Annotated in this window: 35 protein-coding genes and 1 pseudogene; 20 read left to right on the top strand and 16 right to left on the bottom strand. The window is 63.5% G+C overall.

Going from position 1 to position 40447, the window contains the following annotated elements:
* The first annotated feature begins 206 nt into the window (after window positions 1–206).
* The 5 genes from MESS4_RS00010 to MESS4_RS00030 all read left to right on the top strand — a co-directional run bounded on the left by MESS4_RS00010 (window position 207) and on the right by MESS4_RS00030 (window position 5365).
* Entirely contained in the window at window positions 207–935 is a 729-nt protein-coding gene (locus MESS4_RS00010; RefSeq protein ID WP_006325007.1) for a GntR family transcriptional regulator, read from the top strand.
* Window positions 936–1225: 290 nt separating this feature from the next.
* The gene (locus tag MESS4_RS00015) at window positions 1226–2365 is read left to right on the top strand and encodes an aminotransferase class V-fold PLP-dependent enzyme (protein WP_006325009.1); all 1140 of its coding nucleotides are present in this window, start codon (window positions 1226–1228) and stop codon (window positions 2363–2365) included.
* 93 nt (window positions 2366–2458) lie between these two features.
* Window positions 2459–3250 (top strand): ABC transporter substrate-binding protein, encoded by a 792-nt coding sequence (locus tag MESS4_RS00020; protein WP_006325010.1) that lies wholly within the window; start codon window positions 2459–2461, stop codon window positions 3248–3250.
* A 111-nt stretch (window positions 3251–3361) separates the two neighbouring features.
* Window positions 3362–4039 carry an amino acid ABC transporter permease gene (locus MESS4_RS00025; protein ID WP_006325011.1) on the top strand — a complete coding sequence of 226 codons (678 nt, stop codon included), beginning with the start codon at window positions 3362–3364 and terminating at the stop codon, window positions 4037–4039.
* A gap of 48 nt (window positions 4040–4087) precedes the next feature.
* Complete coding sequence (locus MESS4_RS00030) at window positions 4088–5365, top strand: cysteine desulfurase-like protein (protein WP_006325012.1); 1278 nt, start codon at window positions 4088–4090, stop codon at window positions 5363–5365.
* 31 nt (window positions 5366–5396) lie between these two features.
* Here the strand turns inward: MESS4_RS00030 and MESS4_RS00035 are convergent, their stop codons facing one another.
* Genes MESS4_RS00035 through MESS4_RS00055 form a run of 5 tightly spaced genes read right to left on the bottom strand, consistent with a single transcriptional unit; the run spans window position 5397 to window position 10665 of the window.
* Window positions 5397–6227, bottom strand: a complete 831-nt coding sequence (locus MESS4_RS00035; RefSeq protein WP_006325016.1) for a dipeptide ABC transporter ATP-binding protein — start codon at window positions 6225–6227, stop codon at window positions 5397–5399.
* On the bottom strand, window positions 6224–7081 hold the full coding sequence (locus MESS4_RS00040) for an ABC transporter ATP-binding protein (RefSeq protein ID WP_081609595.1): 858 nt from the start codon (window positions 7079–7081) through the stop codon (window positions 6224–6226). The genes MESS4_RS00035 and MESS4_RS00040 overlap by 4 nt, the downstream gene beginning before the upstream one ends.
* A 5-nt stretch (window positions 7082–7086) precedes the next feature.
* Window positions 7087–8004: an ABC transporter permease subunit gene (locus MESS4_RS00045; protein WP_006325019.1), complete on the bottom strand. Its 918-nt coding sequence runs from the start codon at window positions 8002–8004 to the stop codon at window positions 7087–7089.
* A gap of 1 nt (window position 8005) precedes the next feature.
* Window positions 8006–9013, bottom strand: a complete 1008-nt coding sequence (locus MESS4_RS00050; RefSeq protein ID WP_006325020.1) for an ABC transporter permease subunit — start codon at window positions 9011–9013, stop codon at window positions 8006–8008.
* Between the two features lie 59 nt (window positions 9014–9072).
* On the bottom strand, window positions 9073–10665 hold the full coding sequence (locus MESS4_RS00055; protein ID WP_006325022.1) for an ABC transporter substrate-binding protein: 1593 nt from the start codon (window positions 10663–10665) through the stop codon (window positions 9073–9075).
* Window positions 10666–11142: 477 nt separating this feature from the next.
* Here MESS4_RS00055 and MESS4_RS00060 point away from each other — a divergent pair.
* Window positions 11143–13084 (top strand): annotated as a pseudogene (locus MESS4_RS00060) (long-chain fatty acid--CoA ligase).
* Window positions 13085–13092: 8 nt separating this feature from the next.
* Entirely contained in the window at window positions 13093–13857 is a 765-nt protein-coding gene (locus tag MESS4_RS00065; RefSeq protein WP_006325028.1) for a methyltransferase, read from the top strand.
* Window positions 13858–13880: 23 nt separating this feature from the next.
* On the opposite strand, the gene MESS4_RS00070 is transcribed toward MESS4_RS00065, so the two are convergent.
* The gene (locus MESS4_RS00070; RefSeq protein ID WP_006325030.1) at window positions 13881–14603 is read right to left on the bottom strand and encodes an HAD family hydrolase; all 723 of its coding nucleotides are present in this window, start codon (window positions 14601–14603) and stop codon (window positions 13881–13883) included.
* A 4-nt stretch (window positions 14604–14607) separates the two neighbouring features.
* The gene (pgi, locus tag MESS4_RS00075; RefSeq protein ID WP_006325031.1) at window positions 14608–16251 is read right to left on the bottom strand and encodes a glucose-6-phosphate isomerase; all 1644 of its coding nucleotides are present in this window, start codon (window positions 16249–16251) and stop codon (window positions 14608–14610) included.
* Window positions 16252–16547: 296 nt separating this feature from the next.
* Between pgi and MESS4_RS00080 the strand changes: the two genes are divergently transcribed.
* A complete protein-coding gene (locus tag MESS4_RS00080) occupies window positions 16548–18041 on the top strand; it encodes a PLP-dependent aminotransferase family protein (protein WP_006325032.1) in 1494 nt (497 codons plus the stop codon).
* A gap of 197 nt (window positions 18042–18238) precedes the next feature.
* Window positions 18239–19828: a trimethylamine methyltransferase family protein gene (locus MESS4_RS00085; RefSeq protein WP_006325033.1), complete on the top strand. Its 1590-nt coding sequence runs from the start codon at window positions 18239–18241 to the stop codon at window positions 19826–19828.
* A gap of 19 nt (window positions 19829–19847) precedes the next feature.
* Here MESS4_RS00085 and MESS4_RS00090 read toward each other — a convergent pair whose 3' ends face one another.
* The 4 genes from MESS4_RS00090 to MESS4_RS00105 all read right to left on the bottom strand — a co-directional run bounded on the left by MESS4_RS00090 (window position 19848) and on the right by MESS4_RS00105 (window position 24665).
* Entirely contained in the window at window positions 19848–20246 is a 399-nt protein-coding gene (locus MESS4_RS00090; protein ID WP_006325034.1) for a hypothetical protein, read from the bottom strand.
* A gap of 92 nt (window positions 20247–20338) precedes the next feature.
* Window positions 20339–21679, bottom strand: a complete 1341-nt coding sequence (chrA, locus tag MESS4_RS00095) for a chromate efflux transporter (protein WP_244441032.1) — start codon at window positions 21677–21679, stop codon at window positions 20339–20341.
* Between the two features lie 101 nt (window positions 21680–21780).
* Window positions 21781–22599 (bottom strand): chromate resistance protein ChrB domain-containing protein, encoded by an 819-nt coding sequence (locus tag MESS4_RS00100; protein ID WP_006325038.1) that lies wholly within the window; start codon window positions 22597–22599, stop codon window positions 21781–21783.
* Window positions 22600–22859: 260 nt separating this feature from the next.
* On the bottom strand, window positions 22860–24665 hold the full coding sequence (locus MESS4_RS00105) for an IlvD/Edd family dehydratase (protein ID WP_006325039.1): 1806 nt from the start codon (window positions 24663–24665) through the stop codon (window positions 22860–22862).
* 151 nt (window positions 24666–24816) lie between these two features.
* Between MESS4_RS00105 and MESS4_RS00110 the strand changes: the two genes are divergently transcribed.
* Entirely contained in the window at window positions 24817–25269 is a 453-nt protein-coding gene (locus MESS4_RS00110; RefSeq protein WP_006325040.1) for a carbon monoxide dehydrogenase subunit G, read from the top strand.
* Between the two features lie 236 nt (window positions 25270–25505).
* Here MESS4_RS00110 and MESS4_RS00115 read toward each other — a convergent pair whose 3' ends face one another.
* Window positions 25506–26690, bottom strand: a complete 1185-nt coding sequence (locus MESS4_RS00115) for an Mrp/NBP35 family ATP-binding protein (protein WP_006325041.1) — start codon at window positions 26688–26690, stop codon at window positions 25506–25508.
* A gap of 239 nt (window positions 26691–26929) precedes the next feature.
* Here MESS4_RS00115 and MESS4_RS00120 point away from each other — a divergent pair, with 239 nt between their 5' ends.
* The 10 genes from MESS4_RS00120 (at window position 26930) to MESS4_RS00160 (ending at window position 35777) form a co-directional block, all read left to right on the top strand.
* On the top strand, window positions 26930–27307 hold the full coding sequence (locus tag MESS4_RS00120) for a VOC family protein (protein WP_006325042.1): 378 nt from the start codon (window positions 26930–26932) through the stop codon (window positions 27305–27307).
* Window positions 27308–27483: 176 nt separating this feature from the next.
* Window positions 27484–28383, top strand: a complete 900-nt coding sequence (locus tag MESS4_RS00125) for a LysR family transcriptional regulator (protein ID WP_006325043.1) — start codon at window positions 27484–27486, stop codon at window positions 28381–28383.
* Window positions 28384–28518: 135 nt separating this feature from the next.
* Complete coding sequence (locus tag MESS4_RS00130) at window positions 28519–28998, top strand: formate dehydrogenase subunit gamma (RefSeq protein ID WP_006325044.1); 480 nt, start codon at window positions 28519–28521, stop codon at window positions 28996–28998.
* On the top strand, window positions 28995–30551 hold the full coding sequence (locus MESS4_RS00135) for an NADH-quinone oxidoreductase subunit NuoF (protein ID WP_006325045.1): 1557 nt from the start codon (window positions 28995–28997) through the stop codon (window positions 30549–30551). The genes MESS4_RS00130 and MESS4_RS00135 overlap by 4 nt, the downstream gene beginning before the upstream one ends.
* 10 nt (window positions 30552–30561) lie before the next feature.
* Window positions 30562–33474, top strand: coding sequence for a formate dehydrogenase subunit alpha (gene fdhF / locus MESS4_RS00140; RefSeq protein WP_006325050.1), 2913 nt, complete (start codon window positions 30562–30564; stop codon window positions 33472–33474).
* A gap of 2 nt (window positions 33475–33476) precedes the next feature.
* Window positions 33477–34307 (top strand): formate dehydrogenase accessory sulfurtransferase FdhD, encoded by an 831-nt coding sequence (fdhD, locus tag MESS4_RS00145; protein ID WP_006325052.1) that lies wholly within the window; start codon window positions 33477–33479, stop codon window positions 34305–34307.
* Window positions 34297–34611, top strand: coding sequence for a formate dehydrogenase subunit delta (locus MESS4_RS00150; RefSeq protein ID WP_006325053.1), 315 nt, complete (start codon window positions 34297–34299; stop codon window positions 34609–34611). Before fdhD ends, MESS4_RS00150 begins: the two co-directional genes overlap by 11 nt.
* A 125-nt stretch (window positions 34612–34736) precedes the next feature.
* A complete protein-coding gene (locus tag MESS4_RS33130) occupies window positions 34737–34904 on the top strand; it encodes a hypothetical protein (RefSeq protein WP_006325055.1) in 168 nt (55 codons plus the stop codon).
* Between the two features lie 43 nt (window positions 34905–34947).
* On the top strand, window positions 34948–35310 hold the full coding sequence (locus MESS4_RS00155; protein WP_006325057.1) for a nuclear transport factor 2 family protein: 363 nt from the start codon (window positions 34948–34950) through the stop codon (window positions 35308–35310).
* A 152-nt stretch (window positions 35311–35462) separates the two neighbouring features.
* On the top strand, window positions 35463–35777 hold the full coding sequence (locus tag MESS4_RS00160) for a hypothetical protein (protein WP_006325060.1): 315 nt from the start codon (window positions 35463–35465) through the stop codon (window positions 35775–35777).
* Window positions 35778–35873: 96 nt separating this feature from the next.
* Here the strand turns inward: MESS4_RS00160 and MESS4_RS00165 are convergent, their stop codons facing one another.
* The 4 genes from MESS4_RS00165 to MESS4_RS00185 all read right to left on the bottom strand — a co-directional run bounded on the left by MESS4_RS00165 (window position 35874) and on the right by MESS4_RS00185 (window position 40348).
* Window positions 35874–37301 (bottom strand): gamma-aminobutyraldehyde dehydrogenase, encoded by a 1428-nt coding sequence (locus tag MESS4_RS00165; RefSeq protein ID WP_006325074.1) that lies wholly within the window; start codon window positions 37299–37301, stop codon window positions 35874–35876.
* Between the two features lie 42 nt (window positions 37302–37343).
* Window positions 37344–38159: an ABC transporter permease gene (locus MESS4_RS00170; RefSeq protein ID WP_006325075.1), complete on the bottom strand. Its 816-nt coding sequence runs from the start codon at window positions 38157–38159 to the stop codon at window positions 37344–37346.
* Window positions 38149–39114, bottom strand: a complete 966-nt coding sequence (locus MESS4_RS00175) for an ABC transporter permease (protein ID WP_006325077.1) — start codon at window positions 39112–39114, stop codon at window positions 38149–38151. The genes MESS4_RS00170 and MESS4_RS00175 overlap by 11 nt, the downstream gene beginning before the upstream one ends.
* 235 nt (window positions 39115–39349) lie before the next feature.
* Window positions 39350–40348: an ABC transporter ATP-binding protein gene (locus tag MESS4_RS00185; RefSeq protein WP_006325080.1), complete on the bottom strand. Its 999-nt coding sequence runs from the start codon at window positions 40346–40348 to the stop codon at window positions 39350–39352.
* Window positions 40349–40447 lie beyond the last annotated feature (99 nt).

The following is a 40447-nucleotide window of genomic DNA, read 5'->3' on the forward strand; positions in this document are numbered from 1 at the left end:
GTTCACGGGGAGAAATGCCCGGTAGGGCAATAAGGGGCAGCGCCAACGCCTGGCGCTTGAGGAGCGATGTCAACATCGCATATCTGCCTTTGCGGTCAGCCCGGACCTTGGCTCAACGCTCATTTTGTGATCAGATGATCACACTGCTTCGGCAGCGTGAGTCTGTTTGCACATAGCTTTTGTCGGCAACCAAGGAAAGCGAAACCGTGGCTCTGGGATTTGAACCTGTATCGGGACGCGTGACCGTTCAGGACGGCGTCTACCAGCAGCTTCGGCATGCCTTGATGGTCGGCAGCTTCGATCCGGGACAGGTGCTGACCATTGCCTCGCTGGCGGAAGCCTTCGGCACCTCGAACATGCCGGTGCGCGAAGCCTTGCGGCGACTGGCCGCGGAGAATGCACTGGAGATCTCGCAGAACGGCTCGGCCTGCGTGCCGGTCGTCACCCGGGCGCGGCTCGACGACCTCTGCCGGGCGCGCGTTGCCGTCGAAGGCCTGGCGGCCGAACTCGGGGCGCCACGCCTGACCGCTTCCGACATCGCCACCTTGCAGCGGATCACCGCCGACCAGCAGGCGATCGGGCGCAATGACAGCATCTATGAACTGATCGCCAAGAACCAGCAATTCCACTTCACCATCTACCGCGCCTCCGGCTCCGACGTGCTGTTCCAGTTGATCGAGACGCTGTGGCTGCGCTTCGGGCCCTATATGCGGCTGTTGTCCAACCATGTCGCGCCTTTGATGCGCGCCGGCACGATGGAGCCATCGGGACGGCATGTCGCTGTTATCGCGGCCCTCAGGGACAAGGACATCGTCCGCGCTCGCGACGAGGTGGTGGCCGACATCACGGCCACCCAGGAGATGCTGCGTGCCATTTGTCCGGATGTGCCCGAGCCCAGGCCGGTCGACTTCGCCGGCTTCGGCAGGGCTTCCTGACACCGGCGCTGGGCTGAGCGAAACTCCGGGAAAAGACACTAGAGCGGTTCATCGTTTCACGGAAACGCCGAACCGCTCTATCTCTTTGTTTTTTGCGCAATTCCCTAGGGAAAGCGCTACGCGCTTTTCCCGGGAAAACCGTTTCACACTTTTCCTGGATTGCTTTGGTCTCGGCGCTGGACCAAGAAACAATCGCCTGATTTCGACCCGCGATCCGCATTTCTTAAGCCGCAGCGATTGATCCCTATCCTGTTTTGTGATCACTTGATCACAAGGGAGCGAGACACGGAATGTCAGGCTATTTTCTCTACCATTCGATCGGCACCTTTCCCGGCAAGGCGGAGCGCATGGCTGCTGCCTTGGCGGAATTCTCCGGCGTCTGGTCGGCGGAGGACGATGGCCAATGGCCGGCGGCGCTTGGCGCGCGGCAGCGTTTCATCGATGCCTGGAGCCGGCTGATCGAGGCGCCACAGGGCACGCTGACCACCGCCGAGAACGTCACTTCGGCGCTTTACAGCCTGATCGGGGCCTTGCCATCGAAGCGGCTGGCGGGCAAGCGCCTGCTGATCGCCGCCGACTGCTTTCCGAGCCTGCATTTCCTGCTTGCGGGTCTCGCCGAGCGTTTCGGCTTCACGCTCGATACCGTGCCGCCGCGGCCCGGCGAAAGCTGGGTCCGCGACGAGGATTTCATCGTCCGCTGGCAGGATGATGTCGGCCTCGCCTTGCTGACCTTCGTCACCTCGACGGCCTCGCACCGCTGCGACGTGGCGCGGCTTGCCGCTCATGGAAGCGCTATGGGCAGCATCGTCGGCGTCGACATCACGCAAGGCGTCGGCGTCGCGCCGTTCTCGGTTGCGAGGACGCCGGTCGATTTCGTCGTGTCGACCTCGCTGAAATGGCTGGGCGGCACGTCAGGCGCCGGCATCCTGCAAGTGACGCCCGATCTTCTGGCAACATGCCGGCCGGAGCTGCGCGGCTGGTTCAGCCAGCCGAACCCGTTCTCATGGGATCTCGACAGTTTTTCCTATGCAAGCGATGCCCGCCGTTTCGACCATGGCACGCCGGCGATCCTTGCCAGCGTCGCATCGCTGCCCGGCCTGGAATGGGTGGCCGAGACAGGCGTCGACGCTATCCGCGCCCAAAACACGGCGCTCGCGGAGCGCATCATCGGTTGCGCGCTGGACAATGGCTGGGCGGTCCGTTCGCCGCTCGATCCAAACGAGCGCGGAGGCAGCGTCATGCTGACCTTGCCGCAAGGCGTCGACCCGGCGAAACTCGTCTCCACACTGCGTTCCGAGCGGCTTTACTGCGACGCGCGCGGCGCGACGCTCAGGCTGTCGCCCGGCATGGTCACCACGGACGACGCGGTCGATGCGCTGCTTGCGCGTCTGCAAAACCTTATCGGTTCGCGGCAGCGCCGCGCATCCTGATTTCAGGCGCCGCCTCGCCTGCAGCGTCACGGCGCTGAAAGGGGCGGAAGTGGAAAAGCGCCACAGGGAGTGGCCGAACCAGAGGGAAGCACCATGTTGCATCGTCTAGGATTGATTGGCGTGATCATCGCCGCGGGCGTCGCCTTCGCGGCACCTGCCTCTGCCGACAAGATCGTGGTGGGCGCCTATCCGGCGAACCCACCATGGGAATACAAGACCGAATCCGGCTCCTTCGAGGGCTTCGAGATCGACGTCGCCAACGATGTCGCCAAGCGCATCGGCGCCGAGGCCGAATTCCAGGATCTCGGTTTCCAGGCGCTGTTCGCGGCGACCGCGTCGGGCCGCATCGATTTCGCCGTCTCGTCGATCTCGATCACCAATGAGCGGCTGCAGAACCAGGGCTTCACACAGGCCTATTACGACAGTGACGGCACCATCGTCGGCAAGTCCGACTCGACCATCAAGGCGCTCGACGACCTCAAGGGCAAAACCATCGGCGTCATCGCCGGCTCGACCGGCGAAGCCTATATGAAGGAGAATGCCGAAAAGCTCGGTGTCGCCGAGACCAAGAGCTACAACGCCCAGCAGGATCTGCTGCTCGACGTGCAGAACGGCCGCATCGACGGCGGCGCCGGCGAGCTCGCCGGCTTCCTGTTCGCCATCAAGCAGATGCCCGCGCTCAAGATCCTGGTACGCATCCCGACCGGCGAGCGTTTCGCCATGATGACGAAGAAGAGCCATCCGCTGCTGGAGAAGGTCAACGACGCCATCACCGCAATGAAGAAGGACGGCACGATGGCTTCGATCCACAAGAAGTGGTTCGGCGTCGATCCGGAAGCCGGCACCAGCACGGTGACCCCGGGACCAATCCCGCAGGCTCAGTAAGCCAGGCCTCTCGACAGGGCGTGCCGGCCACAGACTAAGGCACGCCTCATCTTCCATTCCCTGACAAGCCCGCTGCCGGCGGCGGGCTTGTCCACGCTATCGGGCGTTGCCATGGAACTGATCGACACGTTCTTCAACTGGGGCATTCTGGTCAGGTCGTTTCCGATCCTCCTTCGCGGGCTCGGCAACACCATCCTTCTTGGCTTGGCCGCCATCGTGTTCGGCACCATCGCCGGGCTGGCGATCTGCCTGGTGCGCCTCTATGCGCCGAAGGTGCTGAGGCGGCTGGCCATCGGCTATATCGACATCTTCCGGGCGCTGCCGATCCTGGTGGTGCTGATCCTGATCTACTACGCGCTGCCCTTTGTCGGCATCCGCCTGTCGTCCTTCGTTTCGGCGGCGCTGGCGCTGTCGCTGGTGCTTGCCGCCTTCACGGCCGAGGTCTGCCGTGCCGGCATCCAGAACATCCCGAAAGGCCAGTTCGAGGCGGCGGCGACGCTTGGCCTGCCGTTCTGGACCGCCATGCGCAAGGTGATCCTGCCGCAGGCGTTCCGCATCGTCGTGCCGCCGCTGACCAGCAACTGCGTCTCGGTGTTCAAGGACACCGCGCTTGCCTCGGTCGTGGCCATGCCGGACCTGTTGAAGCAGGCGACCGATGCGCAGGCGCTGATGGCCAATCCGACGCCGCTGATCGGCGCCGCGATCATCTATCTCGCCTTCCTTTGGCCGCTGGTACGCCTGGTCGGCTATCTCGAAGAACGCAGCAAGAGACAGTCCGGCGCGCACTGAGCCCGGCACCACCATCTCTGCCATCCCATTGAATTGAAGGAGACGTCCGTGAACCAGCACCAGGCCCCGAAGGCGGACAGCGCCGCATCGTTCCCGGTCGATACGATCCGCTCCATGTTCCCCGCCTTGCAGCAGGCCGGCGACTTCATCTTCATGGACAATGCCGCCGGGGCGCAAATCCCACAAAGCGTTCTCGACGCGGTGACCAACCATCTTGTGGCGCACAATGTGCAGCGCGGCGGCCGCTACGGCCGCAGCGTCATGGTCGACCAGGCGATAGCCGACGCGCGCGAAAGCGTGGCTTTGCTGATCAATGCCTCCAGCCCCGCGGAAATCTGCTTCGGCATGAACGCCACCTCGTTCATCCGCCTGGTCAGCCTCGGCATCGGTCAGATGCTGCAGGAGCGAGACGAGATCGTCATCACCGACATGGACCATGACGCCAACATCGCCACCTGGCTGGCGCTGGAGCAGGCCGGCGCGAAGTTCAAATGGTGGCGCATGCGCGAGGACGGCAATCTCCATGTCGACGACCTCAGGCCGCTGGTCTCGGATCGCACAAGGCTCGTCGCCTGCACGGTGACGGCGCATTCGATCGGCTCGATCGTCGACGTCGCTTCCGTTGCCAAGATCGCGCATGCGGCCGGCGCCGAAGTGTTCCTCGATTGCGTGCATTACGGACCGCATGGCTTGATCGACGTGCAGGCCTGGGACTGCGACTACCTCGTCTGTTCCGGCTACAAGAATTTCTCGCCGCATATGGGCTTCCTGTGGGGGCGTTTCGAAACGCTGACGCGGCTGCCGACCTTCCGCGAGGATTTCATCCCCGACGAGCCGCCCTACAAGGTCGAGGCCGGCACCTTCATCTACGAGAATGTTTCAGGCATGGATGCCGCGGTGCGGTATCTGGAATTGATCGGCCGCAATCTCGCGCCTTCAAACAACCGCTCGCGGCGCGACAACATCGTCGCCGGCATGGGCGCCATCCGTGATTACGAACTGGTGCTGGCGCGCGAGATGCTGGCCGTGCTCAAGGATTGCGGGGCGACGATCTACGGCGTCGCCGACGAGGCCCGCATCAACGAACGCGTGCCGACCTTCTGCTTCAACATCGGCAAGCTGTCGCCACAACGGATCGTCGAGGAGATGGCCGAGATGCAGATCGGCATTCGCGATGGCCACATGTATGCGCCGCGGCTGATGAAGCGCCTCAACCTCTCGATGGACAGCGGCGCCATCCGCGCTTCGCTGGTGCACTACAACACGGTCGAGGAAGTGCACCGCTTCGGCGAGGCGCTGCGCGCCATTATCGCCCGGCTGTCCTGATCATTCCGGCGCCTGCCTGACGGTCGCAGCGTCAAGCTGCCTTCTTCCTCGCCAACCTGGCCTTGATGCTGGCGACATCGGCGCGCGGCGTCGCGGCGAACAGCGTCCTGGTATAGTTGTGCTTGGGATCGGCAAAGACCTCGGCGCGCGAGCCGTATTCGACCGCCTCGCCGAAATACATCACCATCACGTCGTCGGCGATGTAGCGCACCACCGACAGATCGTGGCTGATGAAGACATAGGTCAGCTGGAACTCGTCCTGCAGGTCGGCGAGCAGGTTGAGCACCTGTGCCTGCACCGACAGGTCGAGCGCGGAGACCGGTTCGTCCAGCACCAAAAGGCTCGGATTGAGCATCAGCGCGCGGGCAATGGCGATGCGCTGGCGCTGGCCGCCGGAGAACATGTGCGGGTAGCGGTTGTAGTGCTCGGGGCCGAGGCCGACCTTCTTCAGCATCTTCATGGCGAGGTCGCGCCGTTCCTCGGCAGGCTTGTCTGTGTTGATGAGCAGCGGCTCGCCCAGGACATCGCCGATCTTCTGGCGCGGGTTGAGCGAGCCATAGGGGTTCTGGAAGACGATCTGCACCTTGCGGCGCATCTCCTTCGACAGGCCGTCCTTGGCGATGTCGACCTTGTTGCCGTCGATGAAGAGCTCTCCGGAAGTCGCTGGATCGATCAGGGTGATGATGCGGGCGAGCGTGGACTTGCCGCAGCCGCTTTCGCCGACGATGGCCAGCGTCTTGCCCTTCCGCACAGTGAAGGAAACACCCTTGACCGCATGAACGGTGCGAGCCGGACGAAACAGGCCGCCGCCGACATGATAGTCGCGCACGATGTTCTTGCCTTCGAGAACCGTCACACTCATGAGACGGCTCCCGCGGCAGAAGGGGCCGGCTCGAACAGCATGTCGGAAATGGTCGGCAGCCGGTCGCCGACGGCGTTTTCCGGCAGCGCCGACAGCAGCGCGCGCGTGTAGTTGCTCTTTGGAGATTCGAAGAGCGAAAGCACGTCGGCCTCTTCCATCTTGCGGCCCTTGTACTGGACGATGACGCGGTCCGCGGTCTCGGCCACCACGCCCATATTGTGGGTGATCATGATCAGCCCCATGCCGTATTTGGCTTGCAGGGAGACCAGCAGATCGAGGATCTGCTTCTGGATGGTGACGTCGAGCGCGGTGGTCGGCTCGTCGGCGATCAACAGCTTCGGATTGCAAGCGATGGCAATGGCGATCATGACGCGCTGGCACTGGCCGCCCGACATCTGGTGCGGGAACGAGCTCAGCCGTTCCTCCGGATCGGCGATGCCGACCAGTTTCATCAGTTCGATGGCCCGCGCCCGGCGCTGGGCGCGGTCCATGCCCATGTGAAAGCGCAGCACCTCCTCGATCTGGAAGCCGACGGTGAAGCATGGATTGAGGCTGGCGATCGGTTCCTGGAAGATCATCGAGATGTCCTTGCCGACGATCTTGCGCCGCTCGGACGGGCTGAGCCCGAGCAGGTCGACGCCGCCGAAGGCCATGCGGTCGGCCTTCACCGTCGCCGTGTTCGGCAACAGCCCCATCACCGCCAGCATCGCCACCGACTTGCCGGAGCCGGATTCGCCGACGATCGCCAGCACCTCGCGCGGCTCGATCGACAGATCGATGCCCTGCACGGCCATGAACGGACCGGCGGCGGTATCGAAGGAGACGGTCAGGTTTTTGATCTCGAGAAGAGGCATGGTGCTCACGACCTCTTCAGCTTGGGGTCGAAGGCGTCGCGCAGGCCGTCGCCGATCAGGTTGATGGCCAGCACCGTGATGAGGATCGCAAGGCCGGGGAAGGTCACCACCCAGGGCGCGCGCAGGATGAACTCGCGCGCCGAGGCGAGCATGGTGCCCCATTCCGGCGTCGGCGGCTGCGCGCCAACGCCAAGGAAGCCGAGCGCCGCGGCCTCGAGAATGGCGTTGGAGAAGGACAGCGTCGCCTGGACGATCAGCGGCGCCATGCAGTTCGGCAGGATCGTCACCAGCATCAGCCTGATATGACCGGCGCCGGCGACCTTGGCGGAGACCACATATTCGCGGTTCTTTTCGGCCATCACCGCCGCACGGGTGAGCCGGGCGAAATGCGGCTGCAGCACCAGCGCGATCGCCAGCATGGCGTTGAACAGGCCGGGTCCGAGGATCGCCACAAGCACCAGGGCTAGCAGCAGCGACGGGAAGGCCAGGATGATGTCCATGACGCGCATGATCAGCGTATCGACCCAGCCGCGGAAATAGCCGGCGAGCACACCGAGGATGATGCCGCTGGTCAGCGAGAAGACGACGACCACCAGGCCGATGAACAGCGAGAAACGCGCGCCGAAAATCAGCCGCGAAAGCATGTCGCGGCCGACCGCATCGGTGCCGAGCAGGAACATCGATTTGCCGCCCTCCTGCCAGACCGGGGGCGCCAGCAGCGCATCGCGAAACTGTTCGTCGGGAGAATGCGGCGCGACCAGCGGCGCGAAGATCGCCACCAGCACCAGAGCCGAGAACACGACAAGGCCGATGACGGCGCCGGTGTTCATTGAGAAATAGTGCCAGAACTCGGCAAAGGCGCGTTGCCGGCCGCCGGGCGGAACGGATGCAGCAGTGGCTTCAGCCGCGGACTGGTCGGTCATCTCACTGCACCCGGATGCGTGGGTTGATGACGGCGTAGAGCACGTCGACGATCAGGTTCACCGCCATGACGATCAGCGCGATGATCAGCAAACCGCTCTGGACGACGACATAGTCCCGCTTGCCGATCGCGTCGATCATCCACTTGCCGATGCCGGGCCAGGAAAAGATCGTTTCGGTGAGGATGGCGCCCGCCATCAGCGTGCCGACCTGCAGGCCGATGGTGGTGACGACCGGGATCAGCGCATTGCGAAAAGCGTGGAGCCCAATGACGCGGCGCGGCGCCAGGCCCTTGGCACGCGCGGTGCGGACATAGTCCTCGCCCAGCACCTCCAGCATCGCCGACCGCGTCTGGCGCGCTATGACGGCGAGCGGAATCGTCGCCAGCACGATCGACGGCAGGATCAGGTGACTGGCGGCGGACCTGAAAGCGCCGCTCTTGCCGGAGATCAGGCTGTCTATCAGCATGAAACCCGTGGTCGGCTTGAAGAAATACTGCAGGCCGATGCGGCCGGAAACCGGCGTCCAGCCGAGATAGCCGGAAAAAAAGATGATCAGCAGCAGCCCCCACCAGAAGATCGGCATCGAGTAGCCGGTCAGCGCCACGCCCATCGTCGCCTGGTCGAACCATGATCCGCGCTTGATCGCGGCGAAGATACCGGCGGGAATGCCGAGGAGGACGGCGATGATCAATGCGATCGTCGCCAGTTCCAGCGTTGCCGGAAACAGCGCCTGGAACTCGCCGAGCACCGGCCGCTTGGTGGCGATCGATATGCCGAAGTCGCCGGTCAGGACCCTGCCGATATATTCGAAATACTGGATGACATAGGGCCGGTTGTAGCCAAATTGCTCGACAAGCTGTGCATAGCGCTCGGGGCTGACGCCGCGCTCGCCGGCCAAAGCAAGGATCGGGTCGCCCGGCAGAAGCCGAACGAAAGCAAACGCCGCCAGCGATATGCCGAACACGGTCGGAACGATCAAGGCGAGCTTATGGAGGAGATAGCGGAGCATCTTACTTCATAGAACGGCGGCGCTGGAAGTCCAGCGCCGTCGTCCAATTTCTCGTGGACCTATTCGGTGACGTCGACGCCGTCAAACCGATGAATGCCGAGCGGGTCCATGACGAAGCCCGAGACTTTCTTGTTCATCGGCATGAAGACCTTGGAGTGGGCGATGGTCAGCCACGGGGCCTCACGCTTGAACACGACCTGAGCTTCCTCGTAGATCTTGGTGCGCTCGGCGACGTCGGTGGTCGCCTTGCCCTTCTTCAGCAGACCTTCGAACTCCTGGTTGCACCAGATCGCGTAGTTGGACTGGCCAACCGCGTCGCAGCCGAGCAGGAACAGGAAGTTGTCCGGATCGCCATTGTCGCCGGTCCAGCCGAGCTGGAAGGCGCCGTCACGATCCTTCTGCTTGCCACGTTCGCGATACTCCGTCCATTCGTAGCTGACGATCTCGGCCTTGACGCCGACGGCGGCGTAGTCGGCCTGGATCATCTCAGCCACGCGCTGGGCGTTCGGGTTGTACGGACGGCTGACGGGCATTGCCCAGATCTTCATCGAGAGATCCTTGACGCCTGCGTCGGCCAGCATCTTCTTGGCCGCTTCGGGATCATAGGGATCGTCCTTGATGTCCTTGTTGTAGGACCACATGGTCGGCGGGATCGGGTTGACGGCCGGCTGGCCGGCACCCTGATAGACCGCGTCGATGATCGCCTTCTTGTTGACCGCCATGTTGAGGGCCTTGCGGACCTCGACCTTGTCGAAGGGCGGCAGCGTCGTGTTGTAGGCGAGGTAGCCGATGTTCAGGCCTTCCTGCTCGTCGACCTTGAGGTTCGTGTCAGCCTGCAGGCCGGCAATGTCGGCCGGTGCCGGGTATGACATGATATCGCACTCGCCTGCCTTCAGCTTCTGCGCCCGCACGGCCGGATCGGTCGTGATGGCGAAGATCAAATCGTCGATCTTCTGGCGTCCGCCATAGTAGCCGTCCCATGCCGCGTAGCGGATGACCGCATCGACCTGATAGTCGACGAACTGGAACGGACCGGTGCCGATCGGCTTCTGGGTGAACTGCTGCCTGGTGCCAGCCTTGTCAAGCTGGTCGGCATATTCCTTGGAGACGATCGAGGCGAAATCCATGCCGAGGTCCGGCAGGAAGGCGACTTCAGGCTTGTTCAGCACGAATTTCACCGTCAGGTCGTCGACCTTGACGATTTCCTTGAGGAGATCCGGGAAGCCCATGCCGGCAAAATATTCCCAGCCGGTGCCTTCCAGATAGCTGAACCACGGGTTTTCCTTCTTCCACTGGCGTTCGAAGGAGAAGATCACGTCGTCGGCGTTGAGATCGCGCGTCGGTGTAAAATAGTCGGTGGTCTGGAATTTCACGCCTGGCCGAAGCTTGAACGTGTATTCGAGACCGTCGTCTGAAACCGTCCAGCTCTCGGCAAGGCCGGGCGAGATGGTGGTCTTGCCATGCTCGAACTCGACCAGGCGCGAATAGATGGTGCGTGACGACGCGTCGAAGTCGTTGCCACCGCTCCACGGCGACGGGTCGAAACCGGCCGGCGACGCCTCCGAGCAGTAGACCAGCTGCTTGGCGTTGGCCATGCCGCCGATGACGCTTGCGGCCAGCAACGCGGCCGCAAAAGTCAGTTTCTTTTTCATTGAGCACTCCCTGATGTTCTTCCAAGCCCCTCTATCAGGCTCGCGAAGCGCGCATATAAGCACCGTTTTTCCAGCTTTGGAACTCCCTGTTTGCCTACCCCACCGTAAGCAGAAAATAATTCTTGGGTTTTGCCTAATTTCAGAAAAAAATAGCAAAACCTGCTAATCACGCTATTATTAACGACCGCATTTTTTTATTGATCGTCGATCTCGCGAATACAATAACCCGCAGGCCTCGCGTTCGCCGCCGGCATGACGGGAAGCGGGTTCCCAGGGCGCGGCGTCGAAAAGATTTCGACGGCAAATCTTTCCCGTCTTGCCCCAGGGCAAGACTTGCACGGCCGCCGATAGTCGCAATACATAGATGACACACTGGATTTCTTGGGGAATCCGCAACGCCGCTGTCTCTAGTCATCCGGGAGGTGACGCGGCATGAAGCAAGCAGAGACAATAAGAAGAACGACAAGGGAGGGACAGATGGCAAAATCCGCAAAGACGCCAACTCCGGCGAAGGCCAAAGCCGGAGCAAAACGGGCCGGCGCCGACACGCCAAAAGCGCCACCTGCCAAAGCCGCCGCCAAGGGGACTGCCAAAACAGTCGCAAAGCCCGCCGCGAAAACAGCGGTCAGGGCTGCGGCTGGCAAGACACCGCCGGCGGCAAAGCCCGCCGCCGCCAAACAAGCGGCGGCAACAAAACCAGCGTCGGTCAGGAGATTGCCGAAGGCGCTGACGGCGCTCGCCGCCGGGCTGCCGGAAAAACCATGGCTCAAAAAACTACCCGAAAGTCGTTCCGGCCGAGATCGGCCCGCTGCCCCATAGTTCGATCGGTGACTTTCTTGTCGCCGCCTGCAAACAATTTGCCGGCCAGCCGGCCTTCATCTGCATGGGCAAGGCCATCACCTACGCTGAGCTCGAACGGCAATCGGCGGCCTTCGGCGCCTACCTGCAGTCGACGGGATTGCAGAAGGGCGCACGCGTGGCGCTGATGATGCCGAACGTGCTGCAATATCCGGTGGCGATGATGGCCGTGCTGCGCGCCGGCTATACGGTGGTGAACGTCAACCCGCTCTACACACCACGCGAACTGGAACACCAGCTCAAGGATTCCGGCGCGCAAGCCATCGTCATTCTCGAGAACTTCGCCAACACCTTGCAAGCGGTGATCGCCAGGACGGCGGTCAAGCATGTCGTGGTCGCCGCGATGGGCGACATGCTTGGCGGCCTGAAAGGGACGATCGTCAATTTCGTCGTGCGCCGGGTGAAGAAGATGGTGCCGGCATGGTCGCTGCCCGGCCATGTCAAGTTCAACGCGGCACTGAAGGCAGGCGCCGGTACAAGCTTCAAGCCCGCCAAGGTCGCGGCCGACGATGTCGCCTTCCTGCAATATACTGGCGGCACCACCGGCATCTCGAAGGGCGCCACGCTGCTGCACAGCAATGTGCTTGCCAATGTGGCGCAGAATGCGCTCTGGATCGAGGACGCCTACTCGGTCAAGCCGAAACCGGCGCATCTCAACCTGGTCTGCGCACTGCCGCTCTATCACATCTTCGCGCTGACGGTGAACGCGCTGATGGGTATGCAAATGGGTGGCCAGAACATTCTCATCCCCAACCCGCGCGACATTCCCGGCTTCGTCAAGGAACTGCAGAAATACCCGGTCCACATCTTTCCGGGCCTCAACACGCTGTTCAACGCGCTGCTCAACAATGAGGATTTCCGCAAGCTCGACTTCAAGCCGCTGATCCTGACGCTGGGCGGCGGCATGGCGGTGCAGAACGGGGTTGCGGAGCGCTGGAAGGCGCTGACCGGCTGCCCTGTCACCGAGGGCTACGGACTTTCGGAAACCTCGCCGGTGGCCACGGCCAACAAATTCAGCGACGGCAATTTCACCGGCACGATCGGCCTGCCGCTGCCCTCGACCGAGATCGCCATCCGCGACGACGACGGCAACAATATGCCGCTCGGCGAAGTCGGCGAGATCTGCATTCGCGGACCGCAAGTGATGGCCGGTTACTGGAATCGGCCGGACGAGACCGCCAAGGTGATGACCAAGGACGGTTTCTTCAAATCGGGCGATATGGGCTTCATGAACGAGGGCGGCTACACCAAGATCGTCGACCGCAAGAAGGACATGATCCTGGTGTCCGGCTTCAACGTCTATCCGAACGAGCTCGAGGAGGTCGTGGCTATGCATCCGGGCGTGCTCGAAGTGGCGGCGATCGGCGTGCCGGACGAGCATTCAGGCGAAGCGCCGAAGCTGTTCGTGGTCAAGAAGGATCCGGCGCTGACCGCCGAAGCACTAAGCGCCTATTGCCGCGAGAACCTGACCGGCTACAAGCGGCCCAAATATATCGAGTTCCGCGCCGAATTGCCGAAGACGCCGGTGGGCAAGATCCTGCGGCGGGCGTTGCGGGGATAGGCGCGATTTTGAACGATTGCCTTGCCGATGGTGAAGCGGTCGACCCGCGTTGTGGTCCTGACCCGGTCGCGTTCATCAGGGCGAACATGCGCCTGATGCCGGTGCCGTCGCTTCCCGAAATCCGGCTTTACACGGCCCATCCGGGAAGCGGTCTCAGACGGCTCACCGATCCGGAAGGGCTTACTGATCCGGAAGGGCTCACCAGTCCGGAAGGAAAGGGGTTCGAGCCGGAAGAAGAAACCGAGGCCGATGGGAATGAGCCGCAGCCACCCTATTGGGCCTATGCCTGGGCCGGCGGCGCGGTGCTCGCCCGCTACATAATCGACCGGCCGCGGACGGTGGCGGGTCGCCGCGTGCTCGACCTCGGCGCCGGTTCCGGGCTCGTCGGCATCGCCGCGGCAAAGGCCGGCGCCAGCGAGGTGATCGCCGCCGAGATCGATCGCAACGGCGTTGCCGCGCTTGGTCTCAACGCAGCGGCGAACGGCGTCGCGATGACGGTGATGGCGCAGGATATCACCGCTGGATCACCGCCGGCAGTCGATGTCGTGACCGTCGGCGATGTATTTTATGGACAAGACGTCGCCGACCGCGTCATCCCTTTCCTCGATCGCTGCCTTGGCACCGGGATCGAGGTGATTGTCGGTGACCCGGGCCGCGCCTACCTGCCGCGATCACGGCTCCGCCTGCTTGCCGAATACAACGTGCCGGATTTCGGCCAGACGAAAGGCAGCGCCCTGACGCCAAGCGGTGTCTTTCGTTTCGAAGGCTCATAAGGCGCCCGCATCTGCCGGCCAGATCAAATCGTCTCCTTGACCCTCGCCGAAAGAAAATCGGGAAGATCGGCCACCGAATCCAGAATGACATCGGCGATCTGCGACAGCGATGCGCGCGTGCCGGTGCCGGAGAGTACGCCGACAGCCAACCCGCAGCCGCCGGCCCGTGCCATCTCCAGATCGTGACGGTTGTCGCCGATCATGGCGATCTCGGCCGGCCTCAGGCCGGTCAGGTCACAAAAGGCGAGGATCGCATCCGGCGCCGGTTTCGGATTGGCCACCGCGTCATAGCCATAGGCGGCGTCGAAAAGCTGTGCGACGCCCAGCGTAACCAGCGTCTTTTCCGCGCCGCTGGTCGAATCGTTGGTGGCGACGCCGAGCCGGTAGGCTTTCTTGTGAAGGACGCGAAGCGTCTCGACAATGCCTGGCAGCGCCACGGCCATTGCCGAACCCTTCATCGAGGTAATCTCGTTGAAATGCGCGACGGCGCTCATCTGGTCTTCGTCGGACAGCCGTGGAAACCACAATTCGACGACGTCGAGGTTTGAGCCGGACGCGAAGATCGAGTCGGGCTTGAAGCGCTTGGCGGCGAAATCGAAGCCCGCCGCGGCGAGCAGCCTGTCGGCCTTCCAGCGGTCGCCCTCGGCCGCTTCCATCGCCATGAAATCGGCGATGCCCAGCCAAGTCGCGTTGAAGTCGACAAGCGTTCCATCCTTGTCGAACAAAATTCCCTTGATGTCGCCCAAGCTTTTACTCCGATGCACGCAAATGGTGGATATGCCCCACTAGGCCAGCCGTCGAAGCGTCCCGCTTTGCGGCACTCTCCTTGCCTTCCACGACAGGCAGCAGTCCGGTCGCCAGTTCCTTGCCGAGCTCGACGCCCCACTGGTCGAAGGAATTGATGTTGAACAGCGTGCCTTCAACGAAGACGCGGTGCTCATAAAGCGCGATCAGCCGCCCGAACGTATGCGGATCAAGCTTCTTGTAGAGGATCGTCACCGAAGGACGGTTGCCGGAGAAGACACGGTGCGGAGCGATCCTGTCGACATCGGCAGGCTTCATGCCCTTGGCCAGCATCTGCGAGCGCGCTTCCTCAAGCGTGCGGCCCTTCATGAAGGCTTCCGACTGCGCCAGGCAGTTGGCGAGCAACAGATCGTGGTGATGCTTGAGATCGGGCTCGTGGCCGATCGCCGCGGCGAGGAATTCGACCGGAATGAAATCGGTGCCCTGGTGCAGCAACTGGAAGAAGGCATGCTGGCCGTTGGTGCCGGGCTCGCCCCAGACCAGCGGGCCGGTCGGCGTCGTCACCGCGCCACCGTCGAGGGTGACGCTCTTGCCGTTCGATTCCATGTCGAGCTGCTGCAAATAGGCCGGCAGCCTGGACAGCCGCTGGTCGTAGGGAATGACCGCGCGAGCGGGATATTTGCAGATCACCCGATGCCACCAGCCGATCAGCCCCAACAGCGCCGGCAGGTTCTTGCCCAGCGGCGCGGTGCGAAAATGTTCGTCCATTTCGTGGGCGCCATCGAGGAAGGCGCGAAAATTCCTCGGGCCGACGGCGATCATGACCGGCAGGCCGATCGCGCCCCAGACCGAATAGCGGCCGCCGACCCAATCCCAGAAGCCGAAGACGCGGTCGGCCTCGATACCGAACTTCGCCACCAGATCGAGAGCGGTCGAGACGGCGGCGAAGTGCTTGCCGACGGCTTTCTTGCCGAGCGCCTTCTCTATCCATCTGCGCGCCGTCTCGGCATTGGTCATCGTCTCGACCGTGGTGAAGGTCTTCGAAGCGATGATGAACAAGGTGGTTTCGGCGGAGAGGCCCTTCAGCGTGTCGTGGATGTGGGCACCGTCGATGTTGGACACGTAGTGCGCGCGCGGCCCGTCATGATAGGGTGCCAACGCCAGCGTCGCCATGGCCGGGCCAAGGTCGGAACCGCCGATGCCGATATTGACGATGTCGGTGATTGCCTTGCCGGTGGCGCCGGCCGCCTTGCCCGAACGCACGGCGTCGGCGAAGGCGCCCATGGCGTCGAGCACCGCGAGGACCTCTTTTTTCACATCCTGCCCGTCGAGTACCACGCCCTCGCCGCTGAGATTGCGCAGCGCCGTGTGCAGCACGGCGCGGCCCTCGGTGATGTTGATCTTCTTGCCCTCGAACATCGCGGCACGCCGGCCCTCGAGGTCGGCCGCTCCCGCCAGCTTCTCCAGCAGGTCCATCGTCCCGGCATCGACCGCGCATTTCGACCAGTCGAGCAGCAGGTCACCGTCGGTGACGGAGAACGTCTCGAAGCGCTTGGGATCGGCGGCGAAAACCTCGCGCATGCTGCCGGACAGGGTCGCGCGGTGATCGCGCAACGCGGCGAGCTGTTTTTGAAAGGACGATTGATCCACTGCCAAACTCCGAGCCTTAACATGTCATCACTAATGACCGGATGTTTCCGGCGCATGTCGTCGCGATACTGTATCGAGCCGAAATCCGTTCGTTTCAATGCGCGGGGATGCCGCACCGCATCACGGGGCGATGACGCATACGTCACGCCGGGATGACGCGTTGCGTCACGCTGGGATGGATCACTGGCATAAATCCCAGCGATCAGAAAAATTGATTGGCGCAACCCCTTGTGCCACCGTTACATTCGACTGGTCCAGCCAAGCAAAAAAAGCTGGCCATCGAGGAAACATCTTCCATGCCACAGCGAAACGATACGGCCATATGGTCTGGCCTGTTCCGGATTTCGGCGGAATCCGGCCAGACCTTGCAGGCACAGATCCGTCAGGCGATCGTCGCCGCCATCCTGGACCGGCAGATCGCCGCTTCGATGCCGCTGCCGTCCTGCCGGATCCTGGCTGAAAAGCTCGGCGTTGCCCGCGGCACCGTGGTGCTGGCTTTCCAGCAGCTGGTCGACCAGGGTTTCCTGGTGGCGCGCGAACGGCGCGGCCATTTCGTCAATCCCGACGTGCTGGCGACCCCAGCCAAGCCGCATCAGAAGGCGCCCGACCAGGCCAACGAGATCGACTGGAAGGCGCGCCGGCAGATAGCCGCCAGCGACATGCCACCGCCGGCCAAGCACGACAACTGGATCAAGTCGTCCTACCCCTTCGTCTACGGCCAGTTCGACCCGGCGCTGTTCCCGACCGCCGAATGGCGCGAATGCAACCGGATGGCGCTGGCCGTGCTCGAAATCCGCAACTGGGCCTCCGACATGGTCGACCGCGACGATCCGCTGCTGATCGAGCAGATCCAGGCGCGGCTGTTGCCACGGCGCGGCATCTTCGCCAATCCGGACGAGATCATCGTGACGCTCGGCGCCCAGAACGCGCTCTATATGCTGGCCACGCTGCTGATGACCAAGGGCTCGAAGGTGGCGATGGAGGATCCGGGCTATCCCGACGCGCGCTCGATCTTCCGGCTGGCGGGCGCCGATATCCAACCGGTTCCGGTCGACCAGTCGGGCATCGTAACCACTTCAATCCCCAATGATTCCGGTTTCGTCTTCGTAACGCCCAGCCATCATTGCCCGACCATGGTGCCGCTGTCGGGGGAACGCCGGCAGGACCTGCTTTCGCGGGCCAACCGCTACAACCAGATCATCATCGAGGACGGCTATGACAGCCAGCTCCTGGACGAGGCGCCGCAGCAGGCGCTGAAGAGCCTCGATCGTTCAGGCCGCGTCGTCTATGTCGGCTCGATGTCGAAGACGCTGGCTCCGGGCCTGCGGCTCGGTTACATCGTCGCCTCCGCCGGATTGATCTCAGAGCTCCGTGCGCTGCGTCGCTTCATACTGCGGCATCCGCCGGCCAACAACCAGCGCGCGGTGGCGCTGTTCCTGTCGCTTGGCCATCACGAGGCGCTGGTGCGGCGGCTGTCCTCCGCCTTCGACGAGCGCCGCAAGCGTCTGGTCCATGCGATTTCCGCTTTCCTGCCGGAGTGGCGTTCGACCGACTCGGCCGGCGGCACATCGCTCTGGCTCGAGGGGCCACGCGGCACCGATTCGCGCGGCCTGGCCGAGGCCGCCGCCTCGCGCAGCGTCATCATCGAGCCCGGCGACCGTTTCTTCGACCGCACCGAAAAGCCTTCGCGTTTCATGCGCTTGGGCATTTCCTCGATCGCGCTGCAGCACATCGAGCCCGGCATCCGCGAACTGGCGACGGCGGCGGGCCGCAGGCCAGCGGCGGCCTGACCCTTCTCCCGAACGGAGCCGTAACCGGCTCCGTTCCTTTGGAGAGGTCCTTTAGCACTCTGGCATATGCGACCAGGTCGGCTGGCCCATAGGCTGTGCCAATGCCGGCGGCATAGTCGAAGGATAAAGGGGACGAAGCAGGCCGATGGTGGACCAACCGCCGCCTCCCGCTTCGCAGCTAAAGGTGGAGTGCCTCGATGTCAGTGGCTCTTGAGAAGCCGGATTCGCCTGCAGATCAGCGTTCGCGGCGGTCCGGCGGGCGCGAAGCGCGCCGCGCCATGCGGGCGGCACCCCTTGCCGACGACATCAAGCCGGTGCGCGCCGGCCTCGAAGGCGGCAGCTATGGGCCACTCAGCGAAAACGACCGCGAGCGCATCCATGAGGCAGTGCTGACGCTGCTCGAGACGGTCGGCTTCGCCAACGCCATCCCCTCCTGCATCGAGGCGCTGACCACGGCCGGCGCCACCCATGGCGACGACGGCCGCATCCGCTTCCCCCGCGCGCTCGTCCTCGACACCATCAAGAAGGCGGCACGGCATTTCACCCTGCACGGCCAGGATCCGAAGCACGACATGCTGATCAAGGGCAAGCGCGTGCATTACGGCACGGCAGGGGCCGCCGTGCACCTGGTCGATGTCGAGAAGCGCGAATACCGCGAGTCGCTGCTGCAGGACATCTATGACGCCGCCCGTATCGTCGAAGGACTGGACAACATCCATTTCTTCCAGCGGCCGATGGTGCCGCGCGATATTCCCGATCCGCTCGATATGGATTTCAACACGCTCTACGCCTGCGTGATGGGAACGTCGAAACATGTCGGCACCTCGTTCACGGTGCGCGAGAACGTCAAGCCGGCGCTCGACATGCTTTACGCGATCGCCGGCGGCGAGGAGAATTTCCGGGCGCGGCCGTTCGTGTCGAATTCGAATTGCTTCGTGGTGCCGCCGATGAAATTCGCCGAGGACGCCTGCGGCGTGCTCGAAGCCTGTGTCGAAGGCGGTATTCCGATTCTTTTGCTCTCCGCCGGCCAGGCCGGTGCCACCGCTCCTGCGGCTATTGCCGGTGCGGTGGTGCAGGCGGTGGCCGAAGTGCTGGTCGGCCTCGTCTATGTCAACGCCATCAAGCCGGGGCATCCGGCGATCTTCGGCACCTGGCCGTTCGTGTCGGATCTCAGGACCGGCGCCATGTCGGGCGGATCGGCCGAGCAGGCGGTGCTGACCGCGGCCTGCGCGCAGATGGCGCAATTCTACGACCTGCCCGGCGGTTCGGCCGCAGGCATGACGGATTCGAAACTGCCCGATATCCAGTCCGGCTACGAGAAGGGCATCACCGACGTGATGGCCGGTCTTGCCGGCCTCAACCTTGTCTATGAATCGGCCGGCATGCATGCCTCGCTGCTCGGCTTCTGCCTGGAAAGCCTGATCATCGACAATGACATGCTCGGCCATTGCCTGCGCTGCGTGCGCGGCATCGAGGTGACCGACGAAGCGCTTTCGATCGACACGATCGCCGAGGTTTGCCTGAATGGACCGGGTCACTATCTCGGCAACGAGCAGACGCTGAAGCTGATGCAGACCGAATATTTCTATCCAGCCGTCGGTGATCGCTTTTCGCCGAAGGAATGGAACGAGAAAGGCAGGCCCGACATCCTGCAGCGGGCGATCATCGAGAAGAAGCGCATCCTCGCCGAGCGCTTCCCCCGCCATGTGCCGAAGATGATCGACGACAAGTTGCGCGCCCGCTTCGGCGACATGATCAAGCTGCCGCGCGGCAATATGGGCGGGTGAGCCCACCTCCCCGAGACAGTCAATCCGCGCTCAGCCCATAGCGTTCGACGACTTCGGCGCTGATCAGCTTGGCATGCAGCGTCATCAGCACGATTTGCGCATCGAAGCTGTCGCCGGCCTCCAGTGCCGCCTCGATCCGGCGCTCCGCGTCCAGCATGTTTTCACGACCATTGGACCGTTCGAACGCTTCCGGTCCGGCAATACAATAGCCAAACAGCCGCGCCACCGATGGATAGGCCTGCGGTGGCGGCTCGTCGGACCATTGATCCTTCATCAGATTGACGATGGTGAGTTTTACGCCCTCCGGCACAAGAGCGGGATGGAGGTCGACGCCGCGCAACGCGGCATCGAGTTGCCTGAGGTCGCTCGAGCGTCCGAACATTCCGAGGAAGCCTGGGGAAGAGCGCCGTCGGGCCATGATGTTTTATCCGTTTCCAGCCAATATGGTATCGCGCGCGCCCTTGTACACGCGCAGGCTGGGCGCGGCGAAGCGCCGGCTGCTCGCCGCCTCTATCCGCTCACGGCCAGCAACAAGACACCGGCGAGGACCGATCCCGCCAGCGTCGGCAGCATGCCGATCTTCAGCTTCAGGATGGCGATCATGGCGGCGCACGACAGCAGCGCCGCGCGCCAGTCGATTGATGCCAGCACCGGCACGTCCATTCCGAGACCCATGTTGCGCACGTCGCCGAAGATGACGTGCAAGGCGAACCATAGAGCGAGATTCATGATGACGCCGACGACGGCGGCGGTGATCGCACCGAGCGCCGCCGACAGCGCCTTGTTGCCGCGCAGCGCTTCGATGTAGGGCGCACCGAGGAATATCCAGAGGAAGCACGGGGTGAATGTGACCCACAGCGTGAGCAATGCCCCAAGCGACCCAGCAAGCAGCGGGCTCAGCGAACCCGAGTCGCGGAACGCCGCAAGAAAGCCGACAAACTGCAGAACCAGAATGAGCGGGCCGGGCGTGGTTTCTGCAAGCCCAAGACCATCGACCATCTCACCGGGCGCGAGCCAGCCAAAGGAGCCGACCGCTGCCTGCGCAACATAGGCAAGGACTGCGTAGGCGCCGCCGAAGGTGACGACCGCCATGATGCTGAAGAACCTGCCGATCTCACTCCACACGCTGGCGGATCCGGTGAGCGCCCAGATCAGAAGCACAGGCCCGAGCCAGATCGGCAGCCAGATCGCCAAAGTGCGCGGCGCATGCCATCTCGTCGGCCTGGTATGGGTCAGTTCACCGCGCACGAACATCAGGTCGACCGCGCCCTTGATATCGGGAGCATCGCCCTTGCCGTGTGCAGAACCGGAAAAAAGGTCCGGCGCAAAGCGGTTGCCGATCCAACCTGTCAGGCCCGCAAGCAGGATGATGAGCGGAAACGGCACATTCAATGCGTAGATAGCGATGAAGGCGGCGAGTGCGATCGACAGCATTGCCCGGTTCTTCAGGGCACGTCGTCCGATCCGGATCATCGCCTCGATGACGATCGCGAGCACGGCCGCCTTCACCCCGAAAAACAGCGCTTCCACAAGCGGCGCGTCGCCATACAGCGCATAAAGGGTGCTCAGGGCGAGCATCACAACCGCGCCCGGCACGACGAACAGGATGCCGGCGACCAGGCCGCCGAGCGTCCGGTGCAGCAGCCAGCCGATATAGACGGCAAGCTGCTGGGCTTCCGGACCGGGCAGCAGCATGCAGTAATTCAATGCATGCAGGAAACGCTGTTCGCCGATCCAGCGCCGCTCCTCCACCAGTTCCCTGTGCATGAGCGCGATCTGCCCGGCCGGCCCGCCGAAGGAGAGCAAGCCGATTCTCGCCCAGACCTTCACGGCCTCGCTGAACGTCGGCACCGCCGGCGCCAGGGCGGTCTCGCCCGTATTTTCGGAAGTCCCGATTTTGCCAGAAGCCCCCCTTTTGTCAGAAGTCCCCGTCTTGTCAGAAGTAAGGGCGCTCATGATGGTTTGCCCGCGCTTGGCCAGTTGTGCGTCTCCTCGGAGGCGTCGCGGCACCAGCGGAAAAACGCATCGTAAAGCAGCATGCCTGCCTGCAACTGTTCCAGATCGTCGCGAAACATCCGTGACAAGCCTAGCGAGGCAGCCAGGAAGCCGGCTGCCTGGGGAGCCAGATCGAGGTTCGCCGTATCGGCCGCGCGCACAATCATGGCGAGACGGTCGAGCGGCTCGGATTCGAGCCCGAACTCCTCGATCATCGTGTCGAAGGTGCAGCGTCCGCCCCGGTGCGACCAGAACACATCGTCGATGTCGAAAGGCACGGCCTGAAAGCGATCAGCGGCGGCCGCCACTTCGGCGGCCTCGACAAAGAGAAAGACCGCGCCCGGATCGATGAAACGCCGGATCAGCCAGGGACAGGCGATGCGATCGACCTTCGGGCGTGCCCGCGTCACCCATACGGTGCGGCCCTTTTCGTCGCGCGGCGGCATCTTGTCGGTGCGGACCAGGAGCCCCTTGGCATCGCGCCAGGCCTCGAACCCGCCTTCGAGGGATTCGGCGGCAATGCCCTCGTGCCGCAGCCACGCCGCCACGCCTTGCGAGAGCTTTTGGCCTTTTTGGCAGACGACCGCCACTCGGCTGCCGGCGAAGTCGGCCGCCCAGGCCGGGACGGTTTTGAAATCACGCCGGCTTGAGGCCGGCAACAGGCGCGGATCGGCGTTGTAATCATCGTCGACGCGAACATCGATGATTGCGGGCGCACCCGGCAGACCGATCAAACGGGACAATTGCGATACGGTGATAGCGGTTGTTGACGGCATGGCGTCCACCTCCTGAAAGAGAAGCTTGGACGCGAACGTTGGGCTGACGCCTCACGGGGTCGTCGCGATGCACCCCTTGCCATGATGGTGGATTTGTCGCGCGCGCTTGTCAAGCGTCATGCCTGGAGCAAACGATCGCCGCTTATCTCTGAGCAGCGACCTCGGCGGATCAGCCTGAATACCTGCCGTCAGGCATGAAGACGACGCTTGGTCCGGTCAAGCTGTCGTCGCTGTCTGCGGAAGGCGGGGCGAAGAAGCGCTCAATGATTGTCCCTCGGCACACCGCTGGTGTGCGCGACATCCTGGTATTTCACCGCCGGCTTCAGCACCATGCCGGCCGAAAACTGGTCGACCATGCCGCGCTGGATCTCCTGCCAGGGCGTCTGGTGCCTGGGATAGTGATAGCCGCCATTATTCTGCAGTTCGGCCCGGCGCCGCGTGATCTCGTCGTCGGTGACGAGGATATCGGCGGTGCCCTTGCGCAAATCGATGCGGACGCGGTCGCCGGTCTTGAGCAGCGCAAGCCCGCCGCCTATTGCCGCTTCGGGCGAAGCGTTGAGGATCGATGGCGAGCCTGACGTACCCGACTGGCGGCCGTCGCCAATGCAGGCCAGCGCGTGGATGCCCTTCTTGATGAGATAGGCCGGCGGCTGCATGTTGACGACCTCGGCGCCACCGGGATAGCCGATCGGGCCGGCGCCGCGCATGAACAGGATGGTGTGCTCGTCGATGCCTTGCGCCGGATCGTCGATGCGGGCGTGGTAATCCTCGGGCCCATCGAAGACCATGGCGTTGCCCTCGAAGGCCTCGGGGTCCTTCGGATTGGACAGATAGCGCTCGCGGAATTCCGGCGAGATGCCGCTGGTCTTCATGATCGCCGAATCGAACAGATTACCCCTGAGATTGATGAAGCCGGCATTGGCTTTCAATGGCTCCGCGACGGTGCGGATGACATCGGCATTCTCGTTGACCGCGCCCTTGCAATTGTCGCCCATGGTCTTGCCGTTGGCGGTCATGGCATCGGGATGAGGCAGCAATCCGGCCTTCATCAGTTCGGCGACTACCGCCGGCACGCCACCGGCATGGTGATAGTCCTCACCGAGATATTCGCCCGACGGCTGCAGGTTGACGATAAGCGGGATCTTGAGGCCGACCTTCTGCCAGTCGTCATTGTCGAGCGGCACGCCGAGATGGCGGGCAATGGCGTTGAGATGGATCGGCGCATTGGTCGAGCCGCCAATGGCCGAGTTGACGACGATGGCGTTCTCGAAGGCCTTCCGCGTCATGATATCGGACGGCTTCAGGTCCTCATGCACCATCTCGACGATGCGTTTTCCCGTCTCGTAGGAAATCTGGCCGCGCTCACGGTAGGGCGCCGGAATGGCCGCCGAGCCCGGCAGTTGCATGCCGAGCGCCTCGGCCAGCGAATTCATGGTGGTGGCGGTGCCCATGGTGTTGCAATAGCCGGTGGACGGCGCCGAGGAGGCGACGATGTCCATGAACTCGTCATAGCCGATCTCGCCGGCCGACAGGCGCTGGCGCGACTCCCAGACGATGGTGCCGGAGCCGGTACGCTTGCCCTTGTGCCAGCCATTGAGCATTGGACCGACCGAGAGCGCGATGGCCGGAATGTTGACCGTGGCGGCGGCCATGAGCAGCGCCGGCGTGGTCTTGTCGCAACCGATGGTGAGCACGACGCCGTCGAGCGGATAGCCATAGAGCACCTCGACCAGGCCGAGATAGGCAAGGTTGCGGTCGAGTGCCGCGGTCGGACGCTTGCCGGTTTCCTGGATCGGATGGCACGGGAATTCGAAGGGGATGCCGCCCATCGACACGATGCCCTCGCGCACGCGCTTGGCCAGTTCGATATGATGGCGATTGCAGGGCGACAGATCCGAGCCGGTCTGGGCGATGCCGATCAACGGCTTGCCCGACATCAGTTCGGCGCGCGTCAGCCCGTAGTTCAAATAGCGCTCGAGATAGAGCGCCGTCATGCCCGGATTGTCGGGGTTGTCGAACCACTCCTGCGAGCGAAATTTCTTCTTTCTGGTGAGGGCGCCGGCCATCATGGTCTCCGTATTTGTATGACAAATCGATATGGCAACACGCGGGAGCAAGCAAGAGGCACGTGCTGCCCGGACCCGGACTTTGGTGCGATGGACACGCAGCCAGCCCTGCGATACGGCTTCGGGCCTATCTTGTCCGGGAGATTTTTCAATGGCTTTGGTGATCGAAGGCGAGGAACGCATCGCCGCGCCCCTGCAGAAAGTGTGGGAAGCGCTGAACGATCCGGACATTCTGCGGCAAACCATTCCCGGCTGCCAGAGCCTCGAGATGAAGTCGAACACCGAGATGGCGGCGACGGTGGTGCTGAAGATCGGGCCGATCAAGGCGACATTCAACGGCGAAGTGACCTTGAAGAACCTCAAGCCGCCGCACTCCTACACGATCCAGGGCGAGGGCAAGGGCGGCATCGCCGGCTTCGCCAAGGGCGGCGCCGACGTGACGCTGACACCGGACGGACCGGAGACGACGGTGCTCAAATACGCGGCCAAGGCCGATGTCGGCGGCAAGATCGCGCAACTCGGCAGCCGGCTGATCGAATCGACCTCGAAGAAACTGGCGGGTCAGTTCTTTTCGGCGTTTGGCGAGAAGGTGGGCGCGGCTTAGGTTGCGCTTCGCTAGAACGACGCTTGGTTTATTCAGGGCGGCGCTGCCCCTCATCCGCCTGCCGGCACCTTCTCCCCGTATAGTGACGGGGAGAAGGGAACTGGCCGCAACCTTGGCGCTTCTCCTGCACCGCTGACAATTGGCGAAACCGTCAGTAACGGCTTCTTTCTCCCCGTCACTATACGGGGAGAAATGTCCGGCAGGACAATGAGGGGCGGCGCCGAACGAACGAAAAATTACTCAAATACGATGCTCGGCACCGCGGCTTCCGCAGCGCCGCGCTCTTCGTTGACCCGATCCCAGACTTTGCTGGCGATGTCGCGGTAGATTTTTGCTTCGGCGCCATCCGGTTTCGAGACGACCACTGGTGTGCCGGCATCCGAACTCTCGCGGATGCCCATTTCGAGCGGCACTTCGCCGAGGAAGGTGACGCCGAGACGCTCGGCCTCGCGGCGGGCGCCGCCATGGCCGAAAATGTCGTAGCGCTTGCCGGTGTCGGGGGCGATGAAATAGCTCATGTTCTCGACGATGCCCAGCAGCGGCACGTCGACCTTCTTGAACATGTTGAGACCTTTGCGCGCGTCGATCAGCGCCAGGTCTTGCGGCGTCGAAACGATGACGGCGCCGGCCAGCGGCACCTGCTGGGCCATGGTGAGCTGAGCGTCGCCGGTGCCGGGCGGCATGTCGACGACGAGCACGTCGAGCGGTCCCCACTCGACCTCGCGCAGCATCTGCGTCAGCGCCGACATCACCATCGGCCCACGCCAGATCATCGGCGTTTCCTCGTCGACGAGGAAGCCCATCGACATCACCTTCAGGCCGTAATTCTGCATGGGTTTCAGGATCTTGCCGTCGACGGTCTGCGGCCGGCCGTGGATGTTGAGCAGCCGCGGCATGGATGGGCCGTAGATGTCGGCATCGAGCACGCCGACCCTCAGGCCGTTGGCGGCGAGTCCGAGCGCGATATTGACGGCGGTGGTCGATTTGCCGACGCCGCCCTTGCCGGAGGCCACCGCAATGATCGCCTCGATGCCGGGCACGCCGCGCTTGCCGTGGCTGTGCGAGGCGGGCGCCTGAGGCGCCGGCCGCGTGGGTGCGGCCGGCGGCACGGGCCTCGGTGCGGGCCGCGATGGAACAGGGGCCTCCATGCCGCCACCCTTCTTTTCCGCCGTCAGCGCGACCACGGCGCCCGCGACACCGGGAATCGCTTTCACCACCCGTTCGGCGGCGGCGCGCAGCGGCTCCATTTCCTGGGCGCGGGCAGCAGGGACGGTAATGGAGAAAAAGACCTTGGCGTCGGCGATGAAAATCTCGGAAACCATGCCAAGGTCGACGATATTGCCGGTGAAGTCCGGCCCGTTGACCGTCTTCAGGCGCTCGGTGACGATTTCCTTGGTGACGTTTTCCTGGAGGGCAGGCATCAGCTTTTTCCTCTGCTTTTGCGCATGAGATAATGCAGTTCCCGAGCAGAACCAAGCGGCGGAACGACACGCCGGGTAGCGTGCGCCCAAAAACCTGCATTGGCTTGTAGGGTTTTGCGGAAACCGAACGTCCTTGGGAAAGACGCACGCCGATCATGCAGGCAGCGGTCGCCAGAAGACGATGCGGCCCTATTTCCTGCATGGCTTTCGGACGTGCCTCGGCAAGGAAGGAGACTGTCATGCTCGCAAACAGCAACGCAACGGCCAACCTCGCGGTGAAGGACCTGGCAAAGGCCAAGGCCTTCTACCAGGACATTCTGGGTTTGACGGAGGTTCACAATGAGGGTGGCGAACTGATCGTCTACAAAAGCGGCGATACCAGCATCAATGTGTACCATTCGGAATTCGCCGGCACGAACAAGGCGACGGCAGTGACCTGGATGGTCGGCGACGAGATTGGCGAGGTCGTCAAGGCCCTGAAATCAAAGGGTGTTGTTTTCGAGCACTATGAGATGCCGGGTCTGACGATGGAAGGCGATATCCACGTCGGCTACGGCATGAAGGTCGCATGGTTCAAGGACCCGGACGGCAACATCCTGAACCTCGTGGACAGGTAGATTGCATCGTGATCTTGCAGGCGGCGCCGGCATCGTCTGGCGCAGTCACGCCACGCCGGTTAGAGCGAGTCACCGGTTTTTCTCGAAACCGGTGACTCGCTCTAACCATTTGTTTTGGCGCATTTATGCGGACGCCAATGATTCCATTTGGCTGCAAAATGCTCTAGCTTGCGGTCATGATCGACAAGCTGGAATTCTTCATCGCGCTGGCCAGGGAGGAGCATTTCGGGCGAGCGGCGGAGCTGTGCGGCGTTACCCAGCCGACCCTTTCGGCCGGGATCAAACAGTTGGAAGGCCAGCTCGGCGTGATGCTGGTGCTGCGCGGCTCGCGCTTCCAGGGGCTGACGCCGGAAGGCAAACAGGTGCTGGTGTGGGCGCGCCGCATCGTCGGCGACAGCCGTACCATGAAGGAAGAAATGCGGGCGGCGCGCCACGGCCTTTCCGGCCGCATCCGCATCGCCGCTATCCCGACCGCACTTGCCATGGTGGCGCGGCTGACGACGCCGTTTCGCGAAAAGCATCCGGGCGTCACCTTCTCGGTGCTGTCGCGGACCTCGATCGAGGTGCTGTCGCTGCTCGGCAATTTCGACATCGACGCCGGCATCACCTATCTCGACAACGAGCCACTGGGCCGGGTGACCAGCGTGCCGCTCTATGACGAGCGCTATCAACTGATCACCGCCGTCGGAAACCCCTATTCCGACCGCGACAAAGTGACATGGGCCGAGATCAGCCAGTTGCCGCTCTGCCTTTTGACGCCGGACATGCAGAACCGCCGCATCATCGACCAGCATCTGGCCGAAGCCGGCGTTCAGGTGCGGCCGACGCTCGAATCCAATTCGATGATCGTTTTGTTTTCCCATATCCGGACCGGCAAATGGTCGTCGATCATGCCGCTCAACCTTGCCGAAACATTCGGTTTTTCCGAGCCGATCCGGGCCATTCCAATCGTCGAGCCGGATGCCAGCCACACAGTCGGGCTGGTGGCCACGCCGCGCGAACCGCACACGCCGCTGGTTTCGGCGCTGCTGGACGAGGCGATGGCGCTGGCGGACGATTTCCGCGCCCAGCGCTAGGCTACACAATGTGTGCTGAGACGGCTTGATAGAAGATTTCTATCGAGCGACGAAACAGCTTTATTGATTCCGCGGGTTTCCTCTGATTTTGTAACGACTTAGCGATAAATCGCTATCGACCAGGGAGGGCGCTGCATGACGATGCAGCTTGCAAGTACCGAGATCGCGTCGCGCACGGCGGCGATCATCCAGGAGCTGAAAGGTTTCGAAGGCCCGCTGCTGCCGATCCTCCACGGCATCCAGGAAGAGTTCGGCCATGTGCCGCAGGATGTGTTGCCTGTCATCGCCGAGGCGCTGAACATCTCCAGGGCCGAGGTGCACGGCGTCGTCAGCTTCTATCATGATTTCCGCGCTCGTCCGGCCGGCCGGCACGTGCTCAAGCTCTGCCAGGCGGAAGCCTGCCAGTCGATGGGTTCCGACGCCGTCGCCGCCAAGCTCAAGCAGTTGCTCGGCATCGGTTTCCACGAGACCACCCGCGACGGTTCGGTGACGCTGGAACCGGTCTATTGCCTCGGGCTTTGCGCCTGCGCGCCGTCGGCGATGCTGGACGGCGAGGTGATCGGGCGGCTCGATGACGAAAAGCTCGACGAGATCGTCGCGGAGGTACGCTCATGATCCCGCGCATCTATATTCCCGGCGATTCCGGCGCGCTGGCGCTCGGCGCGGAAAAGGTCGCCAAGGCGATCGCCAGGGAACTCGCCGAACGCGGTGTCGAGGCCAAGATCGTGCGCAACGGTTCGCGCGGCGCCTATTTCCTCGAGCCGATGGTGGAAGTGGCGACCGCCAATGGCCGCGTCGCTTATGGACCGGTGAAACCCACCGATGTGAAAAGCCTGTTCGACAGCGGCTTCCTCACCGGCGGCCATCACAAGCGCTGGCTGGGCGCCCCGGACAAAATCCCGTTCCTGGCCAAGCAAACGCGGCTGACCTTCGCGCGCTGCGGCATCAACGACCCGCTGTCGCTCGATGCCTACAAATCGCATGGCGGGTTGAAGGGGCTGCAGAACGCGGTGGCCATGGCGCCAGCCGACATCGTCAGCCAAGTCACCGCATCCGGCCTGCGCGGCCGTGGCGGCGCCGGCTTCCCGACCGGCATCAAATGGAAGACGGTGCTCGATACGGCGGGCGACCGCAAATACATCGTCTGCAACGCCGACGAAGGCGACAGCGCCACATTCGCCGACCGCATGATCATGGAGGGCGATCCCTTCGTGCTGATCGAGGGCATGGCAATCGCCGGTATCGCCACCGGCGCGACCAAGGGTTTCGTCTATATCCGCTCGGAATATCCGCATGCCGTGGCGACGATGAACAAGGCCGTCGCGATCGCCCGCAAGGCAGGCGTGCTCGGCGTCAATGTGCTGGGCTCGCCCAACGCCTTCGACATGGAAATCCGCGTCGGTGCCGGCGCCTATGTCTGCGGCGAGGAAACCTCGCTGCTCAACAGCCTGGAAGGCAAGCGCGGTGTGGTGCGCGCCAAACCGCCGCTGCCGGCCATTCAGGGGCTTTTCGGCAAGCCGACGGTGATCAACAACGTCATCTCGCTGGCCTCGGTGCCTGTTATCATGGACAAGGGTGCGGCCTTCTACAAGGATTACGGCATGGGCCGCTCGCGCGGCACGATCCCGATCCAGATCGCCGGCAACGTCAAGCATGGCGGCCTGTTCGAGGCGGCCTTCGGCATGACGCTGGGCGAGATCGTCGACGACATCGGCGGCGGCACGGCGACCGGTCGCCCGGTCAAGGCGGTGCAGGTCGGCGGACCGCTCGGCGCCTATTTCCCGCGCGCGCTGTTCGACACGCCGTTCGACTACGAGGCCTTCGCCGCCAAGGACGGGCTGATCGGCCATGCCGGCATCACCGTGTTCGACGACACCGCCGACATGTTGAAGCAGGCGCGCTTCGCCATGGAGTTCTGCGCCATCGAAAGCTGCGGCAAGTGCACGCCTTGCCGCATCGGTTCGACACGCGGCGTCGAGACCATCGACAGGCTTGCAGCCGGCATCGAGCCGGAGAAGAACCTCGCTCTGGTCACCGACCTCTGCAACACGATGAAGTTCGGATCGCTGTGCGCGCTGGGCGGCTTCACGCCCTACCCGGTGATGAGCTCGATCACCCATTTCCCCGAGGATTTCAAGCCGGCGCCGACGCGCGTGGCTGCTGAATAGGAACTGGCAGATGAACATCAAGGCCGACTTCCCATCACTCATCGAAGAGATCGACTTCGGGACCCCGCAATCCAATGCGGAAAGGCAGGTCACGCTGACCGTCGACGGCCGCAGCATCACCGTCCCGGAAGGCACGTCGATCATGCGTGCGGCGATGGAAGGCGGGGTCGAAATCCCGAAGCTCTGCGCCACCGACATGCTGGATTCGTTCGGTTCGTGCCGTGTCTGCCTCGTCGAGATCGACGGGCGCGGCGGTACGCCGGCGTCCTGCACGACGCCGGTTGGCGACGGCATGGTGGTGCGCACGCAGTCCGAACGGCTCGATGCCATTCGCCGCGGCGTCATGGAGCTTTACGTCTCCGACCATCCGACCGGCTGGAACGAGACGGCCGGAACCGGCGCCAGCGAGTTCGACGCGGTGGCCAAGTCGGTCGGCCTGACCGAGAACCGTTTCGGCGTCGAGGGCCGCAACCACGTCAAGCAGGAGAATGGGGTCGCGCCCGGCCATGGCTCGCTGGCGGTCGACTATATCGCCCGCGACGAATCCAATCCCTATTTCACCTATGATCCGGCGCAATGCATTGTCTGCTCGCGTTGCGTGCGGGCCTGCGAGGAGGTGCAGGGCACCTTCGCGCTGACCATCGAGGGCCGCGGTTTCGAATCGCGCATGGTCGCCGGCATGCACGAGGATTTCATCGCTTCCGAATGCGTGTCCTGCGGCGCCTGCGTGCAGGCCTGCCCGACCGATGCGCTGCGCGAGAAAACGGTCCTTGCCAAGGGCCTGCCGGAGCGCTCGGCCGTCACCACCTGCGCCTATTGCGGCGTCGGCTGCTCGTTCAAGGCCGAGGTGAAGGACGACGAGGTCATCCGCATGCTGCCCTACAAGGAGGGCAAGGCGAACCACGGTCATTCCTGTGTGAAGGGCCGTTTCGCTTACGGCTATGCCACCCACAAGGACCGCATCCTGTCGCCGATGATCCGGGAAAAGATCAGCGATCCCTGGCGGGAGGTAAGCTGGGAAGAGGCGATCGCTTATACGGCCAAGGAATTCCGCCGTATCCAGTATCAGTACGGACGCACCGCGATCGGCGGCATCACCTCCTCGCGCTGCACGAACGAGGAGACCTATCTCGTCCAGAAGCTGGTGCGGCAGGGCTTCCGCAACAACAATGTCGACACCTGCGCGCGCGTCTGCCATTCGCCGACCGGCTACGGGCTCGGCCAGACCTATGGCACTTCGGCCGGCACGCAGGATTTCGACTCCGTCGACTATACCGACGTCGCCGTGGTCATCGGCGCCAATCCGGTTTCGGCCCATCCGGTGTTCGCCTCGCGGCTGAAGAAGCGGCTGCGCCAGGGCGCCAAGCTGATCGTGCTCGATCCGCGCCGCACCGAGATGGTCAAGTCGGCGCATATCGAAGCCGCCTATCACCTGCCGCTGAAGCCCGGCACCAATGTGTCGGTGCTGACGGCGCTGGCGCATGTCATCGTCACCGAGGGTCTGTTCAACGAAGCCTTCATCCGCGAGCGCTGCGACTGGGCGGAGTTCCAGGACTGGGCCTCTTTCGTCGCCCTGCCGGAAAACAGCCCCGAGACCGTCGGCAAGCTGTCGGGCGTCGATCCCGAACTGATCCGGGGCGCGGCGCGTCTCTACGCCACCGGCGGCAACGGCGCGATCTATTACGGCCTCGGCGTGACGGAACACAGCCAGGGTTCGACCACGGTGATGGCGATCGCCAACCTGGCCATGGCCACCGGCAATATCGGCCGGCCGGGCGTCGGCGTGAACCCGCTGCGCGGCCAGAACAACGTGCAGGGCTCATGCGACATGGGCTCCTTCCCGCATGAATTGCCGGGCTATCGCCACATCTCCGGCGAAGCCGTGCGCGACATCTATGAGAGCCTGTGGGGGGTGAAACTCGACGACGAGCCGGGCCTGCGCATCCCCAACATGCTGGATGCCGCCGTCGACGGGACCTTCAAGGGCCTCTACATCCAGGGCGAGGACATTCTGCAGTCCGACCCCGATACCAAGCATGTCGCGGGCGGTCTTGCGGCGATGGAATGCGTCGTCGTGCATGATCTCTTCCTCAACGAGACCGCGAACTACGCGCATGTGTTCCTGCCGGGCTCGACCTTCCTCGAGAAGGACGGCACCTTCACCAATGCCGAGCGCCGCATCAACATGGTGCGCAAGGTTCTGGCGCCGAAGGCGCGCTACGCCGACTGGGAGGCGACGCAGGAGCTTGCCCGCGCGATCGGACTGGACTGGAACTACCAGCATCCTTCCGAGATCATGGACGAAATCGCCAAGACGACGCCGAGCTTCGCCAACGTCTCCTTCGATCTGCTCGACCGTGTCGGATCGGTGCAGTGGCCCTGCAACGAAAAGGCGCCGCTCGGCACCCCGATCATGCATGTCGATGGTTTCGTGCGCGGCAAGGGCAAGTTCATCCGCACCGAATATGTGGCGACGGACGAACGGACCGGGCCGCGCTATCCGCTGCTGCTCACCACCGGCCGGATCCTGTCGCAGTACAATGTCGGCGCGCAGACGAGGCGCACCGAGAATGTGATGTGGCACGCCGAGGACCGGCTGGAGATCCATCCGCACGACGCCGAGAACCGCGGCATCCGCGAAGGCGACTGGGTGCGGCTGGCGAGCCGTTCCGGCGAGACGACGCTGCGCGCGCTGATCACCGACCGGGTGTCACCGGGCGTCGTCTACACGACGTTCCATCACCCCGACACGCAGGCGAATGTGATCACGACCGACTTCTCGGACTGGGCAACCAACTGCCCGGAATACAAGGTCACCGCCGTGCAGGTGACGCCGTCCAACGGTCCGACCGACTGGCAGAGGGACTATAACGAGCAGGCCCGCCAGAGCCGGCGCATCGCCCCGCTGGAAGCGGCGGAGTAGTCTTGGCCGCGCGCCGCAAAGCAACGACGCAGATATCGCGGCTGGCACACCGCGCCAGCGGCACCACGGCCGCGAACCGCATGGTGCCGGAGGAGACGCCGGTGGCGTTCTCCTTTGCCGGCACGACGCATGCGGTGATGATGGCGAGCCCGGCCGATTTCGAGGATTTCGCGCTCGGCTTCTCGCTCACCGAAGGCATTATCGCCGCTCCGGAGGAGATCGAAGCGATCGAGGTCGAATATCTCGGCGCCGGCATCGATATCCAGATCCGCTTGAGGGACAAGGCCAACACGCGCTTCGAGGCGCGGCGCAGACGGCTCGCCGGCCCCGTCGGCTGCGGGCTATGCGGCATCGAATCGATCGAGGAAGCGATGCGTTCGGTCGATGCGGTCGGTGCGTCGAAGCTTACGCTCGAAGCCAACGATATCGTGCGTTCGGTCAAGCTCTTGTCGAAAGTGCAGCCGCTGCACACGGAGACGGGAGCCGTGCATGCCGCCGGCTTCTACGTACCCGGCAAGGGCATCGTGATGGCGCGCGAGGATGTCGGCCGCCATAATGCGCTGGACAAGCTGGCCGGAGCGCTGGCGAAGGCCGACATCGCCGGCGTGTCGGGCGCGGTCGTGGTGACGTCGCGCGTGTCGGTGGAGATGGTGCAGAAGACGGCCGCCATCGGCGCCGCCATCATCATTGCCGTTTCGGCGCCGACCGCCCTTGCCATCCGCACGGCCGAGGCCGCCGGGATGACACTGGTGGCGCTGGTGCGAGGCGATGATTTCGATATTTTCACCCACCCGAACCGGGTGGTTTGCGGAGTTGCCAAGCATGTCGCATGACGAGGACCACATCACCAGCACCAGGGAAAAGCTGGTGCGCATGGCCAACCAGATCGCGGCCTTTTTCCATTCCAAACCGCGCGAGGAAGGCATGGCCGGCGTGGCCGAGCATATCAACAAGTTCTGGGAGCCGAGGATGCGGCGGCAGTTGTTCGAGATGCTGGACAGCGGCAACGAGAATTTCGATGAGCTCGTGGTGGCCGCTTCGACCAGGATCAAGCGGCCCAAGACGCCCGAACAGGCCGACATGAGCCTCGGCTACACCCAGCCTACGCAGGCCGAGAGCGCGGCCCCACTGAAATAGCCTTGAAACCCCCTCCCGGCCGCCAGAGGTCTTATATTCCAGCCCTCTAAAGTTTGGCTGCCGCAAACGGCTTGGCTCTGCTATGGTTGACGACAAGAAATCGTCTGGCCGGGCGGGGTGGTTGCGTGAGGCCGATCGAGACCAGATATGCCCGTAGCGGTGACGTGCGGATCGCCTATCAGGTGGTCGGCCAGGGCTCGTTCGATCTCGTTCTCGTGCCGGGCTTCATCTCCAATCTCGATCTGCACTGGGAAGACGAGGGCTACAGCCGGTTGTTGAAGCGGCGCTTTTGATCATCAATCGCCCGACACTGAAGGCGGGCACATGGAGGAGAAAATGCTGACCAAGACTCAAGCAGTGGATGGCGCGGCGATCAAGAAGGCGATCGAAGGCCGTGATGGAAAGATGCTGGCGAGCTTCTATGCCGACGACGCGCTGGTGCGGGTGATCGACCGCAACAACCCGCCGAGCAAGCCGCGCGAAATCCGCGGACGTGCGGCGATCAGCACGTTCTGGGATGACATCTGCAGCCGGGCGATGACCCACAAGGTCGACACCACCATCGCCAACGGCGACAGCCTGGCCTTCACCCAGGCCTGCGCCTATCCGGACGGCACGAAGGTGTTCGCCGCCGCGATGCTCGAGCTCAAGGGCGGACGGATTGCGCGGCAGACTGTCGTGCAGGCCTGGGACGAGTAGATCAACCACGGAGCCTTCCATCCCGATCGAATCGGGATGGGGGCCCATTCAGTGTTGGAGCATGATCTTCCCGAAAACCGCATTCCACTTTTTACTTCGCTGACCTTCGGTTCGGAATCAGGCTCTGGCCGCAACAAGGGAGGAGAACCAACATGTTCAGCGCCAGATGGCAGATCGACGCCAAGTTCGGACACAAGCAGACCGTGCTCGAGCTGTTGAAAAAATGGGAGCGCGAGATCGGCTCGCAAGTCGGCATCGCCGAGCTGGAGTTCCAGATCATGACCGGATCGATCGGCGCGCGGGAGGCGACGGTCGAGTCGCATCACCAGGTCGAAAGCCTGGCGCAGTTGGAAGAGTTCTTCGCCAAGATCGGCAAGATCGACGCGCACGCCAAATGGGGCAAGGAGATGGAGCCCTATGTCGTGTCGGGCACCAGCCTGTGGAACATCTATCGCATTGTGGAGTAGCGCCACGACCGGCGCCCGGCCTTCCGCTATGGTTCCGGGCGTTCGTCGTTTGAAAAGCCAAATCGTTGGCTTTTCATCCGCTACGCGGACCACTCCTCACCCGTGCGCAACCATCACATGCCGCACGGCGGTGTAGTCCTCGAGTGCATAGAGCGACATGTCCTTGCCGTAGCCGGACTGTTTCAGCCCGCCATGCGGCATCTCGTTGGTCAGCATGAAATGGGTGTTGATCCAGGTGCAGCCATATTGCAGGCGGGCGGCGGTCGCCATGGCGCGCGAAACGTCCTTCGTCCACACCGATGACGCCAGGCCGTAGTCGCTGTCATTGGCCCAGTTCACGGCTTCGTCGACTTCCGAGAAGCGGGTGACCGAGACGACCGGCCCGAACACTTCGCGGCGCACGATCTCGTCTTCCTGCAAGGCGCCGGCGACGACGGTCGGCTGGTAGAAGAAGCCGGAGCCCTCGCCCGGCTTGCCGCCGGTGGTGATCTCGATGTGCTTCAGCTCGGAGGCGCGCTCGACGAAGCTCGACACACGGTCGCGCTGGCGGCGGGAAATCAGCGGCCCGATCTCGTTTTCGGTGTCGTCCGGGCGGTTATACTTGATGGTCGAGACGGCCGAGGAGAGATCGGCGACCAGCCTGTCGTAGATCTTCTTGCCGGCATAGATGCGGCAGGCGGCGGTGCAATCCTGGCCGGCATTGTAGTAACCAAAGGCGCGCAGGCCGTTGACGACCGCGCCGAGATCTGCGTCGTCGAAGACGATGACCGGGGCCTTGCCGCCAAGCTCGAGATGCGTGCGCTTGACCGATTTGGCGGCGGCCTGCAGCACTTTCTTGCCGGTGGCGACGTCGCCAGTGATCGAGATCATGTTGACCTTGGCGTGGTTGATCAGCGTGTTGCCGACGCTGTCACCACGGCCGAGCACGACATTGACGACGCCTTCGGGCAGGATTTCCGCCAGGATCTTCGCCAGCTTCAGCGCCGTCAGGGGCGTCTGCTCGGACGGCTTGAAGACGACGGTGTTGCCGCCGCCGATGGCCGGCGCCAGCTTCCAGGCCATCATCATCAGCGGATAGTTCCAGGGCGCGATCGAGGCGACGATGCCGATGGCGTCACGACGGACCATCGAGGTGTGACCGGGCAGATATTCGCCGGCGGCCACACCTGGCATAGAGCGGACGGCGCCGGCAAAGAAGCGATAGCAGTCGACGATCGCCGGGATCTCGTCATTGAGCACGGCATTGATCGGCTTGCCGCAGTTCAGCGCTTCGAGTGCTGCAAATTCCTGGGCCTCGGCCTCGATGCGGTCGGCGATCTTCAGCAGGTAGCCCGAACGCTGCGCCGGCGTGGTGCGCGACCAGGTGACGAAGGCCTTTTCCGCCGCCAGCACCGCCGCCTCGATCTGCGCCTGGCTGGCCTCCGGCAGGTTGAGGATGGTCGCCCCGGTCTTCGGATTGAGGATCGGCTCCTCGGTTTCGGTGCCCTTCTCGAATTTCGAGCCGATCAGCATCTTCGTGTCCATGGACATCTCTCCCTTTATGAACTCTCTTGTTCATTGCTTGGGTTATTTGCCCGAACCGGCGATCTGGTCGCCGTCGCGGGTCAGGTAATAGGCAAGAAGGATGGGCAGCAGCGTCACCAGCACCACGACCATGGCGACGACGTTGGTGACCGGACGCTGACGCGGACGGATCAGTTCCTCCAGCATCCAGATCGGCACAGTCTGCTGCTGGCCGGCGGTGAAGGTGGTGACGATGACTTCATCAAAGGAAAGAGCAAAAGCCAGCATGCCGCCGGCAAGAAGTGCCGTGGCGATGTTGGGCAGCACGACATGCCGGAAGGTCTGGAAGCCGTCGGCGCCAAGATCCATCGAGGCCTCGATCATCGAGCCGGTGGTGCGGCGGAAACGGGCGACCGCATTGTTGTAGACGACGACCACGCAGAAGGTGGCGTGGCCGAGCACGATCGTCCAGAACGAGAACGGAATGTCGGCCAGCGAAAAGGCCGAGCGCAGCGCGATGCCGGTGATGATGCCGGGCAGCGCGATCGGCAGGATGACCAGCAGCGAAATGGTTTCGCGGCCGAAGAATCTTGTCCGCGACACGGCGGCCGCGCAGAGCGTGCCGAGCACCAGGGCGATCGCGGTCGAGATGGCGGCGACGCGGACCGACAGCGACAGCGCTTGCCATACGTCCGGCCGGTTCCAGGTGACGGCGAACCATTGCGTGGTCAGCCCGGGCGGCGGCCAGACGAAGCTCTTCTCCTCCGTGGTGAAGGCGTAGACGAAGATCAGCAGGATCGGCAAATGCAGGAACAGCAGGCCGACGGTGGCGGCGATCTTCAGGCCGAGGGGAGCGGATTGACCGCGGTCAGAGCGCATCGAAGGCCCCCATGCGCTTGGCGCCCCAGAGGTAGAAGCCCATGATGACGATGGGCACCACGGTGAAGGCGGCGGCGAGCGGGATGTTGCCGGCGGTACCTTGCTGCGAATAGACGGCCTGACCGATGAACAGGCGCGAGGTGCCGATGATCTGCGGGATGATGTAATCGCCGAGCGTCAGCGAGAAGGTGAAGATCGAGCCGGCGACGATGCCAGGCAGCGCCAGCGGGAACAGCACGTTGCGGAAGGTCTGGCCGGGCGAAGCGCCGAGGTCGGACGAGGCCTCGACCAGATTGCCGGGCACGCGCTCAAGGGCGGCCTGCACCGGCAGGATCATGAAGGGCAGCCAGACATAGACGAAGACGATGAAGGTGCCGGTGGCAGAGACCGAGAGCGAGTTGCCGCCGACAACCGGCAGCGACAGCCAGCCATCGAGCAGCCACAGAAGGTGCAGCTTGGCGAGCAACCAGGTGAGGATGCCTTCCTTGGCAAGGATCAGCTTCCAGGCATAGATCTTGACCAGATAGCTCGACCATAGCGGCAACATGACGCCGAGATAGAACAGCGCCTTCCAGCGGCCGCGCGCATAGCGCGCCGCGTAGTAGGCGATGGGGAAGGCGATGATCGCAGAGGCCAGCGTGACCAGGGCGGCCATCGTCACCGTGCGCAGGATGATGTCGAGATTGGCGGCCTGCAACAGGTCGCCATAGGTCTTCAGCGTGAACTCGCGGTTGATGAGGCCGGAGAACTCGTCGATCGAAAAGAAGCTCTGCAAAAGCAGCGCGAACAGCGAGCCGATATAGACGATGCCGAGCCACAGAACCGGCGGCACCAGCATCAGCAACAGCAGGAATTGCGGCCGGCGCCAGAAAAGATCCGACAGCGCGCCGCGCAGGCCGCCGCTGCCCGGCAGGATGGCGGGAGCGGGATTTGCCTGGGTCGCGGTCAGAGTCATGGTTTCTTCGACAGGTCGCGTTCCTTCGCGCCCCCCTCTGTCCTACCGGACATCTCCCCCACGAGGGGGGAGATTGGCTTTCGCCTCGACTTTCGCCAATCGCCAACGTTGCAGGATGCTCGGTGCGGCTGAAACCGCCGATCTCCCCCCTTGAGGGGGAGATGTCCGGCAGGACAGAGGGGGGCGCCGTAGAGCGCCTTGTCAGCCCGGTTGGCCACACCTGCTTCGGGCGCCATCATGCCGGCTCGTCCATCAGGTGCAAATGCTCGCGGTTGAAGGTGAGCGTGACCGCCTCGCCTTCCCTGGGCAATTTCGCACCGGCCGGCACGATGGCGTGCAGCCTCAACCCATCGGCATCGAGCGCCAGTCTTGTCGTGGCGCCGAGATAGTTGGTCGAGACCAGGCGGGCGGAAACGCCGTCACCCTTCGCAGCCCGGCCGACGCGGATGGATTCGGGGCGCAGGCTGCCCCAGCGATGCTGGCCGGAATAACGCTGGACGAAATCCGGCGGCAGGACATTGGAGGAGCCGACGAAATCGGCGACGAAGCGGGTCTTCGGCCGCTGGTAGATGTCTTCCGGCGTGCCGATCTGCATGATCCTGCCGTCGTTGAAGACGGCGACCCGGTCGGCCATCGACAGCGCCTCGCCCTGGTCGTGGGTGACGAAGACGAAGGTGATACCGAGCGCCTTCTGCAGCGATTTCAGCTCTTCCTGCATGTTCTCGCGCAGCTTGAGGTCGAGGGCCCCGAGCGGCTCGTCGAGCAAAAGCACCCTGGGCTGATTGACCAGCGCGCGGGCAAGCGCGACGCGCTGACGCTGGCCGCCGGAGAGCTGACCCGGTCGACGCGCGCCATAGCCGGGAAGCCTGACCAGCGACAGCGCCTCTTCCGCCGCCTTCCGCCGCTCGGGCTTGCCGACGCCCCTGACCATCAAACCGTAGGCGACGTTGTCGAGCACGTTGAGGTGCGGGAACAGCGCATAGTCCTGGAACACGGTGTTGACATTGCGGCGATAGGGCGGGACGCCTTCGGCGCGTTCGCCGAAGATCGAGATCGAGCCTGACGTCGGCTGCTCGAAGCCGGCGATCAGGCGCAGGCAGGTCGTCTTGCCGGAGCCCGACGGGCCGAGCATGGCGAAGAATTCACCCGGCACGATATCGAGATCGACCGCATCGACGGCGCGAACGCTGCCGAAATGGCGCGAGACTTTCTGGAAGGAAACGGCTGATATCATGGGCTGTCCTGATCTGTCAGGCTCATCAAATTCAGGCGACGGTGCTGCCCCTCATCCCCTGCCGGGACCTTCTCCCCGTATAGTGACGGGGAGAAGGGG

The organism is Mesorhizobium sp. STM 4661 (genome assembly GCF_000359125.1).
Taxonomy (GTDB): Bacteria; Pseudomonadota; Alphaproteobacteria; order Rhizobiales; family Rhizobiaceae; genus Mesorhizobium.

Coding starts and splice junctions, on each gene's coding strand:
- MESS4_RS00015 (WP_006325009.1), top strand. CDS start 1,226: ATGTCAGGCTATTTTCTCTACCATTCGATCGGCACCTTTCCCGGCAAG.
- MESS4_RS00020 (WP_006325010.1), top strand. CDS start 2,459: ATGTTGCATCGTCTAGGATTGATTGGCGTGATCATCGCCGCGGGCGTC.
- MESS4_RS00025 (WP_006325011.1), top strand. CDS start 3,362: ATGGAACTGATCGACACGTTCTTCAACTGGGGCATTCTGGTCAGGTCG.
- MESS4_RS00035 (WP_006325016.1), bottom strand. CDS start 6,227: ATGAGTGTGACGGTTCTCGAAGGCAAGAACATCGTGCGCGACTATCAT.
- MESS4_RS00040 (WP_081609595.1), bottom strand. CDS start 7,081: ATGCCTCTTCTCGAGATCAAAAACCTGACCGTCTCCTTCGATACCGCC.
- MESS4_RS00045 (WP_006325019.1), bottom strand. CDS start 8,004: ATGACCGACCAGTCCGCGGCTGAAGCCACTGCTGCATCCGTTCCGCCC.
- MESS4_RS00050 (WP_006325020.1), bottom strand. CDS start 9,013: ATGCTCCGCTATCTCCTCCATAAGCTCGCCTTGATCGTTCCGACCGTG.
- MESS4_RS00055 (WP_006325022.1), bottom strand. CDS start 10,665: ATGAAAAAGAAACTGACTTTTGCGGCCGCGTTGCTGGCCGCAAGCGTC.
- MESS4_RS00080 (WP_006325032.1), top strand. CDS start 16,548: ATGCCACAGCGAAACGATACGGCCATATGGTCTGGCCTGTTCCGGATT.
- MESS4_RS00085 (WP_006325033.1), top strand. CDS start 18,239: ATGTCAGTGGCTCTTGAGAAGCCGGATTCGCCTGCAGATCAGCGTTCG.
- MESS4_RS00090 (WP_006325034.1), bottom strand. CDS start 20,246: ATGGCCCGACGGCGCTCTTCCCCAGGCTTCCTCGGAATGTTCGGACGC.
- MESS4_RS00100 (WP_006325038.1), bottom strand. CDS start 22,599: ATGCCGTCAACAACCGCTATCACCGTATCGCAATTGTCCCGTTTGATC.
- MESS4_RS00105 (WP_006325039.1), bottom strand. CDS start 24,665: ATGGCCGGCGCCCTCACCAGAAAGAAGAAATTTCGCTCGCAGGAGTGG.
- MESS4_RS00110 (WP_006325040.1), top strand. CDS start 24,817: ATGGCTTTGGTGATCGAAGGCGAGGAACGCATCGCCGCGCCCCTGCAG.
- MESS4_RS00115 (WP_006325041.1), bottom strand. CDS start 26,690: ATGCCTGCCCTCCAGGAAAACGTCACCAAGGAAATCGTCACCGAGCGC.
- MESS4_RS00120 (WP_006325042.1), top strand. CDS start 26,930: ATGCTCGCAAACAGCAACGCAACGGCCAACCTCGCGGTGAAGGACCTG.
- MESS4_RS00125 (WP_006325043.1), top strand. CDS start 27,484: ATGATCGACAAGCTGGAATTCTTCATCGCGCTGGCCAGGGAGGAGCAT.
- MESS4_RS00130 (WP_006325044.1), top strand. CDS start 28,519: ATGACGATGCAGCTTGCAAGTACCGAGATCGCGTCGCGCACGGCGGCG.
- MESS4_RS00135 (WP_006325045.1), top strand. CDS start 28,995: ATGATCCCGCGCATCTATATTCCCGGCGATTCCGGCGCGCTGGCGCTC.
- fdhF (WP_006325050.1), top strand. CDS start 30,562: ATGAACATCAAGGCCGACTTCCCATCACTCATCGAAGAGATCGACTTC.
- MESS4_RS00150 (WP_006325053.1), top strand. CDS start 34,297: ATGTCGCATGACGAGGACCACATCACCAGCACCAGGGAAAAGCTGGTG.
- MESS4_RS00155 (WP_006325057.1), top strand. CDS start 34,948: ATGCTGACCAAGACTCAAGCAGTGGATGGCGCGGCGATCAAGAAGGCG.
- MESS4_RS00160 (WP_006325060.1), top strand. CDS start 35,463: ATGTTCAGCGCCAGATGGCAGATCGACGCCAAGTTCGGACACAAGCAG.
- MESS4_RS00165 (WP_006325074.1), bottom strand. CDS start 37,301: ATGGACACGAAGATGCTGATCGGCTCGAAATTCGAGAAGGGCACCGAA.
- MESS4_RS00170 (WP_006325075.1), bottom strand. CDS start 38,159: ATGCGCTCTGACCGCGGTCAATCCGCTCCCCTCGGCCTGAAGATCGCC.
- MESS4_RS00175 (WP_006325077.1), bottom strand. CDS start 39,114: ATGACTCTGACCGCGACCCAGGCAAATCCCGCTCCCGCCATCCTGCCG.
- MESS4_RS00185 (WP_006325080.1), bottom strand. CDS start 40,348: ATGATATCAGCCGTTTCCTTCCAGAAAGTCTCGCGCCATTTCGGCAGC.